The organism is Salipiger sp. IMCC34102 (assembly GCF_004145405.1).
In the GTDB taxonomy this organism is placed as follows: domain Bacteria; phylum Pseudomonadota; class Alphaproteobacteria; order Rhodobacterales; family Rhodobacteraceae; genus Loktanella.
The window spans coordinates 393,079-448,172 of record NZ_SELQ01000002.1 but is presented as its reverse complement, the minus strand read 5'-3'; the positions used below and the strand labels follow the sequence as shown (position 1 = coordinate 448,172).

At 67.8% G+C, this 55,094-nt stretch carries 58 protein-coding genes (2 of these 58 only partly in view); 33 read left to right on the top strand and 25 right to left on the bottom strand.

Annotation, left to right across the window (positions count from 1 at the left end; translation table 11 throughout):
- Nucleotides 1-670, top strand: partial view of a serine O-acetyltransferase gene (gene cysE, locus EU805_RS06475; protein WP_129763135.1) — the 3' portion only. It extends 143 nt beyond the left edge of the window; the window shows 670 of its 813 coding nt (coding positions 144-813); its start codon lies off the left edge, out of view; its stop codon occupies nt 668-670.
- A 71-nt stretch (nt 671-741) separates the two neighbouring features.
- Here the strand turns inward: cysE and EU805_RS06470 are convergent, their stop codons facing one another.
- The 7 genes from EU805_RS06470 to pgk all read right to left on the bottom strand — a co-directional run bounded on the left by EU805_RS06470 (nt 742) and on the right by pgk (nt 7,496).
- Nucleotides 742-2,109, bottom strand: coding sequence for a pyruvate dehydrogenase complex dihydrolipoamide acetyltransferase (locus EU805_RS06470; RefSeq protein ID WP_129763134.1), 1,368 nt, complete (start codon nt 2,107-2,109; stop codon nt 742-744).
- The gene (locus EU805_RS06465; protein ID WP_129763133.1) at nt 2,109-2,363 is read right to left on the bottom strand and encodes a hypothetical protein; all 255 of its coding nucleotides are present in this window, start codon (nt 2,361-2,363) and stop codon (nt 2,109-2,111) included. Before EU805_RS06465 ends, EU805_RS06470 begins: the two co-directional genes overlap by 1 nt.
- A 12-nt stretch (nt 2,364-2,375) precedes the next feature.
- The gene (locus EU805_RS06460) at nt 2,376-3,770 is read right to left on the bottom strand and encodes a pyruvate dehydrogenase complex E1 component subunit beta (protein WP_129763132.1); all 1,395 of its coding nucleotides are present in this window, start codon (nt 3,768-3,770) and stop codon (nt 2,376-2,378) included.
- Nucleotides 3,771-3,773: 3 nt separating this feature from the next.
- Nucleotides 3,774-4,781 (bottom strand): pyruvate dehydrogenase (acetyl-transferring) E1 component subunit alpha, encoded by a 1,008-nt coding sequence (pdhA, locus tag EU805_RS06455; RefSeq protein WP_129763131.1) that lies wholly within the window; start codon nt 4,779-4,781, stop codon nt 3,774-3,776.
- A gap of 148 nt (nt 4,782-4,929) precedes the next feature.
- Nucleotides 4,930-5,226 (bottom strand): septum formation initiator family protein, encoded by a 297-nt coding sequence (locus EU805_RS06450; protein WP_129763130.1) that lies wholly within the window; start codon nt 5,224-5,226, stop codon nt 4,930-4,932.
- A gap of 112 nt (nt 5,227-5,338) precedes the next feature.
- Nucleotides 5,339-6,217 carry a fructose bisphosphate aldolase gene (locus tag EU805_RS06445; RefSeq protein WP_129763129.1) on the bottom strand — a complete coding sequence of 293 codons (879 nt, stop codon included), beginning with the start codon at nt 6,215-6,217 and terminating at the stop codon, nt 5,339-5,341.
- A 100-nt stretch (nt 6,218-6,317) separates the two neighbouring features.
- Nucleotides 6,318-7,496, bottom strand: a complete 1,179-nt coding sequence (gene pgk / locus EU805_RS06440) for a phosphoglycerate kinase (protein WP_129763128.1) — start codon at nt 7,494-7,496, stop codon at nt 6,318-6,320.
- Between the two features lie 122 nt (nt 7,497-7,618).
- On the opposite strand from pgk, the gene EU805_RS06435 reads away from it, so the two are divergent.
- Both EU805_RS06435 and EU805_RS06430 read left to right on the top strand, forming a co-directional pair.
- Nucleotides 7,619-8,125, top strand: coding sequence for a peptidylprolyl isomerase (locus tag EU805_RS06435; protein ID WP_129763127.1), 507 nt, complete (start codon nt 7,619-7,621; stop codon nt 8,123-8,125).
- The gene (locus EU805_RS06430; RefSeq protein ID WP_129763126.1) at nt 8,118-8,666 is read left to right on the top strand and encodes a peptidylprolyl isomerase; all 549 of its coding nucleotides are present in this window, start codon (nt 8,118-8,120) and stop codon (nt 8,664-8,666) included. The genes EU805_RS06435 and EU805_RS06430 overlap by 8 nt, the downstream gene beginning before the upstream one ends.
- 102 nt (nt 8,667-8,768) lie before the next feature.
- Here the strand turns inward: EU805_RS06430 and EU805_RS06425 are convergent, their stop codons facing one another.
- The 10 genes from EU805_RS06425 to EU805_RS06380 form a co-directional block, all read right to left on the bottom strand.
- Nucleotides 8,769-10,163: a YdiU family protein gene (locus tag EU805_RS06425; RefSeq protein WP_129763125.1), complete on the bottom strand. Its 1,395-nt coding sequence runs from the start codon at nt 10,161-10,163 to the stop codon at nt 8,769-8,771.
- A complete protein-coding gene (locus tag EU805_RS06420) occupies nt 10,160-10,609 on the bottom strand; it encodes a GNAT family N-acetyltransferase (protein WP_129763124.1) in 450 nt (149 codons plus the stop codon). The genes EU805_RS06425 and EU805_RS06420 overlap by 4 nt, the downstream gene beginning before the upstream one ends.
- Complete coding sequence (locus EU805_RS06415; protein ID WP_129763123.1) at nt 10,606-11,535, bottom strand: nucleoside hydrolase; 930 nt, start codon at nt 11,533-11,535, stop codon at nt 10,606-10,608. The genes EU805_RS06420 and EU805_RS06415 overlap by 4 nt, the downstream gene beginning before the upstream one ends.
- 156 nt (nt 11,536-11,691) lie before the next feature.
- A complete protein-coding gene (ilvN, locus tag EU805_RS06410; RefSeq protein ID WP_129763122.1) occupies nt 11,692-12,264 on the bottom strand; it encodes an acetolactate synthase small subunit in 573 nt (190 codons plus the stop codon).
- A gap of 44 nt (nt 12,265-12,308) precedes the next feature.
- Entirely contained in the window at nt 12,309-14,060 is a 1,752-nt protein-coding gene (locus tag EU805_RS06405; RefSeq protein WP_129763121.1) for an acetolactate synthase 3 large subunit, read from the bottom strand.
- A 248-nt stretch (nt 14,061-14,308) separates the two neighbouring features.
- Nucleotides 14,309-15,388: a YihY/virulence factor BrkB family protein gene (locus EU805_RS06400; RefSeq protein WP_129763120.1), complete on the bottom strand. Its 1,080-nt coding sequence runs from the start codon at nt 15,386-15,388 to the stop codon at nt 14,309-14,311.
- A 57-nt stretch (nt 15,389-15,445) separates the two neighbouring features.
- On the bottom strand, nt 15,446-16,294 hold the full coding sequence (yghU, locus tag EU805_RS06395) for a glutathione-dependent disulfide-bond oxidoreductase (protein ID WP_129763119.1): 849 nt from the start codon (nt 16,292-16,294) through the stop codon (nt 15,446-15,448).
- Nucleotides 16,295-16,364: 70 nt separating this feature from the next.
- Nucleotides 16,365-17,186, bottom strand: coding sequence for an arginyltransferase (locus tag EU805_RS06390; RefSeq protein WP_129763118.1), 822 nt, complete (start codon nt 17,184-17,186; stop codon nt 16,365-16,367).
- A 93-nt stretch (nt 17,187-17,279) separates the two neighbouring features.
- The gene (locus tag EU805_RS06385; RefSeq protein ID WP_129763117.1) at nt 17,280-17,726 is read right to left on the bottom strand and encodes an RDD family protein; all 447 of its coding nucleotides are present in this window, start codon (nt 17,724-17,726) and stop codon (nt 17,280-17,282) included.
- Nucleotides 17,727-17,780: 54 nt separating this feature from the next.
- Nucleotides 17,781-18,200 carry a DUF2852 domain-containing protein gene (locus EU805_RS06380; RefSeq protein ID WP_129763116.1) on the bottom strand — a complete coding sequence of 140 codons (420 nt, stop codon included), beginning with the start codon at nt 18,198-18,200 and terminating at the stop codon, nt 17,781-17,783.
- A gap of 246 nt (nt 18,201-18,446) precedes the next feature.
- On the opposite strand from EU805_RS06380, the gene EU805_RS06375 reads away from it, so the two are divergent.
- Entirely contained in the window at nt 18,447-21,215 is a 2,769-nt protein-coding gene (locus EU805_RS06375; RefSeq protein WP_129763115.1) for a glutamine-synthetase adenylyltransferase, read from the top strand.
- A complete protein-coding gene (locus EU805_RS06370) occupies nt 21,212-21,478 on the top strand; it encodes a hypothetical protein (RefSeq protein WP_129763114.1) in 267 nt (88 codons plus the stop codon). The genes EU805_RS06375 and EU805_RS06370 overlap by 4 nt, the downstream gene beginning before the upstream one ends.
- A gap of 109 nt (nt 21,479-21,587) precedes the next feature.
- Here the strand turns inward: EU805_RS06370 and eda are convergent, their stop codons facing one another.
- Both eda and edd read right to left on the bottom strand, forming a co-directional pair.
- A complete protein-coding gene (gene eda, locus EU805_RS06365; RefSeq protein ID WP_129763113.1) occupies nt 21,588-22,229 on the bottom strand; it encodes a bifunctional 4-hydroxy-2-oxoglutarate aldolase/2-dehydro-3-deoxy-phosphogluconate aldolase in 642 nt (213 codons plus the stop codon).
- A 19-nt stretch (nt 22,230-22,248) separates the two neighbouring features.
- Nucleotides 22,249-24,054 (bottom strand): phosphogluconate dehydratase, encoded by a 1,806-nt coding sequence (edd, locus tag EU805_RS06360; RefSeq protein WP_129763112.1) that lies wholly within the window; start codon nt 24,052-24,054, stop codon nt 22,249-22,251.
- A 210-nt stretch (nt 24,055-24,264) separates the two neighbouring features.
- Here edd and EU805_RS06355 point away from each other — a divergent pair, with 210 nt between their 5' ends.
- Together EU805_RS06355 and EU805_RS06350 are read left to right on the top strand one after the other, a co-directional pair.
- Nucleotides 24,265-25,470, top strand: coding sequence for an RSP_2647 family RNA methyltransferase (locus tag EU805_RS06355; protein ID WP_129763111.1), 1,206 nt, complete (start codon nt 24,265-24,267; stop codon nt 25,468-25,470).
- Complete coding sequence (locus tag EU805_RS06350; RefSeq protein ID WP_129763110.1) at nt 25,467-26,009, top strand: RSP_2648 family PIN domain-containing protein; 543 nt, start codon at nt 25,467-25,469, stop codon at nt 26,007-26,009. Before EU805_RS06355 ends, EU805_RS06350 begins: the two co-directional genes overlap by 4 nt.
- Nucleotides 26,010-26,063: 54 nt before the next feature.
- On the opposite strand, the gene EU805_RS06345 is transcribed toward EU805_RS06350, so the two are convergent.
- From EU805_RS06345 to ccmI, 3 genes are read right to left on the bottom strand one after another with little or no spacing between them, the layout of a single operon-like run.
- The gene (locus EU805_RS06345; RefSeq protein WP_129763109.1) at nt 26,064-26,297 is read right to left on the bottom strand and encodes a DUF1289 domain-containing protein; all 234 of its coding nucleotides are present in this window, start codon (nt 26,295-26,297) and stop codon (nt 26,064-26,066) included.
- Nucleotides 26,294-26,770: a Holliday junction resolvase RuvX gene (gene ruvX, locus EU805_RS06340; RefSeq protein WP_129763108.1), complete on the bottom strand. Its 477-nt coding sequence runs from the start codon at nt 26,768-26,770 to the stop codon at nt 26,294-26,296. Before ruvX ends, EU805_RS06345 begins: the two co-directional genes overlap by 4 nt.
- Nucleotides 26,767-27,960, bottom strand: a complete 1,194-nt coding sequence (gene ccmI, locus EU805_RS06335) for a c-type cytochrome biogenesis protein CcmI (protein WP_129763107.1) — start codon at nt 27,958-27,960, stop codon at nt 26,767-26,769. Before ccmI ends, ruvX begins: the two co-directional genes overlap by 4 nt.
- Nucleotides 27,961-28,130: 170 nt before the next feature.
- Between ccmI and EU805_RS06330 the strand changes: the two genes are divergently transcribed.
- The 10 genes from EU805_RS06330 to rarD all read left to right on the top strand — a co-directional run bounded on the left by EU805_RS06330 (nt 28,131) and on the right by rarD (nt 37,518).
- Nucleotides 28,131-29,375 carry a sarcosine oxidase subunit beta family protein gene (locus EU805_RS06330; RefSeq protein ID WP_129763106.1) on the top strand — a complete coding sequence of 415 codons (1,245 nt, stop codon included), beginning with the start codon at nt 28,131-28,133 and terminating at the stop codon, nt 29,373-29,375.
- A 94-nt stretch (nt 29,376-29,469) separates the two neighbouring features.
- The gene (locus EU805_RS06325; RefSeq protein ID WP_129763105.1) at nt 29,470-30,021 is read left to right on the top strand and encodes a hypothetical protein; all 552 of its coding nucleotides are present in this window, start codon (nt 29,470-29,472) and stop codon (nt 30,019-30,021) included.
- Nucleotides 30,022-30,114: 93 nt separating this feature from the next.
- Complete coding sequence (locus tag EU805_RS06320) at nt 30,115-30,429, top strand: sarcosine oxidase subunit delta (RefSeq protein WP_129763104.1); 315 nt, start codon at nt 30,115-30,117, stop codon at nt 30,427-30,429.
- The gene (locus EU805_RS06315; protein WP_129763103.1) at nt 30,426-33,434 is read left to right on the top strand and encodes a sarcosine oxidase subunit alpha family protein; all 3,009 of its coding nucleotides are present in this window, start codon (nt 30,426-30,428) and stop codon (nt 33,432-33,434) included. The genes EU805_RS06320 and EU805_RS06315 overlap by 4 nt, the downstream gene beginning before the upstream one ends.
- The gene (locus EU805_RS06310; protein WP_129763102.1) at nt 33,427-34,002 is read left to right on the top strand and encodes a sarcosine oxidase subunit gamma; all 576 of its coding nucleotides are present in this window, start codon (nt 33,427-33,429) and stop codon (nt 34,000-34,002) included. Before EU805_RS06315 ends, EU805_RS06310 begins: the two co-directional genes overlap by 8 nt.
- Before the next feature lie 80 nt (nt 34,003-34,082).
- Entirely contained in the window at nt 34,083-34,682 is a 600-nt protein-coding gene (locus tag EU805_RS06305; RefSeq protein ID WP_129763101.1) for a superoxide dismutase, read from the top strand.
- Nucleotides 34,683-34,751: 69 nt separating this feature from the next.
- Entirely contained in the window at nt 34,752-35,720 is a 969-nt protein-coding gene (locus tag EU805_RS06300) for a threonine/serine dehydratase (protein ID WP_129763100.1), read from the top strand.
- 55 nt (nt 35,721-35,775) lie between these two features.
- Nucleotides 35,776-35,997, top strand: a complete 222-nt coding sequence (locus EU805_RS06295) for a hypothetical protein (protein WP_129763099.1) — start codon at nt 35,776-35,778, stop codon at nt 35,995-35,997.
- On the top strand, nt 35,990-36,442 hold the full coding sequence (locus tag EU805_RS06290) for a host attachment family protein (RefSeq protein WP_129763098.1): 453 nt from the start codon (nt 35,990-35,992) through the stop codon (nt 36,440-36,442). The genes EU805_RS06295 and EU805_RS06290 overlap by 8 nt, the downstream gene beginning before the upstream one ends.
- Nucleotides 36,443-36,612: 170 nt before the next feature.
- Nucleotides 36,613-37,518, top strand: coding sequence for an EamA family transporter RarD (rarD, locus tag EU805_RS06285; RefSeq protein ID WP_242494072.1), 906 nt, complete (start codon nt 36,613-36,615; stop codon nt 37,516-37,518).
- On the opposite strand, the gene EU805_RS06280 is transcribed toward rarD, so the two are convergent.
- The gene (locus tag EU805_RS06280) at nt 37,455-38,009 is read right to left on the bottom strand and encodes a TIGR00730 family Rossman fold protein (protein WP_129763097.1); all 555 of its coding nucleotides are present in this window, start codon (nt 38,007-38,009) and stop codon (nt 37,455-37,457) included. The genes rarD and EU805_RS06280 overlap by 64 nt on opposite strands.
- 99 nt (nt 38,010-38,108) lie before the next feature.
- Here EU805_RS06280 and EU805_RS06275 point away from each other — a divergent pair, with 99 nt between their 5' ends.
- The 7 genes from EU805_RS06275 to der all read left to right on the top strand — a co-directional run bounded on the left by EU805_RS06275 (nt 38,109) and on the right by der (nt 47,318).
- The gene (locus tag EU805_RS06275) at nt 38,109-40,061 is read left to right on the top strand and encodes a LysM peptidoglycan-binding domain-containing protein (protein ID WP_129763096.1); all 1,953 of its coding nucleotides are present in this window, start codon (nt 38,109-38,111) and stop codon (nt 40,059-40,061) included.
- 28 nt (nt 40,062-40,089) lie between these two features.
- Entirely contained in the window at nt 40,090-41,910 is a 1,821-nt protein-coding gene (locus EU805_RS06270) for an ABC transporter ATP-binding protein/permease (protein WP_129763095.1), read from the top strand.
- A complete protein-coding gene (locus tag EU805_RS06265) occupies nt 41,907-42,248 on the top strand; it encodes a hypothetical protein (protein WP_129763094.1) in 342 nt (113 codons plus the stop codon). The genes EU805_RS06270 and EU805_RS06265 overlap by 4 nt, the downstream gene beginning before the upstream one ends.
- Nucleotides 42,249-42,379: 131 nt before the next feature.
- Nucleotides 42,380-43,573, top strand: a complete 1,194-nt coding sequence (locus EU805_RS06260; RefSeq protein WP_129763093.1) for a multidrug effflux MFS transporter — start codon at nt 42,380-42,382, stop codon at nt 43,571-43,573.
- Between the two features lie 216 nt (nt 43,574-43,789).
- Nucleotides 43,790-44,488, top strand: a complete 699-nt coding sequence (locus EU805_RS06255) for a hypothetical protein (RefSeq protein WP_129763092.1) — start codon at nt 43,790-43,792, stop codon at nt 44,486-44,488.
- Between the two features lie 16 nt (nt 44,489-44,504).
- Complete coding sequence (locus EU805_RS06250; protein WP_242494071.1) at nt 44,505-45,812, top strand: PQQ-like beta-propeller repeat protein; 1,308 nt, start codon at nt 44,505-44,507, stop codon at nt 45,810-45,812.
- 48 nt (nt 45,813-45,860) lie between these two features.
- Nucleotides 45,861-47,318, top strand: a complete 1,458-nt coding sequence (gene der, locus EU805_RS06245) for a ribosome biogenesis GTPase Der (protein ID WP_129763090.1) — start codon at nt 45,861-45,863, stop codon at nt 47,316-47,318.
- Nucleotides 47,319-47,346: 28 nt separating this feature from the next.
- On the opposite strand, the gene EU805_RS06240 is transcribed toward der, so the two are convergent.
- On the bottom strand, nt 47,347-48,057 hold the full coding sequence (locus tag EU805_RS06240) for a tryptophan-rich sensory protein (protein ID WP_129763089.1): 711 nt from the start codon (nt 48,055-48,057) through the stop codon (nt 47,347-47,349).
- A 43-nt stretch (nt 48,058-48,100) separates the two neighbouring features.
- Nucleotides 48,101-49,393 carry a serine--tRNA ligase gene (serS, locus tag EU805_RS06235; protein WP_129763088.1) on the bottom strand — a complete coding sequence of 431 codons (1,293 nt, stop codon included), beginning with the start codon at nt 49,391-49,393 and terminating at the stop codon, nt 48,101-48,103.
- 206 nt (nt 49,394-49,599) lie between these two features.
- On the opposite strand from serS, the gene yajC reads away from it, so the two are divergent.
- The 9 genes in view from yajC to EU805_RS06190 are tightly spaced (at most 42 nt apart) and all read left to right on the top strand, a layout consistent with a single transcriptional unit that may run on beyond the window.
- Entirely contained in the window at nt 49,600-49,881 is a 282-nt protein-coding gene (yajC, locus tag EU805_RS06230) for a preprotein translocase subunit YajC (RefSeq protein ID WP_129763087.1), read from the top strand.
- Between the two features lie 22 nt (nt 49,882-49,903).
- Nucleotides 49,904-51,535, top strand: coding sequence for a protein translocase subunit SecD (gene secD, locus EU805_RS06225; RefSeq protein WP_129763086.1), 1,632 nt, complete (start codon nt 49,904-49,906; stop codon nt 51,533-51,535).
- A gap of 4 nt (nt 51,536-51,539) precedes the next feature.
- Nucleotides 51,540-52,511 carry a protein translocase subunit SecF gene (secF, locus tag EU805_RS06220; protein WP_129763085.1) on the top strand — a complete coding sequence of 324 codons (972 nt, stop codon included), beginning with the start codon at nt 51,540-51,542 and terminating at the stop codon, nt 52,509-52,511.
- Complete coding sequence (locus EU805_RS06215) at nt 52,511-52,864, top strand: Mth938-like domain-containing protein (protein ID WP_129763084.1); 354 nt, start codon at nt 52,511-52,513, stop codon at nt 52,862-52,864. Before secF ends, EU805_RS06215 begins: the two co-directional genes overlap by 1 nt.
- A 2-nt stretch (nt 52,865-52,866) precedes the next feature.
- Complete coding sequence (ccmA, locus tag EU805_RS06210; protein ID WP_129763083.1) at nt 52,867-53,481, top strand: heme ABC exporter ATP-binding protein CcmA; 615 nt, start codon at nt 52,867-52,869, stop codon at nt 53,479-53,481.
- Entirely contained in the window at nt 53,478-54,134 is a 657-nt protein-coding gene (ccmB, locus tag EU805_RS06205; RefSeq protein WP_129763082.1) for a heme exporter protein CcmB, read from the top strand. The genes ccmA and ccmB overlap by 4 nt, the downstream gene beginning before the upstream one ends.
- A 42-nt stretch (nt 54,135-54,176) precedes the next feature.
- On the top strand, nt 54,177-54,908 hold the full coding sequence (gene ccmC / locus EU805_RS06200; RefSeq protein WP_129763081.1) for a heme ABC transporter permease CcmC: 732 nt from the start codon (nt 54,177-54,179) through the stop codon (nt 54,906-54,908).
- A complete protein-coding gene (gene ccmD, locus EU805_RS06195) occupies nt 54,901-55,041 on the top strand; it encodes a heme exporter protein CcmD (protein WP_370318174.1) in 141 nt (46 codons plus the stop codon). The genes ccmC and ccmD overlap by 8 nt, the downstream gene beginning before the upstream one ends.
- Nucleotides 55,034-55,094, top strand: the 5' portion of a protein-coding gene (locus EU805_RS06190) for a DsbE family thiol:disulfide interchange protein (RefSeq protein WP_129763079.1). 479 nt of this gene lie beyond the right edge of the window; 61 of the gene's 540 nt are visible here — the first part of the coding sequence; it begins with the start codon at nt 55,034-55,036; its stop codon lies off the right edge, out of view. The genes ccmD and EU805_RS06190 overlap by 8 nt, the downstream gene beginning before the upstream one ends.

Sequence of the window (55,094 nt, the reverse complement as noted above, 5' to 3'; positions counted from 1 at the left end):
TGCGCTGGGCTACCGGCTGGCGATGAAGCTGGCCTCGAGCGAGATGTCGGCGCAGGACCTGCGCGACATGACCGAGGCAGCCTATGCCGATTCCCCGGACGTGGTGCAGGCGGCGCGGGCGGATTTGGTCGCGACCTTCGAGCGTGATCCGGCCTGCCTGCGCATGTTGCAGCCGCTTATCTTCTTCAAGGGCTTCCAGGCGATCCAGGTGCACCGGCTTGCGCACTGGATGTGGCAGAACGATCAACAGGATTTCGCCTATTTCCTGCAGATGCGCGCCTCCGAAAGTTTCGGCGTCGACATTCATCCCGGCGCACGCATCGGTCGCGGGATCATGATCGACCACGCACACTCGGTCGTGATCGGCGAGACGGCGGTGATCGGCGACAATGTCTCCATGCTGCATTCGGTCACGCTGGGCGGCACCGGCAAGGAAGAGGAAAAGCGCCACCCGACGATCCAGGACGGCGTTCTGATCGGGGCCGGGGCCAAGGTGCTGGGCAACATCACCATCGGGCACTGCAGCCGGATCGCGGCGGGGTCCGTGGTCCTGCACGATGTGGAGTCCAAGAAGACCGTGGCGGGCGTACCGGCCAAGGTCGTGGGCGAGGCGGGCTGTTCGCAGCCGTCGATCCTGATGGACCACATGCTGGGGCCGGTGGAGCTCTAAACCCTCGGCGCCCGTAGAACGAAAAACGCCGGGTCGCGGGACCCGGCGTTTTTTTGTCGTGTGGGGCCGACTTACGCCAGCATGGTCATCGGGTTCTCGAGGTTGTCCTTGATGGCCTGCAACAGGTTCGCCCCCAGCGCGCCGTCGATGACGCGGTGATCGACCGAGAGCGTGACCGACATCACCGTGCCGACCGACACCGTGCCGTCCTTGCCGACGATGGGCTTCTTGACGCCTGCGCCGACCGCGAGGATCGCGGAGTGGGGCGGGTTGATGATCGCGTCGAAGTTGTCGATCCCGAACATTCCGAGGTTGCTGATGGCGAAGCTGCCGCCCGCGTATTCGTGCGGGGCAAGCTTGCGGTCGCGGGCCCGGGCGGCGAGGTCCTTCATCTCGGACGACAGGGCGGAAAGCGATTTCATCTCTGCGTCTTTCAGGACCGGGGTGAAGAGCCCGCCTTCGATGGCCACGGCCACGGCGACGTCGGACTTTTCGAACCGCAGGGTGCGGTCGTTCGCCCAGACGGCGTTCGCCTCCGGCACCTGTTGCAGGGCCAGGGCGCAGGCCTTGATGATGAAGTCGTTGACCGACAGCTTCACGCCGCGCGCTTCGAGCTGGGTGTTCAACTGGCTGCGGAATGCCATCAGATCGTCGAGCAGGATGTCGCGGCGCAGGTAGAAATGCGGCACGGTCTGCTTGGCCTCGGTCAGGCGGGCGGCGACGGTCTTGCGCATGCCGTCGAGCTTGACCTCCTCGAAGGGGCGACCGTCGTAGGTCTTGAGGATCGTGTCGGTCGACGGACCGGCCGGCATGGCCCCACCGCCCGCTTTCGCGGCCGGGGCGGGCGCATCCTTGGGCGCCTCGGACTTTGCCTTTTCCGACTTCGTCTTGGGCTGGGCGTTCTCGACATCGGCCTTCACGATGCGGCCGCGGGGGCCCGAGCCTTCGATATCGGCCAGATCGAGACCCTTCTCCTCTGCGATGCGACGCGCCAGCGGGGAGGCGAAGATGCGCGCGCCTTCCTCGGCGTGGTGGTCGTCGGCGCTCTCGGTGTCGGGCTTTTCCTCTTGCGCGGCGGAGCCTTCGCGGCCGTATCCGGCGGCGGGTTCGGTCTGCTCGGAGGGTTCGGCCGGTTCGGCGTGCGAGGACTCCCCTTCGGAGTGCTGCGAGATCTCGCCGATGTCGTCGGCGGATTCGCCCTCGGCCAAGAGGACCGCGATCACGTCGTTGACCTTCACGCCTTCGGTGCCTTCGGGCACGACGATCTTGCCCATGGTGCCTTCGTCCACGGCCTCGAATTCCATCGTGGCCTTGTCGGTCTCGATTTCGGCCAGCAGGTCACCGGCGGAGACGGTATCGCCTTCCTTGACCAGCCATTTCGCCAGCGTGCCTTCCTCCATCGTGGGGGAGAGGGCGGGCATCAGGATTTCGACGGGCATTACTGCATTCCTTCCAGGGTCAGCTGGTCGAACGGGGCCTCGGCCGTGCCGCCGTCGTGTTTCGCCTTCACCGCGGCCTCGACCGCGCTGGAGCGTTCGGTGAACCACTGCGTCACGCGGTTGCCGTTCGCGCCTTCGCCGACGTGCTGGTCGATGAAGGCGCGCGAGGCGGTGGCCTTGAGGTTCAGGTTGTCCTCGAGCGAGACGTTGATGGTGGCAGGGCCGTCGCGTTCGGTCACGATCATGATGCTCATCTCTTGCGCTCCCTATTTGTAGCAGACGGTCTTGCAGGCCTCGACCACCTCGTCGGTGGTGATCAGCGCGTGCTTTTCGAGGTTCGCGGCGTAGGGCATCGGCACGTCCTTGCCCGTGCAGGTGATGACCGGCGCGTCGAGGTAGTCGAAGGCTCCCTGCATGATGACGCTGGAGATGTAGCCGCCGACGCTGCCCTGCGGCCAGCCTTCCTCGACGGTGACGCAGCGGTTTGTCTTGCGTACCGACTCGAGGATCGTCTCGGTGTCCATGGGGCGCAGGGTGCGCAGGTTGATGACCTCGGCCTCGATGCCGTCCTCGGCCAGTTTCTCTGCCGCTTCCAGCGCGTAGGTCATCCCGATCCCGAAGGAGACGATGGTGACACCGTCGCCGTCGCGTTCGATCTTGGCCTTGCCGAAGGGAATGGTGAAATCATCCATGACGGGCACGTCGAAGGAGCGGCCGTAGAGGATCTCGTTCTCGAGGAAGATCACCGGGTTGGGATCGCGGATCGCGGACTTCAACAGGCCCTTCGCGTCGGCGGCGGAGTAGGGCATGCAGACCTTCAAACCGGGGACCTGCATGAACCAGGCGGCGTAATCCTGGCTGTGCTGGGCGCCCACGCGCGCGGCGGCGCCATTGGGGCCGCGGAAGACCATGGGACAGCCCATCTGGCCGCCAGACATGTAGAGCGTCTTGGCCGCCGAGTTGATGATCTGGTCCATCGCCTGCATGGCGAAGTTGAAGGTCATGAATTCCACGATGGGGCGCAGCCCGCCGAAGGCCGCGCCGACACCCAGACCGGCAAAGCCGTGTTCGGTGATCGGCGTGTCGATGACCCGCTTGGCGCCGAATTCGTCCAGAAGGCCCTGGGTGATCTTGTAGGCGCCCTGATATTCGGCGACTTCCTCGCCCATCAGGAAGACGTCGCCGTCGCGGCGCATCTCTTCGGCCATGGCGTCGCGCAGGGCTTCGCGGACGGTGGTCTGCTTGACCTCGACATCGTCGCCCCAGTCCGGCGTGCGGTCGGATTTCGCAGGTGCTGCGGCTTTCGGTTCGGGGTGCGATTTCGAGTTCGCCGGCGCGGTTTCCGAGGATTGCTCCTTGTCGGCGGCGACGGGCTGCTGGGCCTGGCTTTCCTCGATCTCGGCGTCGTCCATATTTTCGCCTTCTTCGAGCAGCACGGCGATGGCGGTGTTCACGGCCACGCCTTCGGTGCCTTCATCGATCAGGATCTTGCCGATGGTGCCTTCGTCCACGGCCTCGAATTCCATCGTTGCCTTGTCGGTCTCGATTTCCGCCAGGATGTCGCCGGAGGAGACGGTATCGCCTTCCTTCACCAGCCACTTGGCCAGCGTGCCCTCTTCCATCGTCGGCGAGAGGGCGGGCATCAGAATTTCGGTTGCCATCGATCAAGCCTCCTGCGGGACTTCGGTTGCGTAGATATCGGTCCAGAGCTCGTCGAGGTTCGGCTCGGGGCTTTCCTTGGAGAATTCGGCCGCCTCGTTGACGATTTCCTTGATCTCCTTGTCCATCGCCTTGAGGTCGTCTTCGCTGGCGTGCTTGCCGGTCAGCAGAAGGTCGCGGATCTGCTCGATGGGGTCGCGCTCGTCGCGCATCTTCTGAACCTCTTCGCGGGTCCGGTATTTCGCCGGGTCCGACATCGAGTGGCCCCGGTAGCGGTAGGTCTTGATCTCGAGGATGTAGGGGCCCTTGCCCGAGCGGCAGTGGGCGACGGCCTTCTCGCCGACTTCCTTGACCGCCAGCACGTCCATGCCGTCGACCTCTTCGCCTTTGATCCCGTAGGCGGCGCCGCGTTCCCAGTAGCTGGGCGACTTGGTGGACCGCTTGGTCGACGTGCCCATCGCGTACTGGTTGTTCTCGATCACGAAGACCACCGGCAGGTCCCACAACTGCGCCATGTTGTAGGTCTCGTAGACCTGGCCCTGGTTCGCGGCGCCGTCGCCGAAATAGACGAAGGTCACGTTGTCGTTGCCCTTGTACTGGTCGGCCAATGCCAGGCCCGCGCCGATCGGCACCTGGGCCGCGACGATGCCGTGGCCGCCGTAGAAGTGCTTTTCCTTCGAGAACATGTGCATGCTCCCGCCCTTGCCCTTGGAATAGCCGTCCTCGCGACCCGTCAGCTCGGCCATGACGCCCTTGGGGTCCATGCCGCAGGCCAGCATGTGGCCGTGGTCGCGGTAGGAGGTGACGCGCTTGTCGCCGTCCTTCGCCGTGGCTTCCAGTCCCACGACGACGGCTTCCTGGCCGATGTAGAGGTGGCAGAAGCCGCCGATCAGGCCCATGCCGTAAAGCTGGCCCGCCTTCTCCTCGAACCGCCGGATCAGCAGCATGTCCTTGTAATAGGCCTTCAGCTCGTCGGCCGAGACGTTCGGTTTTGCGTCCTTCTTGGTCGCCATCGCGCGCCCTCCACCCGGTCCCGGGAATTGTTTAGCGTTAAACTAATTTTGAAGGGTAGAACGGGCGGCGCGGCTTGGCAACGCGATTGCGCAGTTTTTCGCACAAGGAAGGACGGTCGGCGACGGGCGATCCGGACGGGGCGCCGGATCAGTCGAGGACGATCTCGTCCTGGCGGACCATGCCCAGCACGTCGCGCGCACGCTCATCCAGCAGGTCGAGGTCGAGGTACTTGTCCGACAGGCGCAGGGTCAGGTTCTCCATCCGGGCGACCTCGGCTTCCAGCACCTCGAGCTCCTGGGCAAGGGCACGGCCTTCGGCGGCCACGCCCGCGCGCTTGAGGACACCGTAATCGCCCTGCACCGCGGCGAAGGCGAAATAAAGCCCCAGTCCCAGCGCACCGAGGACGTAGATGATGGTTCCCACGGAGGGTCTGGAATTGGTCATGCTTCAGCCTCGCTCCGCCGATGTGATCCCGCGGTTGAGGTCCACAGAATCAGAAAACGCGGGCAATGGGAATGCCCGCGTCGTGATTTGTGATGCCCGTGGCCCGTCGGACTCAGGCGGCGGTCGAGGCGCGGTAGATCGTGTCGATGGTTTGCTCGATCTGCGCGTTGAACGCCTCGTCCGACTGCTGCGCGGAAAGCCCCTCGGTCAACGCGCGCGAGAAGCTGGCGATGACGCCCGGGTTCTGGGCCAGCCGCCGCGTCGCCTCCTCGCGGTCGTAGCCGCCGGACAGGGCGACGACGCGCATGACCTTGGGGTGATCGACCAGCGGCTGGTAGAGGCCCGCCTGTTCGGGAAGCGTCAGCTTCAGCATGACCTCGGCGTCCTTGGGCAACCGTTCGAGGTTGTCCATGACGCAGCCCAGAAGCAGCGTCTCGGCCCGGGCCTTGTCGGGGGCGTCGATGCTGATTTCAGGCTCCAGGATCGGCATCATGTCCGCGTTCAGCACCTGTGCGGCCACGTCGAACTGCTGCGCGACGATCGCCTCGATCCCGGTCTCGTTTGGCTCGTGAATGACAGAGCGTTCCTTGGTCCCGAAGACGCCCAGGTCGTGCGCCCGCTTCAGGGTGTCCTGCAATCCGGGCATGGGGGCCAGCATCTGCACGCCGTTCTCACGGTCGAGCAGGCCCTTGTCGATCTTCAGGAAGGGGACGACCCCTTGCGTGTTCCAAAGGTGTTGGGCGGCGGGTTCGCCCGCGAACTGGCGGTCCATGGTCTGCTCGAACAGGATCGCACCCACCACCTTTTCGCCGTTGAAGGCCGGGGCGGCCACGATGCGGGCGCGCATGTCGTGGATGAGATCGAACATCTCCTCTTCGGAGGACCAGTCGCTTTCGCTCAGCCCGTAGGCCCGCAGCGCCTTGGGGGTCGATCCGCCACTTTGGTCGAGGGCGGCGATGAAACCGTCGCCCCCGCGCATTTTCGCTGCCATCTCCTGGTTCACGTCTCTCACCCGTCAGTTGTGTTGGTTGCCACGGGTGTAGGAAAGCCGCGGGGGCCTGACAATCGTGGTAACGCCAACAGGCGGGCGATTAGCGCTCCAGCGCGGCCACGCCGGGCAGGGTCTTGCCTTCCATCCATTCCAGGAAAGCACCGCCCGCGGTGGAGACGTAGGTGAACTCCTTCGACACGCCCGCCTTGTTCAGCGCGGCGACCGTATCGCCGCCACCGGCCACGGAGATCAGCGCGCCGTCCTTCGTCAGACCCGCCGCCGCCTGCGCCGCGGCATTGGTGGCAGCGTCGAAGGGCTCGATCTCGAAGGCGCCGAGGGGGCCGTTCCAGACCAGCGTCTTCGAGCGTTTCAGCACATCCGCCACGTGGGCGACGGAATCGGGGCCCGCGTCGAGGATCATCGCGTCCGCGGGCACGTCCTCGGTCTTGACGGTTTCGCTGTCGGCACCGACCTCGAACGCGCGCGCGACGACCACGTCGCGGGGCAACAGGATCTCGCACCCCGTCTCGGCGGCCTTGCTGGCGATCGCGCGCGCGGTCTCGGCCAGGTCGTGCTCGCAGAGCGATTTGCCCACGTCGACGCCGGAGGCCGCGAGGAAGGTGTTGGCCATCCCGCCGCCGATCACCAGCGTGTCGACCTTTTCCACGAGGTTCGACAACAGGTCGAGCTTGGTCGAGACCTTCGCGCCGCCGACGACGGCGACCACGGGACGTTCGGGATTGCCCAGCGCACGGTCCAGCGCGCCCAGCTCTTCCGCCATCAGGCGGCCGGCGCAGGCGGGCAGCTTGCGGGCCAGCGCCTCGGTGCTGGCGTGCGCGCGGTGCGCGGCGGAGAAGGCGTCGTTGACGTAGACCTCTCCCAGCGAGGCGAGACGCGCGGCGAACCCGTCGTCGTTGCTCTCCTCGCCCGGGTTGAAGCGCAGGTTCTCCAGAAGGGCGACGTCGCCTTGGCCCAGCGCGCCGACACGTTCGCCGTAGGAGCCGTCGATGAAGGTCACGTCGCAGCCCAGCGCCTTTTCGAGGGCCGGGACGATCTGTTTCAGAGACATCTCCGGCACGACCTTGCCCTTGGGCCGGTCGAAGTGCGCCAGCAGGATCGGTGTGCCGCCGGCGGCGCGGATGTCGCGCACGGTTGGGACGATCCGGTCGATCCGCGTGGTGTCGGTGACGCGGCCATCCTCGACCGGCACATTGATATCGACGCGCACCAGCACGCGCTTGCCGTCCAGATCCATGTCGTCGAGTGTCTTCCAGCCCATCGCGGCCTCCTGTCGTTGCTGCACCTTACCTGTGGCAAGGACCCGCGGGCGTCAACGCCCCCCGGTTGGCAATCCGGGGATCGCGCCATATGTCCCAAGGCAGCAACCAACAGGAGCCCGCAATGGCCGACATCGAAGATCCAGAGAACACCATCATCATGACGCTGAAGGACGGCGACGTGGTGATCAAGCTGCTGCCGGACGTGGCGCCCAAGCACGTCGAGCGGATGAAGGAACTGGCCCGCGCGGGCAAATACGACAACGTGGCCTTCCACCGCGTGATCGAGGGCTTCATGGCGCAGACCGGCGACGTGCAGCACGCCAACATGGAACGCGACTACGCGCCCAACCGGGCAGGCACGGGCGGGTCGGACCTGCCGGATCTGCCGGCGGAATTCTCCAAGGTGCCGCACGCGCGCGGCGCTCTCGGGGCGGCCCGGTCGGCCAATCCGAACTCGGCCAACAGCCAGTTCTTCATCAGCTTCAAGGACAACGACTTCCTCAACGGGCAGTACACCGTCTACGGGCAGGTGATCGAGGGCATGGAGCATGTCGACAACATCGCCCGGGGCGAGCCGCCCGCGAATCCCGACCGCATGATCAAGGTAGTGGTGGCCGCCGATGCTTAAACTCACTCTCCCCCTCGCGCTGCTTGCAGGTCCCGTGGCCGCCGCCGGTCTGGATATCGAGATCTCGGGCCAGGCGAGCGGCACGGTTCACGTGAACCTCTTCGAGGACGTGGCCCCCGCGCACGTCGAGCAGATCACGACGATCGCCGAACAGGGCGGCTACGACAACGTCGTCTTCCACCGCGTGATCGACGGCTTCATGGCCCAGACCGGCGACGTGGCCTACGGCCAGGCCGGCGCGGACCTGTCGCGCGCAGGCACCGGCGGGTCGGACCTGCCGGACATTCCCGCCGAGTTCACCACCGATCTGTCCTTCGAGCGGGGCGTCGTCGGCATGGCCCGCAGCCAGAACCCGGATTCGGCCAACAGCCAGTTCTTCATCATGTTCGAGCCGGGCCCCTTCCTGGACGGGCAGTACACCATCGTCGGTGAAGTCACCGACGGCATGGACGTGGTCGACCAGATCAAGCGCGGCGACGGCCCGAACGGGTCCGTGACCTCCGACCCCGACGTGATGACCTCCGTCACCGTTACCGAATAACAGTGGTCCGCCCTTGCCGCTGGCAAGGGCGGATGCCTCCGGCGGAAGTATTTTCGATCCAAAGAAGCCCTGCGTGGCCCTTCGGGGCCCGGGAGGCGCGGGTCAGGTGCCGCAAAAGGTTTGCCGCACGACCTCGGTCGGCTCGGGCGGCAGGGCGTAGGGCGCGCGCGTCTCGTCCAGCGGGTCGAAGGGCCGGGTGGCGATCTTCAACATCTCGTGGAACGGTGCGAAATCGCCGCGTGTTGCGGCGGCGATCACCGCTTCCACGCGGTGGTTGCGCGGGATCACGGTCGGGTTGGCGCGCGCCATACGATCTGTCCAATCCCCGGCACGCCGCCTTTGCCACTCCGCGGCCCAGGCGGAGAGGGCGGGCGGCATCTCGCCCATGCCGAGCCGGGTGAAGGTGGCGGTGAAATCGAGCGCCTCCCCGGCCATGAGGGTCAGGAGGCGCTGGATCAGATCGGCGTCCTCCAGCGTCGGGTCGGCCAGGCCCAGCTTGGCGCCGAAGACACGGACCCAAGCGGCCTGGTAGAGGTCGGCGAACCGGTTGATCCGGGTGGTGAAATCCGCGACCGCCGCCTCTTCGTCGGGCATCAGCGGGATGAGCGCCGTCGCCAGCTGGGCCAGGTTCCAGATCGCGATGCCGGGCTGGTTGGCGTAGGCGTAGCGCCCCATCCGGTCGATGCTCGAGAACACCTTCTGCGGGTCGTAGGTGTCGAGGAAGGCGCAGGGGCCGTAATCGATCGTCTCGCCCGCGAGGCTGCAATTGTCGGTGTTCATCACGCCATGGATGAACCCCAGCCCCATCCATTGCGCGATCAACTCGGCCTGCGCGGCCACCACCGCGTCGAGCAGCCCGGCGGGCCCGTCCGCGTCGGGCCAGTGCCGGGCGATTGTGTAGTCGGTGAGGGTCCGCAGCGCCTCGACATCCTGGCGCGCGGTATGGATCTGGAAGGTGCCGACGCGGATGTGGCTGCGCGCCACGCGGGTCAGGATGGCACCGGGCAGGAGCGTCTCGCGCGCGACCTGCTCGCCGGTGGTCACGGCGGCCAGCGCGCGGGTCGTGGGCACGCCCATCGCATGCATCGCTTCCGAGACGAGGTATTCGCGCAGAACCGGCCCCAGCCAGGCCCGCCCGTCGCCGCCGCGCGAGTAGGGCGTGCGACCGGCGCCTTTCAGCTGGATATCGCGCAAGGCCCCGTCCTCGGCACGGACCTCTCCCAGAAGGATCGCGCGGCCGTCGCCCAGTTGCCCGGACCAGGATCCGAACTGGTGGCCGCCGTAGAGCTGGGCGAGCGGTTCCGCCCCGTCCGGCACGGCGTTGCCCGCGAAGACCTGGACGGCCTGGGGTCCGTTCAACCAGTCGCGGTCGAGGCCCAGCGCGGTGGCCAGCGCGTCGTTGACGACGATCGTTTCCGCCGTCGCGACGGGCGTCGGATCGAGCCGGGTGTAGAACCGCTCGGGCAGTCGGGCGAAGCTGTTGTCGAAGGCGATCACAGCGGATCGGTCATCAGCGTGGGCGTGGTCGTCACGCTGAACCCGGTTCTCGCGCAAAAGCGGGCCAGCTCTGGCGCATCGTCGGGGACGATCACGTGCATCGCGCGCAACTCGGCCCGCCGCAGGGAGACGGTGACGGCGTGCAGCACCTCCGTCCCGATGCCGCGGCCGCGGACGGAGGGGCGGATGAAGAGCTCTTCCAGCCAGCCCACCATGCCGCCCTGTGCGACGGACCAGCCGAAGGTGACCATGACGTAGCCCAATGGCGCGCGCTGCGGCCCGATGAGCCAGACCGCCCCGAGGGGCGAGCCGGAGAGCAGCGGCTCCATCGTGGCGCGGCGGTGGGCGTCGTCGTAAGGCAGGCTGGCCTCCTCGTGGAAACGGGCCATCAGGGCGAGCGCCCGGTCCAGATCGTCCGGGCCCGCGAGGTTGATCGCCGTGCTCATAGGTGCGCGAGCCGGTCGGTCAGAAGGCCGAAGAATCCATCCGCGTCCACGTCGCCGATGAAGAGCGCATTGGGCGCGCGGTCGGTGACGCCCCACCAGTCCGCGACCGTCATGCCGAGGCAAAGCTCCGAGGCGGTCTCGATCTCGACGTTGACCTCGCGGCCCGAAAAGAGGTCGGGCCGCAAGAGCCAGGCGATGACGCAAGGGTCGTGCAGGGGCGCGCCCTGGCTGCCGTATTTCTCCTTGTCGAAACGCTCGAAGAAGCCGGTCCATTCGGCGACCGTCTGGCCGATCGGCGTGCCCATCGCGCGGAAGGCGTCGAGGCGGGGCTGCGTGACCAGCGCCTTGTGCGTCACGTCGAGCGGCAGGACGGTGATCGGAACGCCCGCGCGGAAGACCTCGTCGGCGGCCTGGGGGTCGACGTAGATGTTGAACTCGGCGGTGGGGGTGATGTTGCCCACCTCGAAGTAGGCGCCGCCCATCAGGACGATCCGCTCGATCCGCTCGGCGATGTCGGGGGCGCGCCGCAGGGCCGTGGCGATGTTCGTGAGCGGTCCCAGCGGGCAGAGCGTGACGCCGTCCGTCGCGCGGACCGTCTCGACGATGAAATCGACCGCGTGCTTGTCCTGAAGCGGCATCTCGGGCTCGGGCAGGGTGGGGCCGTCGAGGCCGGTCTGGCCGTGCACGTGTTCCGCCGTGACCAGCGCCCGGTCGAGCGGGCGGTCGCAGCCTGCGAAGACCGGTACGTCGGTGCGGCCCGCCAGCTCGCAGACCATGCGCGCGTTCCGGGCCGTCAGCTCCAGCGGCACGTTGCCCGCGACGGCGGTGATGCCCAGCACCTCCAGCTCTGGGGAGGCGAGGGCGAGCAGGATCGCCACGGCGTCGTCCTGGCCCGGGTCGGTGTCGATGATGATCTTCTGCGGCATGGAGTCTCCGTCGGTTTGATGCGTGTGTGACCGACGCGGGGCGGCGGGGCAAGGTCCGTCGCACGGGTAAGCCGCAAGCCGCACGCCCGGGGGGCGGCTTGCGATGCACTTTCGCGTTGAGGGCCGCCTGGCGAGGCCCGGCGACCCCGGCTTCGGTCAGCCGTGCGCGACCTCGCCACGGGCCAGTGCGGCGACGCCGGTACGGGCGACTTCCTGCAGGCCCAGCGGGCGCATGAGGTCGGCGAAGGCGTCGATCTTCTCAGGCGTGCCGGTGATCTCGAAGACGAAGCTTTCCAGGGTGCTGTCCACGACGCTCGCGCGGAAGATGTCCGCCAGCCGCAGCGCCTCGACCCGGTGATCTCCCTGGCCGCGGACCTTCAACAGCGCCAGTTCCCGTTCGACGGAGGCGCCTTCGACGGTCAGGTCGTGGACCTCGTGCACCGGCACGATCCGACCCAGTTGCGCCTTGATCTGCACGATCACCTGCGGCGTGCCGGAGGTCACGATGGTGATCCGGCTGCGATGCCCTTCGTGGTCGATCTCGGCCACGGTCAGGCTTTCGATGTTGTAGCCGCGCCCCGAGAAGAGGCCGATGACGCGGGCCAGCACCCCCGGTTCGTTCTCGACGATGACGGCGAGCGTGTGCCGCTCGATCACGTCGGAGAAATGCGACCGCAGGTCGTAGGCGCTGTGGCTGGTGGCGCCTTTCTTGATCTTCAGTGCTGCCATGATCTGTCTCCTTGCCGGTCGCGCGTGGCGCGACCTTTGTCTTCTTACACCAGCACCGCGCCGGTCGCCGTGATGGCGCCTTGCGTCTTCGCGTTGGCCAGCAGCATCTCGTTGTGGCCCTTGCCCGAGGGGATCATCGGGAAGCAGTTCTCGTGCTTCTCGACCAGACAGTCGAGGATCACGGGGCCGTCGTAGGCGATCATCTCGGCGATCGCCTCGTCGAGGTCGGCGGCGTCGTCCACCTTGATTCCCTTGGCGCCGAAGGCCTCGGCCAGCTTCACGAAATCGGGCAGCGCCTCGGACCAGCTGGAGGAATAACGCTCGCCGTGCAGCAGCTCCTGCCACTGGCGCACCATGCCGAGGCGTTCGTTGTTGAGGATGAACTGCTTGACCGGCAGGCGATACTGCATGGCGGTGCCCATCTCCTGCATGTTCATCATCCAGGATGCCTCGCCGGCGACGTTGATGACCAGCGCGTCGGGGTGCGCCATCTGCACACCGATGGAAGCGGGGACGCCGTAGCCCATGGTGCCCAGACCGCCCGAGGTCATCCAGCGGTTCGGCGCCTCGAACCCCATGTATTGCGCGGCCCACATCTGGTGCTGTCCCACTTCGGTCGTGATGTAGCGGTCGTGATCCTTGGTCAGCGCCTCCAGCCGGGATATCGCGTGCTGTGGCCGGATGACGGGGCCTGTCTGCTCGAAGCCCAGGCAATCCTCGGCGCGCCAGCCCTCGATCTTCTTCCACCACTTCGAAAGGCCGTCCTTGTCGGTCTTGCGGCCGTTCGCCTTCCAGACCTTCAGCAGATCCTCCAGCACGTGGGCCACGTCGCCCAGGATCGGCATGTCGACGCGGATGACCTTGTTGATCGAGGAGGCGTCGATGTCGATATGCGCCTTCTTCGACTTCGGCGAGAAGGCGTCGACCCGGCCCGTGATCCGGTCGTCGAAACGCGCGCCCACGTTGATCATCAAGTCGCAGTCGTGCATCGCGAGGTTGGCTTCGTAGGTGCCGTGCATCCCCAGCATCCCCAGCCACTTGTCCCCCGACGCAGGATAGCAGCCCAGCCCCATCAGGGTGGAGGTGATCGGAAAGCCCGTCGCCTCGACCAGTTCGCGCAGGAGCTGGCTGGCACCGGGGCCGGAGTTGATGACCCCGCCGCCGGTGTAGAAGATCGGACGCTTCGCCGTCTCCATCGCGCGGGCGAGTTCCTGGATCGTCTCGATGTCGCCCTTGACCTGCGGGCTGTAGTGCGAGCGGCGCTTGGCCTTGTCGGCGTAGGTGCCGTTGGCGAACTGGATGTCCTTGGGGATGTCGATCAGCACCGGGCCGGGCCGGCCGGAGGTCGCGATATGGAACGCCTCGTGCAGGGTGGGGGCCAGCTTGTCGGTGTCCTTGACCAGCCAGTTGTGCTTGGTGCAGGGCCGCGTGATGCCCACCGTGTCGGCCTCCTGAAAGGCGTCGGAGCCGATCATGAAGGTCGGCACCTGGCCCGTGAGCACGACCAGCGGGATCGAATCCATCAGCGCGTCCGTCAGACCGGTGACCGCGTTCGTGGCCCCGGGGCCGGAGGTCACGAGCGCCACGCCGGGCTTGCCGGTGGAGCGCGCGTAGCCTTCGGCGGCATGCACGGCGCCCTGTTCGTGACGGACGAGGACGTGCTTGATGTGGTTTTGCTGGAAGATTTCGTCGTAGATCGGCAGCACGGCCCCGCCGGGGTAGCCAAAGACGACCTCCACCCCCTGATCGATCAGGGCCTGAACCACCATTTTCGCGCCGGTCATCTGTCTGGTCATCGTCTTTTCCGTTCTGGTCTGGCGACTGCACATAAAAAAACCCCCGGTCTGACGGGGGCGCATGGGAACCTGATGGGTCAACCGTTACCGGCCCATGCGCGTCTTTCCTACGATTAGTACGACAAAGGTCATGCGGGTTTCCTTCTCTGCGGCGACCCTATGCCCGGGGGGCAGGAGGGTCAACCGCATTCATGGAGAAAGTTACGTCCCGGCGCGATGTTTTGTAACTTTCGTAAAATGACCGACGGTCAATCGCGCTTCGCGGCAAGTGCGGCAAGCCCGGCGAGGATCGCCAAGCGCTTCCAGCCCTTGACCTTTTCGGCCTCCGGGCGGGATGCCGGCGCGTCTCCTCCCACGGAGCGATCGGTCGCGGAGGCCGGGCGGGCCGCCGAGGAGTCCGCCTCGAACGCGTGTTGCTGGAGGGTTTCGGCGCTGGCGCTCGTGGCCTCCGCCGTGGCGGGGGCGGGGTTCTGCTTGGCCTGCGCCTCGATCTCGGAATCGATCTCGGCCCCCAGAAGGATGATGACCGACGACAGCCACAGCCACATGAGCAGGATGATGACGCCGCCCAGCGCACCGAAGGTTTCGTTGTAGCTGCCGAAGTTGCTGACGTAGTAGGCGAAGGCGAGCGACCCCGCGACCCACAGAACGCAGGCCACCGCCGCACCCGGCGTGATCCAGCGCCAGCGGCGCGGTGCGCGCGCGGGGCTATAGCGGTAGAGGATCGCAAGTCCCGCCGCCACGATCACGAAGACCACCGGCCAGCGGATCAAGGTGATCACGAACTCCGTCGTCGGACCGAGCGGCAGGAACCCCATCACCAGCGGGATCACCACGAGGGCGATGACGATCATGAAGAAGCCCCCGACCAGCCCCAGGGTCAACGACAGGCGCGCGAGCACGTTCTTGAAGAAACCGCGGGGATGCTCGACCTCGAAGGCCACGTTGAGCCCCTCGATCAGGGCGGACATGCCGGCGGAGGCGGACCAGAACGCGGTCAGCACACCGATCACTGCCGCAAGCCCCAGGCCGCCTTCGTCCGAACCGGCGACGGCCTTGGCCTGGTCGATCACGATCTGCGCGGCTTCCGCCGGCATGAAACGCGAAAGCGTCTCGATGTAGCCGACCAGTTCGGACGGATCGGTGAACAGCCCGGCGATCGCCATCGCGGCGACGATGCCGGGAAAGACCGCGAGCAGGCCGTAGAAGGCGCAGCCCGCCGCGATCAGCAGCAGGTGGTCCTCGGAGATTTCGCCGAAGATCCGCTTGGCGGCGGCGATCCAGCCCTTGGACGTGATGTCGGACGGGTGGGGGTGCGAATCGGGCATCAGGTTTTCCTCTGAGGTCGCAAAACCGTTACCCGGTCCCTGCGCGTTTTTCCAACGTCAGCCGATCTTGTCCTGCGTGCGGGTGTCGAAGTCCGCGGCGGCGTGCCGCTCGTGCAACTGCTCTGCGGGGTCGCCGAAGGTGCGGTTGACCATCCGCCCGCGCTTGTAGGCTGGCCGGTCCATCACCTGCGCGGCCCAGCGCTGCACGTGGGTGTAGCCGTCGGCCTGCAGGAATTCCTTGGCGTCGTAGACGGCCCCCGTGGCCACACCGCCGTACCAGGGTGCTATGGCCATGTCGGCGATGGTGTATTGATCGCCCGCGATGAACTCGCGCTCGGCCAGTGTCCGGTCGAGCACGTCGAGCTGGCGCTTGGCCTCCATCGTGAAGCGGTTGATGGGGTATTCCATTGGCTCCGGCGCGTAGGAATAGAAATGCCCGAACCCGCCGCCCAGGTAGGGCGCGCTACCCATCTGCCAGAAGAGCCAGTTCAGCGTCTCGGCCCGCGCGCGCGGCTCGTGGGGCAGGAAGGCGTCGTATTCGGTCGCCAGTTGCAACAGGATCGAGCCGCTTTCGAACAGCCGCAGACCGGTCTTGGTGTCCAGGAGTGCGGGAATCTTCGAGTTCGGGTTCACCGCGACGAACCCGCTGCCGAACTGGTCGCCCTTGCCGATGTCAATGGGCCAGGCGTCGTATTCGGCGTCGTGGCCGGCCTCCAGCAGTTCCTCGAACATGACCGTGACCTTCACGCCGTTGGGCGTGGCCAGGCTGTGCAACTGCCAGCGATGCTTTCCCTGGGGCAGGGGGGCGTCGTGCGTGGGCCCTGCGACGGGACGGTTGGTCGAGGCGAACTTGCCGCCGTTCTCGGCGTCCCATTCCCAGACCTTGGGGGGCGTGTAGCTGGACATGGTGCACTCCTTCGTGATCCGCTTTGACCGTGACCTAGCGCCGGGTGTCGCGGATCAAGTGGGTGCCTGTCTAGCGCCGGACGGGACGGCCGTGGGGCAGCTCGATCTTCGAGACCTGCTCGGCGATCGGATCGGTGGAGAGCGGATGCAGCGCGCTGTCGTAGTCGTCGCGGTCGCGCAAGGGTTCCCAGGCGCCGTCGCGGTAGATCTCCACGCCAGAGAAATTCGCCTTGTATCCCATCTTGGCGCTGCCGGGGACCCAGTAGCCCAGGTAGACGAAGGGCAGCTTCATCTCGCGCGCGATGTCCACGTGATCGAGGATCAGGTAGGTGCCGGGGCTGTCGCGGGTGAGTTCCGGCGCGAAGAACGAATAGACCATCGACACCCCGTCATCGAGGATATCCGTCAAACAGGCGGCGACCGGATCCTCGGACGAGCCGTCGGAATACTCGATCAAGCGGGAGCGCACCGGCGTCTCCTCGACCATGGCGGCGAATTCGAACATGTCCATGTCGGCCATGCCGCCCTCCGCGTGACGCGCGTCGAGGTATCGGCGGAAAAGCTCGTACTGCTCTTCCGTGGCCCAGGGCGAGGTGGGCCTGCGCCGCAGCCGGGCGTTGCGCTTGAGGACGCGTTTCTGGCTGCGGGTGGGCTCGAAATCGGCGACCCGGATCCGGGCCGACATGCAGGCGGAACATTCCGCACAAGAGGGGCGGTAGAGCACGTTCTGCGACCGGCGAAAGCCCTGCTTGGACAGCGTATCGTTGAGCTCGGACGCGCCCTCGCCCTGCAGGGCGGTGAACAGCTTCCGCTCCATCCGGCCCTCGAGGTAGGGGCAGGGCTGCGGGGCCGTCACGTAGAACTGGGGAACGATTTGAAGATCATGGCGCATGAGGGGAAAGTGGCGTCTGCCGCGCGCCCGTGCAACCCCGCAAGACCGGCGGGGCCGTCCTTTTGCCGATTCCGGCCCAAGAGGCGCCGGGGGTCAGGCCGGGCGGTTGATCGCGGTGCTGCCCAGGACCATGTCCGTGAGCCCCTGCCGCCTTGGCGTGACGGCCATCATGCCGATTGAAATCAGCTGGGCGGGGAAGGTGACGAGGCTGAGCGCGTAGCCGGCCGTATGCACCAGCGCCGTGGTGGAGGAAAAGCGTGCGCCGTCCGCCTCGCGCAGCTCGATGTTGAACATGCGCATCCCCCAGGTCGCCGACCCGCTCGACAGGGTGAACCAGCGGTAGAGAAAGCCCACGCCCGCCATCAGCAGCGGAAAGAAGAACAGCGCCGTGAACAATGTCAGCGGCAAAAGCAGCAGGGACATCAGGAAGATCACGCCGATGTCCACGAGCCAGGCCAGCGCGCGCCGGGTCGGCACGCCGTCGTAGAACTGGGGCAAGGTCTCGGGGTCCGGCAGGCGGTCGAGGGTCAGGGCGGTCATCGAAATCTCCGGTCTGGACGGCGCGGCGACCCCGGGGGATCGCCGCTGCTTCACTTAGGCGTCGTCACGCTCGGTTTGAACCGGGGCGCGGTCGTCCTTGTTGCGGTCCGCCATGAACTGGTCGAACTCGGCCTTGTCCTTGGCCTCGCGCAGGCGACCTAGGAAGGCCGCGAACTCGTCCTGTTCGTCCTGCAGGCGACGCAGCGTCTCTTCCTTGTAGGCGTCGAAGGCGCGGTTGCCGCTCGATCCGTGCAGGCTTGCAGGCCGCGTCTGCACGGCCGCTCCGCCGGAGAACTTGGTGGCGTAGAGCATATAGGCCAGCAGCGCGAGACCCAGCGGCCAGGCCGCGATGAAGCCGATCACCATGGCGGCGATCCAGGCGCCGCGCCCGCGGGCGTCGAGCCAGGCCTCGACCCGGCGCAACCACAGGATCGGGGCGCTGGTCTGGGCGGGGAAGGTCGGTGTGGCGGTCATGGGTCTCTCCTGAAGGTTGATGTAAATTGCTTTCACATTGAAGATATCGGGTCAGGAGGGCATTCGCGCAAGAGGAAATGTGAAAGGTTTTTACATAAATCTCGCAAGTCATTGATCTTGCGTAGCGAAACCGCCCTTTTCCCTGGCAGGCGATGGGGTCCGCTTTCGCTTGCCCAGAGGCGACCCGTTTGACAGGTTGCACGCACCTCGAACGAAGGCCTCGCCCATGACCTTGCAGACCCTCCCATGTCGCTAGAGCAGCGGCTGACGCGTGTTCCGCGGCCCTTTCAACCCGACCGCGGCGACGATGCGCTTGCGCAGGCCCCCTGGGCCCGGGGCGGGCTGCGCGACCTGCTGCACGGGACGGCGGGATGCAGCCCCTACCTGTCGGGCCTTGTCCGGGCCGAGGCGGACTGGCTGGAGCACGCCTGCGAGACCCCAGAGGATGCGCTGGCGGCCGAACGGGCGGTGCTATTCGACACGCCCCTGCCGGACCTGCCCGACCGGCTGCGGCAGGCCAAGCGGCGCACGGCCCTGATGACGGCGCTCGCGGACCTCGGCGGCGTCTGGCCGCTGGAGGTCGTCACGGCGGCGCTGACGGATCTGGCCGGGGACGCCGTGGACGCGAGCCTGCGCGCCCTGACCGCCGTCCAGATCGGGCGCGGACGGCTGCCGGGTCTCGCACCCGAGGACGCAAGGACCGCCGGGGGGATGGTGGCGCTCGCCATGGGCAAGATGGGTGCGGGAGAGCTGAACTATTCCTCCGACATCGACCTGATCTGCCTGTTCGACGACGACCGTTTCGCGCCGGACGAGGTGGCCGAGGTCCGGTCGGTCTTCGTGCGCATCACGCGGGCCATGTGCGCGATGCTGTCGGACGTGACGGCGGGCGGCTACGTCTTCCGCACCGATCTGCGGCTGCGTCCCGACGCCAGCGTCACGCCCGTCTGCCTGTCGATGACCGCCGCCGAACGCTACTACGAAAGCGTCGGCCGGACCTGGGAACGCGCCGCCTACATCAAGGCCGCCCCTTGCGCGGGGGACCGGGCGGCGGGGCGGCGGTTCCTGGATACGCTGCGGCCCTTCGTCTGGCGCAAGCACCTCGATTTCGCGGCGATCCAGGACGCCCACGACATGCGGCTGCGGATCCGCGACCACAAGGGGCTCCACGGGCCGCTGAAGCTTGCGGGCCACAACATGAAGCTGGGACGCGGCGGCATCCGCGAGATCGAGTTCTTCACCCAGACCCGGCAACTGATCGCGGGCGGACGCGATCCCGCGTTGCGGGTGCGCGGAACGAAGGAGGGGCTTGCGGCGCTGGCGACGGCGGGTTGGATACCCGACGCGGCCCGCGACACGCTGAGCGATCACTACACCTTTCACCGCACGGTCGAACATCGACTGCAGATGATCAACGACGCGCAGACCCATGCCCTGCCCGGCGACGCGGAGGGGTTTGCCCGCCTTGCCGCCTTCATGGATCGCGACGAAGCGGAGTTGCGCCGCGACCTGACCGACCGGCTGGAAGAGGTCCACGCCCTGACGGAGGACTTCTTCGCCCCCGACGCGCCAGATCCCGCGCCCCCGCAGGAATGGGGGGCGGAGACCACGGCGCGCTGGCTCGATTACCCCGCCCTGCGCTCCACCCGTGCGACCGAGATCTTCCGCCGTGTCCGGCCCGTGATCCTCACCCATCTGTCGGACGCGGCCCGGCCCGAGGAGGCCCTGGCCCAGTTCGACCGTTTCCTCGCGGGTCTGCCCGCGGGCGTGCAGCTCTTCTCTCTCTTCGAGGCGAACCCGCAGCTCACACGGCTGATCGTCGACATCTGTGCGACGGCGCCCGCGCTCGCGCAGTACCTGTCGCGCAACGCGGGCGTGCTGGACGCGGTGATCGGGGGGGATTTCTTCGCCCCCTGGCCGGGGGTCGAGGCGCTGACCGAACAGCTTGCCCAAGAGCTTGCCCGCGCGCCCGATTACGAGGCGGCCCTGTCGCTGGCGCGCGTGTGGATGAAGGAGCGGCATTTCCGCATCGGAGTCCACCATCTGCGCGGGCTTGCGGATGCCACCACCAGCGGCACGCATTACGCCGACCTGGCGCAGGCGGTCGTCGCGGCGCTCTGGCCCGTCGTGCTGGAGGAGTTCCGCGCCAAGCACGGCGACATTCCGGGGCGCGGGGCCGCCGTAGTGGGCATGGGCTCTCTCGGGGCGGGGCGGCTCAACGCGTTGTCGGACCTCGACCTGATCGTGATCTACGACGCGGACACCGAGGCAAGCTCCGACGGGCGCCGGTCGCTCGGCGCGCGGCCCTACTTCGCGCGCCTGACGCAGGCGCTGGTCACGGCCCTGAGCGCGCCGACCGCGGAGGGTCGCCTTTACGAGGTCGACATGCGCCTGCGCCCTTCGGGACGGCAAGGGCCGGTCGCCACGTCCTGGGACGCATTCCGGGGCTACCAGCGCGAGGAGGCCTGGACCTGGGAGCACCTGGCGCTCACCCGGGCGCGCGGGATCGCGGGGCCGCCGGACCTGCTCGCGGACTTCGAGGCCTTCCGTGCCGATCTGATCGCCGACAAGGGGCAGGGGGCAGGCGTGCTGGAGGACGTGGCGCAGATGCGCCGCAGGCTGGCGGAAGCCAAGCCGGGGGGCGGCTGGGACGCCAAGGACGGGCCCGGGCGCCTGATGGACAGCGATCTTGCGATCCAGACCCTGGCCCTGCGCGCGGGCTGCACCGCGACCGACGGGGGCGGTCAGATCGCCGCGGCGCGCGCCGCGGGCGTGGTCACGCCCGCGCAGTCCGAGGCCCTGCTTTCGGCGCAGGACCTCTTCTGGTCGCTGCAGGCCGCGGCACGGCTTCTGACCGGCGCGAAGCTCGATCCCGATGCGCTGGGCGAGGGCGGACGTCGTTTCGTGCTCAGAGAGGTCGGTTGCGACAGTCTGGATGCGCTGGCGCAGCGGATAGAAGAGGTCTCGACCGCCACCGACCGGGTGGTGAGCGCCGTGCTGGAGGAGACCGCATGAAAGGCGACGCGCTGGATCCCGGCGGGCTGATCGCGGAATCCTACCGCATCGAGACGCTCGGGCCGGGCGAATGCCGCGAGATCTTCCTCGACTGGGCCTTGAAGGTCGCCGCGGGAACCGATCTGCGCCAGGCCATCGCCGCCTTGCTGGAGCGGCACGCGGGCGAGCCTGCCGACCATCCGATGACCGAAACGCTGCGTGCAGGGCTTGCGGACACCGCGGCACCCCGCCGCCGCGGCGGTCGTGCGGGGCGGGCGCGCTGATCGGGCCGCAGGCGGCCCGGCCTCCGGCGGGAGTTTATCTTGCCAGATGAAGGGGATCCGCGCGCGGACGGCGACAGGGAGTGGCCCCGAGACCGCGAGCCCTTCGCCGTCAGCGTGAAAGGGCTGCGGCCTCGCGGGCGAGCGTTTCGATCGCCGCCCAATCCTCGGCCTCGACGCGGTCGGCCGGGGCGACCCAGCTTCCACCGACGCAAAGCGTGTTCGACAGGCCAAGGTAGTCGGGCGCGTTCCTGAGGCTGACGCCGCCCGTGGGACAGAAGCTGACCTGCGGGATCGGCGCGCCGATGGCCTTGAGCGCGGGCACGCCGCCGTTGGCCTCTGCCGGGAAGAACTTCTGCACGGTGTAGCCGCGTTCCAGCAGTGCCATCGCCTCTGTCGCGGTGGCGGCACCGGGCAGGAGTGGCAGCTCGTTCGCCTCGCAAGCGTCGAGCAGGCGGTCGGTGGCGCCCGGAGAGACGCCGAATTGCGCGCCGGCCTCCTTGGCGTTCTCCACGTCCTCGGGCGTGAGCAGGGTGCCGGCCCCCACCACGCCGCCTTCGATGGCGGCCATCTCGCGGATCGCGTCGAGGGCTGCGGGGGTGCGCAGGGTCACTTCCAGTGCGGGCAGGCCGCCCGCGATCAGCGCGCGGGCGAGCCCGGCCGCCTTGCCGGCGTCCTTGAGCACCAGCACCGGGATCACGGGGGCCAACGCGCAAAGCTTGCGGTTCAGGTCGGAGGCTTGTTCGGGGGTCATGGAATCAGCTTTCGTCAGGTTACAGAACGGCCGAGGCACCGTCGGTGGCGAGGCCCACGTTGGCGCGGAAGGCGGCGAAGAGTTCGCGCCCGACGCCGGTGCCGTTGCCGGTCAGGTCGGCCTTTGCCACGTCGCGGGTGCCAAGATCGACGTTCTTCACGTCGATCGTGCCGGCGGTCGCGTCGAGCCGCACCACGTCGCCGTCGCGCAACCGCGCGATGGGGCCGCCGTCGGCGGCCTCTGGGCAGACGTGGATCGCGGAGGGCACCTTGCCGGAGGCCCCCGACATGCGCCCGTCGGTCACCAGTGCCACCTTCAGCCCGCGATCCTGCAGGACCGCCAGCACCGGCGTGAGGCCGTGAAGTTCGGGCATGCCGTTCGATTTCGGCCCCTGGAAGCGGACGACGATGACCGTGTCCTCGGTGAATTCACCGGCCTTGAAGGCGTCCTTCACGCTGCCCTGGTCGTGGAAGATGCGGCAGGGCGCCTCGACGATGTGGCGTTCCTTCGCGACGGCGGAGGTCTTCATCACCCCGCGCCCGAGGTTGCCTTCGAGCTGTTGCAGCCCGCCGGTCGCCTGGAACGGATCCGAGACCGGGCGCAGGATCTTGTCATTCTGCGTCTGCCCGTCGATCCGGGAATAGGTGATCCGGTCGCCGTCGAGCTTTGGCTCCTGCGTGTAGAGCTCCAGCCCGTCGCCCGCGACGGTGCGCACGTCGTCGTGCAGCAGGCCCGCGTTCAGAAGCTCGCCGATCATGTAGTTCAACCCGCCCGCGGCGTGGAAGTGGTTCACGTCTGCGAGGCCGTTGGGATAGACCTTGGCCATCAGCGGCGTCACGTCCGAGATGTCCGAGAAATCCTGCAGGTCCAGAACGATCCCGGCAGCACGTGCCATGGCGGGCAGGTGTAGCACGAGGTTCGTCGAGCCGCCCGTGGCCATCAGGCCCACGAGCCCGTTCACGAAGGCGCGTTCGTCCAGGATATCGCTGACGGGGGTGAAATCGTTGCCCAGTGCCGTGATCTGTGCCGCGCGTTCGGTCCCCGCCACGGTCAGCGCCTCGCGCAGGGGCGTGTTCGGGTTCACGAAGGAGGCGCCGGGCAGGTGTAGCCCCATGAACTCCATCAGCATCTGGTTGGAATTGGCGGTGCCGTAGAAGGTGCAGGTGCCCGGCCCGTGGTAGGAGGCCATCTCCGCCTTCATCAACTCCGCGCGGTCGATCTCGCCGGTGGCGAATTGCTGGCGGATGCGCGACTTTTCGTCGTTGGGCAGGCCCGAGGTCATCGGCCCCGCGGGCAGGAAGATTGAGGGGATGTAGCCGAAGGTCGCCGCGGCCATCACGAGGCCCGGCACGATCTTGTCGCAGACCCCGAGGTAGATCGCGCTGTCATAGGTGTTGTGGGACAGCCCCACGGCGGCGGCGAGGGCGATCACGTCGCGGCTGAAAAGCGACAACTCCATCCCCGTCTGCCCCTGCGTGACCCCGTCGCACATCGCCGGCACGCCGCCCGCGACCTGCGCCGTGGCGCCGACCGCGTTGGCGGCCTTCTTGATCAGGGCGGGGAAGGTCTCGAATGGTTGGTGCGCGCTCAGCATGTCGTTGTAGGCGGTGATGATCCCGATGTTGGGCGCGCTCTCGCCCACGAGCGCGTCCTTCTGGCCTTCCATCGCGGCATAGGCATGGGCCTGGTTGCCGCAGGTCAGATGCGCCCGGCGGGGGCCCTGGGCCGCCGCCCGCTCCATCGTGTCGAGATAGCGCCGCCGCGGGCCTTCTGAGCGTTCGCGGATGCGGTCGGTCACTTCGGCGATTTTCGGATGCAGGGCCATGATGAACCTCGGTCAAGGGCGTTTGCGTCAAACTAACACGCGGCGTTATCGCTAACAACCTGCCGTGCGGGATCGGGGTCCCGGATCGCGCTGCGAAGGGTAGGGCATTCATGGGCAAGGACCACCGGGCGGGCCATCCTTCGCCGGTCGGCCCGGCGGTCTGGCCGCTAAAGGTCTGGCGGGCCGGACGGTGTCGGGGTAGGGGGTGGCATGACCGATGCCAGCCCAGATACCCGCCCCACCGTCCGCCTTCTGCCCAAGGGCGATGCCCGCGCCATCCGGCACGGCTTCCCTTGGGTCTACGCCAACGAGCTGGTGACCGACCGCCGCACCCGGGCGTTGGCCCCCGGCACGCTCGCCACGCTGGAGGACGCCAACCGCGTGCCCATGGGCACGGTCGCGATGAACCCCGCCAGCAAGATCATCGCCCGGATGCTGGATACGGACCCGCAGGCGCAGATCGACGAGGCCTGGTTCGCCGCCCGCCTGACCCGCGCGCTGGCCCACCGCGAGCGGCTTTACGCGGACCCCTATTACCGGCTGGTCCACGCCGAGGCCGACGGGTTGCCCGGCGTCGTCATCGACCGCTTCGGCGACACTTGCGTGATCCAGCCCAACGCCGCCTGGGCCGACACCCGGATCGAGGCGCTGTCGGCGTCCCTCGCCCGCGTCATTGGCTGCACCACGATCCTGCTCAACGCCACGGGCCGGGCGCGCAGCCTGGAAGGGTTGGAGGATCGCTCGGCCACGCTACTGGGCGAGACGCCGGAGGCGGCGGTGCCGGTTCCGATGAACGGCGCCACCTACATGGCCGACCTGACGGGCGGACAGAAGACGGGGCTCTTCTACGATCAGCGCCCGAACCATGCCTTCGTCGCAAGCCTCGCGCGCGGGGCGCGGGTGCTCGACGTCTTCGCCCACGTGGGCGGCTTCGGGCTGGCGGCCCTGGCGCAGGGGGCGACCTCCGCGCTGGCCGTCGACGGCTCCGCGCCCGCGTTGGCACTGGCCGAGGAGGGGGCGCGGCAATCGGGCGTGGCGGCGCGTTTCGCGACCCGCAAGGGCGATGCCTTCGACACGATGGCGGCCCTGGCCGAGGAAGGCGAGACCTTCGATATCGTCGTCTGCGACCCGCCCGCCTTCGCGCCGTCGAAATCCGCCCTGGAGGCCGGTCTGCGCGCCTACGAGCGGGTGGCGAAACTGGCGGCCCCGCTGGTGGCGGAAGGCGGCTACCTGACGCTGTGCTCCTGCTCTCACGCGGCGGACCTCACGCGGTTTCGCAACGCCTCTGCCCGGGGGATCGGGCGCGGCGGGCGGCGCGGGCAGATCGTGCACACGGGCTTCGCGGGGCCGGACCATCCTTTGATGCCCCAACTGGCCGAGTCGGGTTACCTCAAGGCGGTCACGTTCCGGCTGTGAGGCTGCTGCTCGACGCCTGTGTCCTTTACCCGACGGTCATGCGGGAGGTGCTGCTGGGCTGCGCCCGCGCGGGCCTCTACGCACCGCGCTGGTCGGATCGCATCCTGGAGGAATGGGCGCGCGCCACGGTCAAGCTGGGGGCTGAGGCCGAGGTCTTCGCCCGGGCAGAGATCGCGGCGCTGGCGGGGGCGTTCCCCGACGCGCGGGTGCGCTATCCGGAGGAGCTGGAACGCAGCTTCTGGCTGCCGGACCCTGACGACATCCACGTGCTCGCCGCCGCCGTGGCGGGGCATTGCGACGGGATCGTGACGCTCAACGCCAAGGATTTTCCCGGCAACCTGCTGGCGGAGGAGGGGCTGTTCCGATCGGACCCCGACGGGTTGCTCATGCGGTTGCACGACGAACTCCCGGAGGTCGTGGCGGGCGTGGCCCGCGCCACCCTGGCCGAGGCCAATCGACTGTCCCCGCAGCCCTGGACGATGCGCGCGCTGATGAAGAAGGCCCGCCTTCCGCGGCTGGGCAAACGGCTGGCGGACTGACGCGCGGCAATCGCCGGGCGCGCGCCCGTCCGGGCCTGGCGATCCCATACAGGCCTATTGCTCGCCCAGGCGTCCCTTGCGGCCGCCGCGCCTGCGGGTCAGCAAAGGCTGGCGGGCGGGCAGTTCGGCCAGGATCCGGGCACGGGTCTCCGACGTCATCGACCCCCAGGAGGCGATCTCGTCGATGGAGCGCAGGCAGCCGGTGCAAAGCCGGCTCTTCGGCTCGATCACGCAGATCTTCACGCAAGGGCTCTGCACCTCGGCCCGTTTCCAGATCTCGTCGGTCATGGGGCCCCCCTGGCATAGGTCATCCGGTCGAGCGCGCCTTGCAGGATATAGGCCGCCGCCACGTGGTCGATGATCTTGGCGCGTTTCGCACGGCTGGTGTCCGCCTCGATCAGGGCACGTTCGGCGGCGACGGTGGACAGGCGTTCGTCCCAGAAGACGATCGGCAGATCCGTCAGCCGTTCGAGGTTGCGCGCGAAGGCGCGCGTGGACTGGCAGCGTGGCCCTTCGGAGCCGTCCATGTTTAGCGGCAGGCCCAGGACGATGCCGCCCACCTCGCGCTCGGCAAGGAGCGCCAGCAGGGCGGCCGCGTCGACGCCGAACTTCTTGCGCCGGATCGTCTGGACCGGGGTGGCCACGCCGCGCAGGCGGTCCGATATGGCGACGCCGATGGTGACGGTCCCCAGGTCGAGCCCCGCCAGCGGTCCCATCGGGGGCACGGCGGCGGCGAAGGCGGTGATGTCGTCGCAGATCATTCCAGCACCCCCGCAGAGCCCGCCGCCGCGCGCAGCGCCTCCATCGCGGAGGGGTCATCGGCGAAGACCTGTTGCGCCTCTCCCCATACGGTGGCGGCGGCGGAGGTATCACCCAGCACGCCGTAGGCCGAGATGAGCCGCGCCCATTCGGACGCGGGCCCGCCTTGGGTGGCCAGCCGGTCGGAGAGTTGGGCGACCATGCCCTCGATGAAGGCGGCGCGGTCCTCGGGGGCCATGTCCTCTGCTGCGGCGATCTCCTCGGCGGAGGGGCCGGGCAGGGCGGGCAGCGTGTAGTCGATCCCCGCCTGCGCCGCGGCCCGTTCGATCTGCGAGCGGGCCATCTGCGCGTGAAAGCTCTGCGCGCCACTTTCCGCGAGTGACCGCCAGGCGCGGAAGGCCACGTCGGGCCGGCCGGTCTGGTAATACATAGCGCCCAGGAAATACGTGGCCGGGACGTTGTCCGGATCCTGCGCGAGGATCTGGCGCGCGACCGCCTCCGCCTCGGGCGAGATGATCCCGTCGGCGGCGATCACCATGAGGTCCGCTTGCCGCACGAGGTCGACAAGCTCCACCTCGTCACGCTTCAGCTCCACCACGCGGGTCTGCGCGCGGGCGGCGGCGGCAAAATTGTTGAGCTGCGATTCGTGGTAGGCCAGCAGCGTCCAGCCTTCCAGATCGTCGGGGCGGGTCGGAACCACCTGCCGCAGCTGTTCGATCTGCGCGAGGTACTCGGGATCGGCCTCCGCGGCAGGCAAGGGCGGGGTCTCGGCCTCGAGCGCCTCCTGCCCGGGACGCTGCCGGCGCATGTCCTCGGCCTGGGCGAGCCGTGCCTCCAGCGGTTGATCCGGCACGCCCGGCGCACCGGTGAACGCGTAGGTCGCGGCCCCGACGCCCGCGACCAGCAGCAGCACGAGACCGGTCGCCAGGCGGTTCACCCTTGGCGCCGCCACGCCCGTCGCCCGGTCCGCGCGGGCCGCGGCCAGCAGCCGGCGCGAGATCTCGACCCGCGCGCGTTCGGCGTCATCGGCGTCCAGCGTGCCGCGCGCGACATCGCGATCCACCTCGGCCAGCTGCGCCTTGTAGATCTCGACGTCCGGCGCGGCCTCTTCCCCGGCTTCCGGACGCAGGAGCGGGAGGGCCAGGTAGGACACGACGACCAGCGTCAGCAGGGTGCAGAGGATCCAGAACATGGGCCCTACCTAGTCAGACTGCCCGACCGGGGAAACCCCGCCCGTTTCCCTGCGACCCTCGCGCGCACCTCGATGTCGCAAAACCCGTCTCCCTTGCCGCAGGCGATGGGGTCGATTACCTCGCAGAGGTCCAAACCGCACTGGACGCACCCTTCCGTTCGAGGTCGCCCATGAAACGCTATTCCGCCTTCGCCGTCGCCCGAGAGGCCTTCCGCCAGCACACCGGCTGGAACAAGGCCTGGGGACATTCCGAACCCAAGTCGAAATACGACGTCATCGTGGTGGGCGCCGGCGGTCACGGGCTGGCGACGGCCTATTACCTGGGCAAGAACTTCGGCATCACCAACGTGGCGGTGCTGGAAAAGGGCTGGCTGGGCGGCGGCAACACGGGCCGCAACACGACGATCATCCGCTCGAACTACCTGCAGGACCCCTCGGCCGCGATCTACGAGAAATCCCGCAGCCTCTACGAGACGATGAGCCAGGACCTGAACTACAACGTCATGTTCAGCCCGCGCGGCGTGATGATGCTGGCCCAGACCGAGCACGAGGTCCGCGGCTACAAGCGCACGGCCCATGCCAACTCTCTTCAGAACGTCACGACGGAGTTCATCGGCCCCGAGCGCGTGAAGGAGTTGTGCCCGATCATGAACATCGACGGGCCGCGCTACCCGGTTCTGGGCGCGCTCTGGCAGGCGCGCGGAGGCACCGCGCGGCACGACGCCGTGGCCTGGGGCTACGCGCGGGCCTGTTCGGACATGGGCATGGACATCATCCAGCAGTGCGAGGTGAAGGGCGTCCGGACGGAAGGCGGCCGGGTGACCGGCGTGACCACCACCCGGGGCGACATCAAGTGCAACAAGCTGGCGATGGTCGTGGCCGGTCACGCCAGCGTCCTGGCCGAGATGGCGGGTTTCCAGTTGCCGATCGAATCCGTCGCACTGCAGGCGCTGGTGTCCGAGCCGATCAAGCCCTGCATGGACGTGGTCGTCATGGCCAACACCGTGCACGGCTACCTCAGCCAATCCGACAAGGGCGAGATGGTGATCGGCGGCGGCACCGACGGCTACAACAACTACACCCAGCGCGGCTCCTTCCACCATATCGAGGAGACCGTCCGCGCCCTGGTCGAAACCTTCCCCATCGTGGGACGTCTGAAGATGCTGCGCCAATGGGGCGGGATCGTGGACGTGACCGGCGACCGCTCGCCGATCCTGTCGAAGACTCCGGTGGAGGGCGTCTTCGTCAACTGCGGCTGGGGCACCGGCGGGTTCAAGGCGATCCCGGGGTCCGGCTGGGCCATGGCGGAGCTGGTGGCAAAGGGGCATTCGCCGCTGACCGATGCCTTTTCGATGCACCGGTTCCAGCGCGGCCAGTTCATCGACGAATCCGTCGCGGCGGGCGTGGCGCACTGATGGGCGACTTGTCGCCAGTCCGCTGCCTGCGACGGAACATCGCGGACGCTTCGCTCGTTTTGGATGCAATCGCATCCTTGAGGAGTACGAAGCCATGTCCGATCGCAATTCGAACCGTCCCGACGATCCCAACCGCCCGGTCGATCCCCACAGCCCCGCCGAGCCGGGTCGACCGATCGACGACGGTCGTCCGATCGGCACCGGTCGCCCGGGCGATCCCGGCCGCATCGATTCCACGCGGCCCGACGATCCCGGTCGGCCCGCCGGCACCACGATCAACAACACCACGACGAGCAGCGGCGGACGGTCTTCGGCCTTCGTGCTCGCGGCCGTGGTCATCGTGCTGGCCATCGCGGCCTTCATCTTCTTCGGCGGCAACGACGACACCATCGCAGCGGACGTTCCCGCCGACGCGGCGGTCGAAACCGAAGGGGCCGCGGATGACGTGGGCATCGTCGGCGACAACGTCATCGACGATGGTGCTGCCGCGGCCGACGAGGCAGCCACGGCCACCGGTGACGCGGCCGAAAGTGCGGCCGACGCCACCGTCGACACCGTCGATGATGCGGCCGACGCGACCGCTGACACCGTCGACGACGCTGCCGACGCGACCGAAGACGCCGCAGAAGACGCAACCGGCAACTAAGCCCGCGTCATCGCTGCGCGCGACCAACCGCGCAGGCCCTAGGGGTCTGCGCGGCTTTCGCCTGTCTGATCAATGCTTTGTCACGAGGTTCTCATGCTGATCCTGCACTGTCCCTATTGCCAGCGCGACGTGGACGAAACCGACCTGCACGCAGGCGGCGAGGCGCATCTCAAACGCGTCGGCCCCGAGGCGGACGCGGCGGCCTTCGAGCAGTATCTGTTCATGCGGCGCAACACCAAGGGCGTCCATTTCGAGCGGTGGCGTCATGTCTACGGCTGCGGCAAGTGGTTCCTCGCGGCGCGCAATACCGCGACACTGCAGGTCTACGGCACCTATTCCGCCCAGACCACCGAACCCCCAGCGCATATCACCGAAGCGATCCGCGCCGCACAGGAGAGCCAGGCATGAGATTGACCAACCACGGCCGCCTGATCGCCAAGAACCGGCCCGTTCACTTCACCTTCAACGGCAAGCGGATGCGCGGCTATTCCGGCGATACGCTGGCCTCGGCGCTGATGGGGAACGACCAGATCCTGCTGGGCCGGTCGTTCAAGTACCACCGCCCGCGCGGCGTCGTGGCCTCCGGCGCGGAAGAGCCCAACGCGCTGGTCGAACTGGGTCGCGGCGACCGGCAGGAGCCGAACCACCGCGTCACGCAGGTGCCGCTCTACGACGGGCTCGTCGCGAAAAGCCAGAACCACTGGCCGAGCCTCGAATTCGACGTGGGCGTGATCAACAACAAGCTTTCGCGTTTCCTGCCGGCGGGTTTCTACTACAAGACCTTCATCCAGCCGCGCGCCTTCTGGAAGCACGTCTACGAGCCGATCATCCGCAAGTCCGCGGGCCTTGGTGCGGCCCCCGAGACGGCGGACGATCACACCTACGAGCATTTCAACACCACCGTCGACGTCCTCGTCGCGGGCGGGGGCCTGTCGGGCCTTGCCGCGGCGCTGGCAGCGGCCAAGACCGGCGCGCGCGTGCTGCTGGTCGAGCAGTCGGCCCACTGGGGCGGGCGCGGGATCGTGGATCAGCCGCGTATTGACGGGCAGGATGCCCAGGACTGGATCGACACGACGCTCTCGACCCTGGACGAGATGCCCAACGTGACCATGCGCACCCGCACCCAATGCGCGGGCGTCTACGACCACGGCTATGCGCTGTGCAACGAGCAGCTGACCGATCACCTGGCGAAATCCGACGGACCGCGACAGCGGCTGTGGCGCGTCCGGGCGGGTCGCATCGTCACCGCGACGGGCGCGATCGAACGTCCTTTGTCTTTTCCTTACAACGATGTGCCGGGTGTTCTTCTTGCAAGTGCGCTGCGCGACTACGTCGTGAACTACGGCGTGGCCGTGGGTGAGCGGACGGTCTTGGTGACCAACAACGACGATGCCTACCGCACCGCGCTGGCCCTGGTCGACGCGGGCTTGAGCGTTCCGGTGATCCTCGATGCGCGCGCCAAGGCGGACGGCGAACTGCCCGAGCGGGCCCGCGCCCGTGGTATCCGGATCGAGACCGGTCGCGCCATCGCCGAAGTGCAGGGCGGCAAGCGCGTCACGGGTGTCGTCACCTGCGATCAGGCAGGCTCCGGCGGGAAGATCGAGGAGATTGCCTGCGATTGCGTCGCCATGTCCGGCGGCTGGTCGCCGGTGGTCCACCTGTGGTCGCACTGCGGCGGCAAGCTGATCTGGGATGCCGAGCAGGCGATGTACCGGCCCGATCCCGCGCAACCGCCGCGTGGCGCGGACGGGAACGGCTTCGTGCGCGCCGCCGGCACCGCGAATGGTCACCTCTACACCGCCGAGGCGATCGCCGACGGTTTCGCCGCCGGAAAGCAAGCGGTGCGCGATCTGGGCTTCGACAAGAAGATCGGCGCGGCGCCTCAGGGCGAATGCGCCGTCGAAGCCGCGATGGAGCCGATCTGGCTGATGCCCGCGCTGGCCCCCTACGAGAAGCGCGCGAAGATGTGGCTCGACTACCAGAACGACGTGAAGGTGTCGGACGTCCAGCTTGCGGCGCAGGAAGGTTTCGAAAGCGTCGAGCATACCAAGCGCTATACCACACTCGGCATGGCGACGGACCAGGGGAAATTGAGTAATATCAACGGCATCGCGACGCTTTCTGATGCGCTGGATAAAGAGATCCCGCAGGTCGGCACCACCACCTTCCGTCCGCCCTACACGCCGCTGCCCCTGGCCGCGATCACCGGTGTCGCGCGCGACGAGCTGTTCCAGCCCGTCCGACGCACCCCGATCCACGGCTGGCACGTGGACAACGGCGCGGAATTCGAACCCGTCGGCCACTGGCGCCGCCCTTATGCCTATCCCCGCGGCGACGAGGACCTTCACGCCGCCGTCAACCGCGAGGTGAAGAACACCCGCGAGAACGTGGGTCTGCTGGATGCCAGCACCTTGGGCAAGATCATCGTGAAGGGGCCCGACGCGGGCCGGTTCATGGACATGCTCTACACGAACATGATGTCGAACCTCGCCGTGGGGAAATGCCGCTACGGCCTGATGTGCAGCGAGAACGGCTTCCTGATGGACGACGGCGTCGTGGCACGGCTCGATGAGCAGACCTGGCTGTGCCATACCACCACCGGCGGGGCCGAACGCGTTCACGCCCACATGGAGGACTGGCTGCAGACCGAATGGTGGGACTGGAACGTCTACGTCACCAACGTGACCGAGCAATACGCGCAGGTCGCGGTCGTCGGCCCCAAGGCGCGTCGCCTGTTGCAGAAGCTGGAAAGCGACATCGACCTGTCCAGGGAGGCCTTGCCCTTCATGCAGTGGGTCGAGGGCACGATCGCGGGCATCCGCGCACGGGTCTTCCGCATCAGCTTCAGCGGCGAGTTGTCGTTCGAGATCGCCGTGCCCGCAAGCCAGGGCCGCGCCTTCTGGGACATCCTCTGGCGCGAGGGCAAGGACCTGGGCGTGATGCCCTACGGCACCGAAGGGCTGCACGTCCTGCGGGCCGAGAAGGGCTTCATCATGATCGGTGACGAAACCGACGGGACGATCATTCCGCAGGACCTTGGACTGCACTGGGCGATTTCGAAGAAGAAGACCGATTTCCTGGGCAAGCGGGGCCAGATGCGCGATCACATGCAGGATCCGCACCGCTGGAAGCTCGTCGGGCTCGAGACCACCGACGGGACGGTGCTGGAAGACGGCGCCTATGCCCCCGAGGAGGGCGAGAATGCCAACGACCAGCGCAACGTGCAGGGGCGGGTGACGTCCACCTACTACTCGCCCACGCTGGACCGCGGCATCGCCATGGGGCTGGTGAAGGATGGGCCCAACCGGATGGGAGAGGTGATCGGCTTCACCACGACCTCCGGCGGTCTGCAGGAGGCGCGGATCGTCGATCCGGTCTTCTACGACAAGGATGGGGAGAAGCAGAATGTCTGATGCCGTAACCGCATTGATGAACCGCGAGACGCATGGATCGGTGCAGGTCCGGGACGCGGGCCTGCAGGGCATGATCTCGGTCCGGGGGGACCTGTCGGACGCGCGCTTGGCCGCGGCGGTGAAGGCCGTCACCGGCGGCAAGGTCCCGGAATCGCTGTCGATGACGACGCGGGACGGCACCTCTGCCCTGTGGATGTCGCCGGACGAGCTTCTGCTGCTGGTCCCCTACGGAGAGGTCGCCGACCGGATGGACCGCTTTGCGAAAGGGGCGAAGGATCTGCACCACCTGGCGGTCGACGTCTCGGATGCGCGCGCCGTGCTGGCGGTGGAAGGGCCGTTCCTGCGCGAGGTGCTGGCCAAGCTTGCCCCCGTCGATCTGCACCCCGATGTGCTGAAACCCGGCACCGTGGTGCGCACGCGGCTGGGACAGATCGCGGCGGGCTTCTGGCTGGAGGACGAGACCAGCGCGCGGGTCATCTGTTTCCGCTCGGTCGCGGACTACGCCTTCGATCTGCTGGCCGCTTCCGCCAAGGCCGGTCCGGTGGGGCACTTTCCGCGCGGAACCTAAAGGGCGGGGGTCGGGTTGACGCGGTGAGCAATCGCGCTTCTATGACGCGCGAGACCAAACCAGATGAAGGGGCCCAAATCATGGCTTTCGAACTTCCCGACCTTCCCTACGCCCACGACGCGCTCGCCTCCAAGGGCATGTCGAAGGAGACGCTGGAATACCACCACGACAAGCACCACAACGCCTACGCCACCAAGACCGCCGACATGGTCAAGGGCAGCGAGTGGGACGGCAAGTCCATCGAGGAGATCGTCAAGGGCACCTTCGACAGCTCCTCGGTGACGCAGTCGGGCCTGTTCGACAACGCGTCGCAGTACTGGAACCACTGCCAGTTCTGGGAAATGATGTCGCCCTCCGACAGCAAGATGCCGGGTGAGCTGGAAAAGGCCATCACCGACAGCTTCGGCTCCACCGACAAGTTCATGGAAGAGTTCAAGACCAAGGGTGGCGGCCAGTTCGGCTCCGGCTGGGTCTGGCTTGTCAAGGACGCCGACGGCGGCCTGAAGGTGACGAACACCGCCAACGGCATCAACCCGCTGTGCTACAACCAGACCGCGCTGCTGGGCTGTGACGTGTGGGAGCACGCCTACTACCTCGACCATCGCAACGCGCGTCCCGCCTACCTCGACAACTTCCTCAAGGAGTTGGTCGACTGGGAAAACGTCGCCAGCCGGATGTAATCCGCGCCGCGATCCAGTTAAGGAAAGGCCCGTGCCCCGGCGCGGGCCTTTTTCGTTGGAGACGAGCCCATGACCGGTCCCACCCTGGCCAAGATCAAAACCGCCGCAGCCACGCTTGCGGACGCCACGATCCGTACCCCCGTGTTGTCGCTCGGATCGGACCGGTTGCGGCCACATCTGCCGGAGGGCGCGCAGGTGACCGTCAAGCTGGAGCTTTTCCAGCAGGCCGGCAGCTTCAAGGCGCGGGGGGCCTACCTTGGGATCCAGGCCCTTGGCCCGGAGGAGAAGGCGGCGGGCGTCGTCGCGGCCTCCGGCGGCAACCACGCGCTGGCGGTCAGCTGGGCCGCGCAGGCGGCGGGCGTTTCGGCGCGCATCGCCATGCCCCGCAGCGTCGATCCCTTGCGGATCGACGGCTGCCGCACGATGGGGGCCGAAGTCAGCCTGCACGACGACATGCCCGCGGCCTTCGCAGAGATGGACCGCGTCGTGGCGGAGGAGGGGCGCGGCATGATGCATCCCTTCGAAGGCGCGCACATGACCCTTGGGGCCGCGGTCTGCGGCGCGGAATACCTGTCCCAGGCACCGGACCTCGACACCTTCGTGGTGCCGGTGGGCGGCGGCGGGCTGATTTCCGGGATCGCGCGGGCCGTCAAGCTGCTGCGCCCCTCCGCGACGATCATCGGGGTCGAACCCGTCGGGGCCGACAGCCTGACGCGCAGCCTTGCCGCGGGCGCGCCGCAACGGCTTGAGCGGATCGACACGATAGCAGACAGCCTGAGCGCGCCCACGGCGATGCCCATGAGTTTTGCCGTGGCGCAGGCCCACGTGGACCGGATGGTGCATGTGACCGACGACCAGATGCGCGCGGCGATGCGTCTCTACATGGATCACCTGCGCCTGGTGGCGGAACCGGCCTGCGCGGCCAGCCTTGCCGCTCTCTGCGGTCCGTTGGCGCAGGATCTGGCCGGACGCCGCGTGGGGATCATCGCCTGCGGGTCGAACATCTCGCTCCAACGGTGGCAAAGCCTGATCGGCTGAACGGAACCCCGGCGCGCGGCAGCCGTTGGTCCTCCAGAACCAAGGAGGTAGCACAATGGCAGAGCGCCTGAAATCGAAGGATGGCCGCAGCGAAACCGAAGAGCTGATCGGTAATCCCCCCGAAGCCCCCGACAAGGCCGGCACCGACGGTGGTGCCTTGGGACGCCGCGTCGGCAAGCGTGACGAGGAAGACCGCGTCATGGACAGCCCCGACACCACGACGGACGCCCGCAAGTCCGACAAGATCGCAACCGGCACGGATACGCGCGATGACTAAACTCAACAACGACGCTTGGGTCGTCGTCGCCGACGGTGAGAAGGCCCTGTTCCTGCGCAACGTGACCGACGGCGAGGATCCGAACCTCGAGGTGATCCGCAAGGAAGAGCAGGACAACCCCAAGGACATCGACCAATCCGCCAATCGTCCGGGCCGCGTGGGCCAAAGCGCCGGCCCCGGCAAGAGCGCCTACGACGACACCGACTGGCACGAGTTGGCCAAGGACCGCTTCGCCGCGGATCTTGCCGACATGCTCTACGAGCGGGCCCACAAGGGCAGGTTCAAGGAGATCGTTCTCGTGGCGGCACCGTCGGTCCTGGGTGAGCTGCGCGACAAGCTGCACCAGGAAGTCTCCGACAAGGTGGTGGGCGAGATCGACAAGACGCTCACCAACCATCCGGTTCAGGACATCGAGAAAATCGTGAAGTCCGAACTGGCGGGCTGAGACGGTGTAGGGCAACGGGCGTCTTCGCGACGCTGCGCTTCGCCTGCGCCTGCTGCGTGATATCGCTCGATCTTCGCGAATGGCCTGCAAGGGGCCGCCTTTCCCCGGGGCGGCCCTTTCGCTTGCGCCTCCGCGTGATCCACGCCACCAAGGCGCAAAGGAGATCCGCGATGGCCCGGGGAATAGCCGCCATGGTCGCGGCCTGCACGATCTGGGGGCTTTCGCCCCTGTTCTACTGGTTGCTGTCCGACATACCTCCGCTGGAGGTGCTGTCCTACCGATCGCTCTGGTCGCTGGTCTTCTTCGTCGCGATCCTGGGGCTACAGGGGCGTCTGCGCGCCTCGCTGTCGGCACTGCGGGATGTCCGAACGCTTGTCACCGTGGCCTTCGCGGGGTTCATGATCTCGCTCAACTGGCTCGGGTTCATCTATTCGATCTCGATCGGCAACGGGCTTCAGGCCTCGCTGGGGTATTACATCTTTCCGCTGGTCTCGGTCGTGCTGGGGCGGATCTTCTTCGGCGAGCTGTTGAGCCGGGCGCAGGCGGTGGCCGTGGGGTTGGCGGGCGTGGCCGTCACCGTGCTGACGATCGGTCTGGGTGTGCCGCCGTGGATTGCGCTGTCGCTGGCGCTGACCTTCGGCGCCTACGGGGTGGTGAAGAAGGGCCTGACCCTGGGCGCGATCCAGTCCGTCACGGCCGAGGTCCTGCTGATCGCGCCTTTCGCTTTCGCCTACCTCGTCTTTTTCTCCACCAGCCTCGAAGGCGGGACGGGATGGCAGACCCACGCGCTGCTCATGGCCTCGGGGCCGCTGACGGGGTTGCCGCTCATCCTGTTCAGCTATGCGGCGCAGCGGGTCCGGCTGTCGACCATCGGGCTGGTGCAATACCTCAACCCGACGTTGCAGTTCGGTTGCGCGGTGCTGTTCTTCGCCAACCCGATCACGCCGTGGCACGCCATTGCCTTTCCGCTGATCTGGGCGGCGCTGGCGCTTTATTCGCTGTCGGCCATGCGTCAGGACAGGGCGCGACGCAGGGCGTCCTCCAGCGCGGTCACGCCCGTCACGACGGTGACGTAGCCACGCGTCTCGGCGCCCGCGAAGCCATGGGCCACCACGTGATCGAGCAGCGCCACCAAGGGATCCCAGTAGCTGCCTTGGTTCACCACGAAGATCGGCTTGTCGTGCAGACCAAGCTGGCGCCAGGTCAGCACTTCGAAGAACTCGTCGAGCGATCCGGCCCCGCCCGGCAGCACCACGATGGCCTGCGCGTTCATCACCATGACCTTCTTGCGTTCGTGCATCGTCTCGGTGACGACGAAGGTATCGAGATCGCGCTTGCCGACCTCCCAGTCCAGCAGGTGTTGCGGGATGACCCCCATGGTGGCCCCGCCCGCCGCTTGCGTGGCCCGCGCGACACGACCCATCAGGCCGACGTCGCCCGCGCCGTAGACCAGCCGCCAGCCATTCGCGGCAATGAGCGCTCCCGTGGCCTCGGCCAGGGCTGCGAAGGCGGGATCGTCGCCGTCACGGCTGCCGCAGTAGACGCAGACGGAGGAGGAAAGGGCCACGGGAACACTCCATTTCGGGGGGGCGGGCTATCGGTCGGGCAAAACCCTTGCTACGATGCCACAGCCTGTGGTCGACGGGCCGATTTGACAAGGGACGAGATGACGCGGAACAACCGGATCCTGGCCAGAGGTGCCGCCATCGCCGCCGCCCTTGCCGTGCTGGCGATCGTGCTGGGCCAGCGCGGGCTATTCTCGGACGGGCAGACGCAGCCCCAAGACACGCTTGCCGCGGGAGGACCCGCGACCACTGCACTGCCCGAGACCACGGTCGACCCGGAAACGGACGTACAAGCGGGTGAGCAAAAGGGTGCGCCCGTCCGGACACCCGAGGTGCCAGAGGCCCCGGCGCCGGTTCCTGCCGCGGTCGATTATTTCGAGCTCGGCCCCGGCGGGTCCGCGACCGTCGCGGGCCGGACGGCCCCGGGCGCGAAGGTCCGCGTCCTGCTCGACGGGGAGGAGATCGAGACCCTGACCGCCGACGCCGCCGGCGCCTTCGCGGGCTTTCCGCAGATCCCGGCCGCCGATCGCCCCCGTGCCCTGACCTTCGAGGTCGACGGACAGACGGCCGGCAGCGACACGATCCTGGTGCAGCCGGGCAGGGGGGCCGCACCCGCCCCGGACGACACGCGGATTGCCTCCGCCGATTCGTCAAGCGAGGCGGGCGGGACCGAACCGCCGCAAGGGGAATCGGTTGACGGGGATGCCGGCGGCGGCTTGGGCTCCGATGCCGATGCCGATGCCGATGCCGATGCCGATGCCGATGCCGATGCCGATGCCGATGCCGATGCCGATGCCGATGCCGATGCCGTCGACGGCGCACCGACAGCCCTTGCCGAGGCGGGGACGGTGGGAGGCGGAACGGGAGACAGCACGTCGAACGATATGGCGGGGGCAGGAACCGCACCAGGCACAGCGGCCACGGACGGGTCTGCCGCCAGCGGCCCGGCCACCGATGGTCCGGCTTCTATTGATGCGACGGCGGACGAGACAGCGGTCGCGGACGCGGGCGAGGAACCTGCGGACCTTCGGGTGACCGATGCGGGCGACGACATAGATATCGCCGGGATCGATGCGGACACCTTTGACCTGGCCGCGACCGACGAGGTCGTGGGTGCGCCCGCCGACGACACCGATTCCGCGGGAGGAACCGTCGAAGGCGTGCGGGCCACGCCCGGGGAGGGGACCGCGGACAGCGAGGATCGGAGGTCCTCAGAGGACGACACATCCCCGCAGGCCACCGACGAGGAGGGCGGAGGCCCGCGCGATGCGCCGCCCACGACCGATCTGGCCGATACCCGCATGCCGGAGCCCGGCGAAGGTGTTCTGACCCGCGCGCCGGACGGCAGCATGGCACCCGCGCAAACGGAAGAGGCGGATCTCGGAGGCGCATCGGACAGCACGGCGTCGAGCACCGTCGAACCGGACGATGCCGCCACGGCGCAACCGGGCGGCACGGGGGCGGGCACGGGCGGCGCCAGCCCCGCGCTCGGTGCGGCGCCCAGCCTCATCGTCTCCGCCGACGGGGTGCGCACGACCGGCGCGCCGCGGCCCACGCCCACCGTCTCGCTTGATGCGATCAGCTACGACGACAGCGGGGAGGTGCGGCTGACCGGACGCGGCCCCGGCGTGGGAGAATTGCGCATCTACCTCGACAACCGGCCCGTCAGTCAAAGCCCGATGTTGCCCGACGGCGGCTGGCAGACCGAGCTGCCGCAGGTCGATCCGGGCACCTATACCTTGCGCATCGACCAGATCGGGGCGGACGGTCAGGTCGAGAGCCGGATCGAGACGCCCTTCCTCAAGGAGGATCCCGCGCAGGTCCGGGCCCTGCGCGAAGGGGGGGGCGCCGTCCAGCAGATCGACACCCGCACCGTGCAGCCGGGACACACGCTCTGGGCCTTTGCGACGGATCGCTTCGACGACGGTATGATGTACGTGGCGATCTACGAGGCGAATGCCGACCTGATCCGCGACCCGGACCTGATCTATCCCGGGCAGGTCTTCGTCATGCCCGAGGCCGATCGCGCTGGTAATCCCCGCACCTCCCCTTAGGTTGGTGGTTCGCCGACCGGGACCCCAGATGCGCAGACTGACCAAGACGGACGCCAATTTCGACCCCACGGCACGCATTCAGGGCTGGAACGTGATCCGCCGGGTGCTGCCCTACCTCTGGCCCGAGGGCGAGCGGGGGATCAAGGTGCGCGTGGTGGCCGCGATCTCGGTCCTCGTCATGGCCAAGATCATCGCCGTGGGCACGCCGTTCTTCTACAAGGCCGCCGTCGACACCCTCTCGGGGGAGGCGCGGGACGATCTGTGGCTGATCGGCCTCGGGGCCGTGGCGCTGACGGTGATCTACGGGCTCACCCGGCTGGCCAACGTGGGCTTCCAGCAGACGCGCGACGTGCTCTTCGCGCCGGTGGGACAGCGTGCGCTGCGGGCGCTGGCGCTGCAGACCTTCACCCATATCCACCGCCTGTCGATGCGCTACCACATCACCCGCAGGACCGGCGGGCTTTCCCGCGTGATGGAGCGCGGCGTGAAGGGGGTCGAGTTCCTGCTGCGGTTCTTATTGTTCAGCATCGGACCGCTCCTGCTGGAGCTTCTGATGATCTCCGTCGTGCTCTTTTTCATGTTCGACGTCTGGTACCTGGTGGTCGTGGGTCTGACCATCGTGGCCTATGTCACCTTCACCTTCCGCGTGACCGAATGGCGCGTGAAGATCCGCAAGGTGATGAACGAGCAGGACACAGACGCCAACCAGAAGGCGATCGACAGCCTGCTGAACTTCGAGACGGTGAAGTACTTCGGCGCCGAACGGCTGGAGGCCGCGCGCTACGACAGCGCGATGAAGCAATACGAAACGGCGGCGATCCGCACCAACGTAAGTCTCGCCTTTCTGAACTTCGGGCAGTCCTTCATCATCACCGCGGGCCTCGTGGCGGTGATGGTCATGGCGGCCGTCGGCGTGTCGAACGGGGCATTGACGGTAGGGGACTTCGTGCTGGTCAACGCCTACATGATCCAGATCACCATGCCGCTCAACTTCCTCGGCACCGTCTACCGCGAAATCCGTCAGGCGCTGATCGACATGGGCGACATGTTCGATCTGCTCGAACAGCCTGCCGAGGTGCAGGACAAGCCCGGCGCCACGACGTTGCATGTCACCGGCGGGCGGGTCGAGCTGCACGATGTCCACTTCGGCTACGACCCCGCTCGCCCGATCCTCAAGGGCGTGGACCTGACCCTGGAGCCGGGGCAGACGGTGGCGATCGTGGGCTCTTCGGGGGCGGGGAAGTCCACCATCGGGCGGCTTCTGTTCCGGTTCTACGACGTGACGGGCGGTGCGGTGCTGATCGACGGGCAGGACGTGCGCGACGTGACCCAAGACAGCCTTCACGCCCAGATCGGGGTGGTGCCGCAAGACACGGTGCTGTTCAACGACACGATCCACTACAACATCGCCTACGGCCGTCCCGACGCGACCGAGGCCGAGATCCGCGCCGCCGCCCGGGCCGCCAAGATCCACGATTTCGTCATGTCCTTGCCCGACGGCTACGACACCACCGTCGGGGAGCGCGGGCTGAAGCTCTCGGGCGGCGAGAAGCAGCGCGTGGGCATCGCACGCACGCTTTTGAAGAACCCGCCCATCCTGCTGCTGGATGAGGCCACGAGCGCGCTCGACACCGACACGGAGCGCGGGATCCAGTCGGAACTGCGCACCATGGGCCGGGGACGCACGGTGCTGACCATCGCGCACCGGCTGTCGACGATCCAGGACGCCGACCGGATCGTCGTGCTCGAAGACGGGGTGATCGTCGAACAGGGCACCCACGATGCGCTTTTGGCCGAAGGGGGCCGTTACGCGCAGCTCTGGAGCCGGCAGGAACAGGAAGCCGCATGAGCCGGAAGGACTATCCCGAGACGCCGGACGGGCGCTATTTCGTGGCCAAGTCCCGGCTGTGGCGCAAGACCGACCCATCGCTTGACGACACCACCCGCCGCGCGGCGGTGAAGCGGCTGATGCAGGCCCGTCGCGCCGTGGGCCAGGCCGACACGGAGGAGGCTACCCGCGACGCCCGCGCGGCGGTCGATGCCGCCAAGCGCGCCTTGGGCGAGCGCGGTCCCGTGTGGTGGGACGACGGCGCGCCGGACGAAGGCGGTAAGCACCCGAAGAACACCTCCTACGCTGGTTGGTGGGCCGATCTGGACGCGGACGCGCAGGCCCGTGGCAGCGGCTGACACCGGCCTGCGAATCTCGCGCGGCTGACGTCCACCTTTGCACCGGCGCACAGCACGACCTGCCGGGACCCGACATTGCCAGCGCCGGAAGATCGGCGTAACGGGCGGGCATCCTGACTGAAAGATCCGAAATGTCTCTCCTGCGTGCCGCCCTCGTGCTTGGCCTTCTCTCTGCCGTCGGTCCCTTCGCGATCGACATGTATCTGCCCGCGCTTCCGGGGCTCGCCGCCTCGCTCGGGGTCGAGGAGACGGCGGCGCAGCTGACGCTGACCAGCTATTTCGTGGCCTTCGGGTTGGCACAGCTCTTCTACGGCCCCTGGTCGGACCAGGCGGGCCGCAAGGTGCCGCTGTTCGCGGGTCTCGCCATCTTCATCGGGGGATCGGTCGTCTGCGCCATGGCGGGCAGCATCGGCATGCTGGTGCTGGGCCGCGCGGTGCAGGGGATCGGCGGCGCGGTGCTGATGGTCATTCCGCGCGCGGTGATCCGCGACATGCACACCGGCACGGCGGCGACCAAGATGATGGCGCTGGTGATGCTGGTGATCTCGGTCTCGCCGATGCTGGCACCGCTCGCGGGGGCGGGGCTGATCGCCTTCGGCGACTGGCGTCTGATCTTCTGGGTGCTGGGGGGCGCTGCCGCGCTGTCACTCGTGCTGACCGCCACCGCCTTGCCCGAGACGCGCCCCGCCGACCAACGAGAGCCGATCGACTTCGCCCATCTGCGCGCAGGGGCGGCCACGCTCTTTCGCGATCCGGTCTTCATGGGGCTGACCTTCATCGGCGGCTTCGGGATGGCGAGCTTCTTCGTCTTCATCGCCAGCGCCTCCTTCGTCTACGTCGAGCAATTCGGCCTGACGCCCACCGGCTTCAGCCTGGCCTTCGCGATCAATGCCATCGGCTTCTTTGCGGCAAGCCAGGTCGCGGGCCCGCTGGGAGAGCGGGTCGGCATCGTGCCGCTGATGCGTTGGGGCGTCATGGGATTCGCCGGGTTCTCGGTGGCCCTTTTCGCGATCACCCTGACGTTGGGTGCGAACCTCTACGTGATCGTGGCCTTCCTGTTCTGCGCCAACGCCTGCCTTGGCGTCGTGGTGCCCGCGACGATGGTCATGGCGCTGGATCCGCATGGTCGCATCGCGGGCCTGGCCTCGTCACTGGGCGGCACGCTGCAGATGGTCACCGGTGGCGCGATGATCGTGGTCACGGGCCTTTTCTTCGATGGCACGGCCACGCCGATGATCGCGGGGATCGCGCTTTGCGCGCTTTGCGCGCTGGCGCTGGCGGTGCTGACGCTGGGTCGCGTGCATGAAACAGAGGTCGCCATCTAGGCCGATGCGCCCCTGGAGCGGGATGTTTCGGGGGAGGGGGCTTTGCCGCCGTTGGCGGGGGTCCAGACGGACCGCGTTCGACGACCCCTGCGATGCCCGCCGCCCGCGTGGCGGATCCCGCCCCGCTCCGGCACGCGCCCCTTGGCAAATCTCGACCGATCACGTTATGAAGCGCCCGAACGACAGCGGTCCGCCACGGACCCCGCAGGAGGCGGCATGAGCGAGACCGACAGCTTCATCAATGAAGTGACCGAAGAAGTTCGGCGCGAACGCCTGTTCGGCCTGCTCAAGCGCTTCGGCTGGATTGCGGTGCTCGCGGTCGTCCTGCTGGTGGGCGGTGCGGCCTGGTTCGAATATACCAAGGCCCGCGACCGTGCGGCGGCGCAGGCCGCCGGCGATGCGGTGCTGGCCGCGCTCGAGGAGAACGACCCCGAGGCGCGGGCCGAGGCGCTGTCGCAACTTTCGCTCGATGGCTCCGCCGGGGCGGTGTCCGATCTGCTGTTTGCCTCGATCCAGCAGGAAACCGGCCAGCCGGCCGAGGCCGCGCAGACGCTGGAGCGTCTGGCGACGGAAGGGGACCTGCCGCAGGTCTACCGCGACCTCGCCGCCTTCAAGGCCGCGGCCCTGGACGAGGGGCTGAGCGATGACGCCCGCCGCCAGACCTTCGAGCGGCTGGCGCAGCCCGGGCAGACCTTCTCGCTTCTGGCACAGGAGCAGTTGGCGCTGATGAACCTGGCCGCGGGCGACCGTGACGCCGCCGTCGAGCAACTGACCGCCGTCCTTCAGGATGCGAGCGTCACCCGAGGCTTGCGGGATCGCGTGCAAACCCTGATGGTGGCGCTTGGAGCGGAACTGCCCGACACGGCGGCCCCTGCCGCGGACCTCACGCTTGATGCGGGGTCGAACAGTGAATGATCGAAAGGCGTGCGTTTTGACGTCAATACCCACCCGACTGAGCGCCACAATTCTACTGCTGCTTGCGCTGAACGCCTGCGGCGAGGACGATATCGACCTGCCCGGGCTGCGCGAGCCGATCCGCGACGACGCGGTCGAGGTGAACCGCGCTTTGCCGATTGCGCTGCCCGCCCCGCAGGCGCGGGCCGAATGGACGCACCGCAACGGTGCCGCCGATCATGCGACGCCGCAGGCGACCCTGTCGCAGTCCCCGTCGCTCGCCTTCGCGGTTCCGATCGGGGCGGGCGAAAGCCGCGGCACCCGCATCACCGCCGATCCCATCGTGGCGAACGGCATGGTCTACACGATGGATGCCACGAGCGGCGTGACCGCCACCACCGTCGGCGGAGAGCGGGTCTGGTCGACCCAGCTAGTCCCGCCACTTCAACGGCCGACCGATGCGTCGGGGGGCGGCCTTGCCTTCGGGGCCGGGCGGCTCTTTGCCTCGACCGGATTCGGTCGGCTGGTGGCACTCGATCCCGCCACGGGCGGCGAATACTGGACCCAGGACATCGACGCGCCGGGCACCTCCGCCCCCACGGTCATGGGTGATCTCGTCCACGTCATCGGTCGCGACAGCCGCGCCTGGGCGCTGGAGGTCGATACCGGCCGCATCCGTCACCAGACGCGGGGCATTCCGTCGGTCTCGTCCTACTCGGGCGGGGCTGGACCGGCCGTCGACAGCGATCTTGCGGTCTATCCCTTCTCCTCGGGCGAGGTGGTGGGCGTCTTCCCGCAAGGCGGCCTGCAACGGTGGAGCCAGATCGTCACCGGCGACCGCGTGGGCCAGGCCGTCGGCAACATCTCCGACATCGCGGGCGATCCGGTGATCGACGGCGACAGAGTCTACGTCGGCAACTTCTCGGGCCGGACCGTGGCCTTGAACCGCGGCACGGGAGAACGGATCTGGACCGCGGAGGAAGGGGCCACCGGCCCGGTCTGGCCCGCGGGCGGATCGATCTTCATGGTCAACGACCTCAACCAGTTGCTGCGGCTCGACGCCGCGACCGGGGACCCGATCTGGCGCGTCACCTTGCCCGATTTCACCGAAGCCAGCAGTTTTCTGGGCCGTGACCGCACGGTCTACGCCCATTACGGGCCGGTGATGGCGGGCGGCCGGCTGATCTTGGCCTCTTCCGACGAACGGTTGCGCCTTTTCGATCCCGTCTCTGGCGCGCTCACCGGGTCCATCGAACTGCCCGGCGGGGCGGCCACGGCCCCGGCGCTTGCGAACGGGATGCTCTACGTCGTCAGCAAGGACGGGCAACTGCTGGCTTTCCGTTAAGCGCGCTTGGGTGTAAGGCTCGCCCCTGACCTTGATCGGAGCGCGCCCATGTCCTTCACACTCGCCCTCGTGGGCCGGCCCAACGTGGGCAAGTCCACGCTCTTCAACCGGCTGGTGGGCAAGCGTCTGGCGCTGGTCGACGACCAGCCCGGCGTGACCCGCGACCTGCGCGAAGGCCCGGGCCGGATCGCGGACATCCGCTTCACCGTGATCGACACCGCGGGCCTGGAGGAAGCCACCGACGACTCGCTTCAAGGCCGGATGCGCGCACTCACCGAACGCGCGGTCGAGATGGCCGACGTCTGCCTTTTCATGATCGACGCGCGCGCGGGCGTCCTGCCCGCCGACGAGGTCTTCGCCGACATTCTGCGGCGCAAGAACGCCCATGTGATCCTGGCCGCCAACAAGGGCGAGGGGAAGGCCGCCGACGCCACCATCCTGGAGGCCTACGCCCTGGGCCTGGGCGAGCCGATCCGCCTCTCCGCCGAGCACGGCGAGGGTATCGGGGAGCTGATGGATGCGCTTCGCCCCCTGGCCGAACAGTTCGAGGCCCGCGCCGAAAAGGACGCCCCCGAGACGGATGTCGAGGTGGGCGAGGAGGACGAGGACGCCGCCCCGGTTCCGACCCGAGCGAAGCCTTTGCAGATCGCCGTCGTGGGCCGTCCCAACGCGGGCAAGTCCACGCTCATCAACAAGATCCTCGGAGAGGATCGCCTGCTGACGGGGCCCGAGGCGGGGATCACCCGCGACGCGATCTCGGTCCAGGCCGACTGGGGCGGGGTGCCGATGCGGATCTTCGACACTGCCGGCATGCGCAAGAAGGCCCGGATCAACGACAAGCTGGAGAAGCTTTCGGTCAGCGACGGGCTGCGGGCGGTGAAGTTCGCGGAAGTCGTGATCGTGCTGCTCGACGTCGATATCCCCTTCGAACAGCAGGATTTGCGCATCGCGGACCTGGCCGAGCGCGAAGGCCGCGCCGTGGTGATCGGTGTGAACAAGTGGGACACCGAGGATGACAAGCAGGACAAGCTGCGCGAGTTGAAAGAGGAATTTGCGCGCCTGCTGCCGCAGTTGCGCGGCGCGCCGCTGGTGACGGTCTCGGCCAAGACGGCCAAGGGGCTCGACCGGCTGCAGCAGGCCGTCATGCGTGTCTACGAGACCTGGAACCGCCGCGTGACGACCGCTCAGCTGAACCGCTGGCTGACGGGGATGCTGGAACAGCACCCGCCGCCCGCGCCGGGCGGCAAGCGGATCAAGATGCGCTACGCCACGCAGGTGAAGACGCGCCCGCCGGGGTTCGTTGTGATGACCTCTCACCCCGACCTGGTTCCGGCCAGTTACAACCGCTATCTCGTGAACGGATTGCGGACCGATTTCGACATGCCCGGCACGCCGATCCGCCTGACCTTGCGCGACCAGGGGGAGAAGAACCCCTACAAGGACCGCAAGTCCTCTCAGCCCTCGCGGCTGTCCAAGCACAAGAAGAAGCCCGGCGCCGACCGCTGAGGCGCGGCATTCGGGCGGGACGGGCGCCTCAGGGCCGCATGTCGCGCGGGAAGTAGACGGCCATGACGCAGGCCAGAACGACCACGCCGCTCAGCGCCGTGGCGGTCACCATGAAGGTCTCCAGCCCGTTGGCCGCGATGATGCCCACCAGCGCCCAGACCAGAGCGGCGAGATAGAGCGGGGCGGGCAGGATCCGGTAGACCACGATGCCCATCCCCAGCGTGCCGAGGATGCCGGCGAAGGCCCAGCCGTAACTCGTCATCCCGATCCCGTAGCCTGCGAGCACGGTTGCGAGCGAAACGAAACTCGCCGCCGTCAGCCAGCCGGCGTAGAGCGCCACCGGCGCGCGCAGGAAAAGGCGTTTCTCGCGCGAGGCGCGCAACAGGGCTAGGATCGCGAAGCCCAACATCAACCAGATCAACAAGGTCGCCAGAAGCGCGCTTTCCGTGGCGATCCACAACCAGGGCACGCCAAGGGCCAGCGACGCGCAGAGCGGGGTCCGCGCGCGATTCCAGGCCGGATCGTCGCGTTTGCGCAGGACCCCGTAGACGGCCGAGACGATGAGCCACAGGTAGATCAGGCCCCAGATCCCGAAGGTGTAGCCCGCGGGCTGAACGGGCGGGTCGATCTGGGGCACCGGAAGCTGCGTCGCGTCGAACCCCGAGAAGGACGTGAACAGCGGCGCCACGGCGAATGCCAGCGTCACGGCCAAGGTCAGGGGGGCGATCAGGCGTCTCATACCCGGCCAACGCGACGCGAAGACGAATTGTTTCTCTCTTGAACTAGTTTAAATCGCCCGTGGCACTCAGGACCGTGCGCCCACCCAGGTAAGGCTGCAGGACAGCCGGAATGGCGACCGATCCGTCGGCCTGCTGGCCGTTCTCAAGCACCGCGATCAGCGTGCGGCCCACGGCAAGGCCCGACCCGTTCAGCGTGTGGACGAAGTCGGGCTTGCCGCCGCCTTCCGGCTTGAAGCGCGCATTCATCCGCCGGGCTTGGAAGGCCCCGCAGGTCGAAACGCTCGAGATCTCGCGGTAGGTATTCTGCCCGGGCAGCCAGACTTCGATGTCGTGGGTGCGGATCGCGCCGAAGCCGATGTCGCCGGTGCACAGGATCACGGTGCGGTAGGGCAGTTCCAGCTTGTCGAGGATCGTCTCGGCGCATTGGGTCATGCGGGCGTGTTCGGCGTCGCTTTCGTCCGGATGGGTGATCGAGACCATCTCGACCTTTTCGAACTGGTGCTGACGTAGCATGCCGCTGGTGTCGCGTCCCGCGCTGCCCGCCTCCGAGCGGAAGCAGGGGGTGTGGGCAACATAGCGCAGGGGCAGGGCGGAGGCCTCCAGGGTGGCGCCGCCGACGGTATTGGTCAGCGGAACCTCGGCGGTGGGGATCAGCCACCACCCGTTGGTGGTCTGGTAGCTGTCCTCGCCGAATTTTGGCAGTTGGCCGGTCCCCACCATCATCTCCTCGCGGACCAGCACCGGCGCGTTGGCCTCCGTCAACCCGTGCTCGTCGACGTGGGTGTCCAGCATGAACTGCGCGAGCGCCCGGTGCAGGCGCGCGACGCCCCCCTTGAGCAGCACGAAGCGGCTGCCGGAGAGTTTCGCCGCCGTCTCGAAATCCATGCCGGTCTCGACGCAAGGCAGCTGGTAGTGCTCGAGCGGGTCGAAGTCGAAGTTGCGCGGCGCGCCCACGCGGCGCAGCTCGACGTTGTCGTCCTCGTTGGCGCCGTCCGGGACATCGTCGGCGAGCAGGTTGGGCAGCTCCATCAGGGCCTGCGTCAGTTTCGCGTCGCGGTCCTTGGCCACCGCTTGCAGATCGGCGATGCGCGACTTGGCTTCGGCCACCTCGGCGCGCAGGCGCTGGAACTCGTCCTCGTCGCCGCGCGCCTTGGCGGCACCGACCTGTTTGGCGGCGGCATTGGCGGCGGCCTGCGCTTCTTCGGCCTGGGTGATCGCCTGCCGCCGTTCGGTGTCGAGGCCCAGCAGGTGCGGCGACTGAGGTTCCAGCCCGCGGCGGGACAGGGCGGCGTCGAAAGCTGCGGGATCGTCCCGGATGAGGCGAATGTCATGCATGGCGCGGCTCCTGTTTGGCGGTCTTGCCCCCCTATGCCCCAAGCGAGCCTGCGGGTGAAGAGGTCAAGACATCTTGGCGCGGGCCCGCGCCACGCCTATATCGCGGCCATCGCACGCGGCTTTCGGTTGTCAATTCCGACACCCGCCCCTAGGGTGCCGCGACTTTGACGCCGCGCGATCCGCGCCCAGATTACTAGGAGCCCTCCATGGAAGGCATCGCATCCCTCGTTCCCCTGATCCTGATCTTCGGGATCATGTATTTCCTGCTCATCCGTCCGCAGCAGAAGAAGCTCAAGCAGCACCAGGCCATGGTCGAGGCGCTGCGCCGCGGCGACCAGGTCGTCACGCAAGGCGGGATCGTCGGCAAGGTGACGAACGTGCGCGAGGCCGAGAAGGAGATCGAGGTCGAGATCGCGCAGGGCGTGAAGGTCCGCGTCATCCGCTCCACCGTCGCGACCGTCTTGTCCAAGACCGAACCCGCCGCCTGATTTCCGGCCGGGGGGCCACCACATGCTGCACATATCGCCGTTCCGGCAAGCGTTGATCTGGCTGACGGTCGCGGTCGGCCTTCTGCTGGCCTTGCCCAATCTGTTCTACGACCGGGTCGAGACCCACAACGACGCCATCGCCACCGGGGCGGAGGGCGCGGGCTGGCCTTCCTTCCTGCCGTCGAACCTGGTGAACCTCGGGCTCGACCTGCGCGGCGGGGCGCACCTGTTGGCGGAAGTCAACGTGGAGGACGTCTATGCCTCGATCATGGACGCGACCTGGCCGGAAGTGCGCGACGCCCTGGCTGCCGAGCGCGATACCGTGGGCTTCGTCACCCGCGAGGAGAGCCCCGCCGACGAGTTGATCGTGCGCGTTTCGGACGCCGCCGGGGCGGATCGTGCAGCGGAAATCGTGCGCGGGCTGGCCCGCCCGATCCAGACGCTCACCGGGGCGGGATCGACGGACATCGAGGTCGTGCAGAACGGCCCGGTGCTGACCGTGCGCCTGTCGGACGCCGAGAAGCTGGCCGTCGACGATCGCACCATGCAGCAAAGCCTCGAGATCATCCGCCGCCGTATCGACGAGGTCGGCACGCGAGAGCCGGTGATCCAGCGGCAGGGCGACGAGCGGATCCTGATCCAGGTGCCCGGCGTCGGTTCCAGCGCCGAGATCATCGACCTGATCGGCACCACCGCGCAGCTGACCTTCCAGCAGGTGATCGGCCCCGTGGACGACCCCGACAGCCCCGCGGGCGTGGGCCAGGAAGTCCTGCCCAGCCTCGACCAGGAGGGCATCTACTACATCCTCGACAGCGCCCCCGTCGTGACCGGCGAAGAGCTGGTCGACGCCCAGCCCGCCTTCGACGAGAACGGGCGCCCGGCGGTCAACTTCCGCTTCAACGTCTCCGGCGCGCGCAAGTTCGGGGATTACACGCTCGATCACATCGGCACGCAATTTGCCATCGTGCTCGACGAGGAGGTCATCAGCGCCCCCGTCATCCAAAGCCACATCCCCGGCGGATCGGGCATCATCACCGGCGATTTCTCGGTTCCGGAATCGACCAACCTCGCCGTGCTGCTGCGGGCCGGGGCCCTGCCGGCCTCGCTCGACTTCCTCGAAGAACGGACGATCGGGCCGCAGCTTGGCCAGGACAGCATCGAGGCGGGCCAGCGCGCGGCGCTGGTGGGCGGGCTGCTGGTCATCGTCTTCATGGGAATGACCTACGGGCTGTTCGGGATCTTCGCCAACATCGCGCTCATCATCAACATGGGGTTGATCTTCGGGATCCTGTCGCTGATCGGGGCCACGCTGACACTGCCGGGGATCGCGGGGATCGTTCTGACTGTCGGCATGGCGGTGGACGCCAACGTGCTGGTCTTCGAGCGCATCCGCGAGGAGCTGCGCACCGCAAAGGGGCCCGCCCGTGCGATCGAACTGGGCTACGAACGCGCACTCTCCGCGATCGTGGACTCCAACTTCACGACGCTGATCACGGCCGGTATCCTCTACTACCTCGGCTCCGGCCCGGTGCGCGGCTTTGCCGTCACGCTGGGGTTGGGGATCCTCACGTCGGTCTTCACGGCGATCTTCGTCACCCGGGCGCTGATCGTGGTGTGGTTCGCGCGCAAACGTCCAAAGACAATCGAGGTCTGATCCCATGCGTCTTCGCCTGATACCCGACCAGACCAACATCGACTTCTTCAAGGCGGCGCGTGTCACCTTCGGTGCCAGCGTCGTGGCGCTGATCCTGTCGATCGCGGCCTTCTTCGCCTTCGGCCTGAACTACGGCATCGACTTCCGCGGCGGCACCACGATCCGCACCGAGGCGGTGGAGCCCGTCGACGTCAGCGCCTACCGCGAGGCGCTCGTGCCGCTCGAACTTGGCGACGTGTCGATCACCGAGGTCTTCGACCCCGGTTTCGACGACGACCAGAACGTGGCCTCCATCCGCATCCAGGCGCAGGACGGTGCCGAATCGGTCGAGGCCGAGACGATCGACGCGGTCCGCGCGGCCTTGCAGGAGGTCGCGCCCAGCCTCGAATTCGCGGCTGTCGAAAGCGTCGGTCCCACGGTCAGCCAGGAGTTGATCCGATCCGCCATCTACGCGGTTCTGGGCGCCATCGCCGCCATCGTGATCTACATCTGGCTGCGCTTCGAATGGCAATTCGCGGTAGGTGGCATCGTGGCACTGGTGCACGACGTGGGCCTGACCATCGGTCTGTTCTCGCTTCTGCAGATCCGCTTCGATCTGGCCATCATCGCGGCCCTGCTGACCATCGTCGGCTATTCGATCAACGACACGGTCGTGGTCTTCGACCGGGTGCGCGAGAACCTGCGCAAGTACAAGGTCATGCCGCTGGTCGACGTGCTCAACCTGTCGGCCAACGAGACTTTGAGCCGGACGATGATGACCTCCGGCACGACGCTTCTGGCGCTTCTGGCGCTTCTGGCCCTGGGCGGGGACGTGATCCGCGGTTTCGTCTTCGCGATCACCTGGGGCATCCTGGTCGGGACCTATTCGTCGATCTACATCGCCAAGAACATCGTCCTGATGCTGGGCGTCAAACGCGACTGGTCCAAGAAGAACCCCGCCACCGGCGGTCGCTACGCGGACGTGGAGGCCGACTGATGCGCCTGACCGAGATCACCTACGACAACGCGCGCCCGATCGACGGCTACGGCCCGGGTTTCTTTCGCATCGGGGGGGAGGTCTACGAAGGTCCGGTCACCGTCCTGCCGTCGGGCATCGCCCTTTGGGGCGGATACGACGACACGGAAACGCTGCTGACGCAGGCCGACCTGATCGATGTGCTGTTCCTTGGCACGGGGGCCAACATCGCCCATGCGCCCACCGATTTCCGCCGCACGATGGAGGACGCAGGCATCGGCGTCGACGTGATGGCGAGCCCTGCCGCCTGTCGGACCTACAACGTTTTGTTGAGCGAGGGTCGCCGTGTTGCCCTCGCGCTTCTGCCGATCTGACGGTGCTGCGGGCGACGGATCTCGCCTGCGCCCGGGGCGGCGTGCCGGTTCTGGAAGGTGTCAGCTTCTCCCTCGCTCCCGGCGAGGCGCTGATCCTGCGCGGCCCCAACGGGGTCGGCAAGACGACCCTCTTGCGCACCCTTGCGGGACTTCAGCCGCCGATCGCGGGATCCGTCGACTTTGCCGAGGGCACCGGCGCCTACGCGAGCCACGCCGACGGCATCAAGGCGGCCCTCACCGTGACCGAGAACCTGGCCTTCTGGGCCCGGATCCACGACCGCCCCGTGCCGGAGGCCGTCTTTGGGGCTTTCGACCTTTCCGACTTACGCGACAGGTTGGCGGGGACGCTTTCCGCCGGGCAGAAACGGCGTCTGGGTCTCGCACGGCTGGAGGTGATCGGACGGGCGGTCCTGTTCCTCGACGAGCCGACGGTCAGCCTCGATGCGTTCTCGGTAAAGATGTTCGCACGCTGGATGCGCGAGGTGCACCTGGGGCAGGGCGGCTGCGCCGTCATCGCCACCCATATCGACCTTGGCCTCGACGCGCCGGACCTGAACCTCTCGCCTTTCGTCGCGGCGCCCGATGCGGGCGGCGGCGCGGACGAGGCGTTCCTGTGATCGCCCTCCTGCGGCGCGACCTGGCCCTCGCCTTGCGGGCCGGGGGGGGCTTCGGGCTGGGGCTTGCGTTTTTTCTCATCGTCGTCTTGCTGGTGCCTTTCGGCGTGGGGCCCGATCGCACGATCCTGCAGCCCATCGCGCCCGGGATCCTCTGGGTCGCGGCCCTGCTTGCAGCCCTTCTTTCACTCGACCGGATCTTCGCGCTCGACCACGAGGACGGCAGCCTCACGCTGCTCGCGACCGCGCCCGTCCCGATGGAGGGGGTTGCGGTGATGAAGGCCTTGGCGCATTGGATCACGACCGGTCTGCCCTTGACGCTGGTGGCCCCGCTGCTGGGGTTCTTCCTGAACATGGCCCCCGCCGCCTACCCATGGCTGCTGCTGAGCCTGGCCCTGGGCACGCCGGCCCTCTCGATGATCGGCACCTTCGGCGCGGCCCTGACCGTGGGGCTGCGACGGGGCGGGCTGCTGTTGTCGCTGCTGGTCCTGCCGCTTTATATTCCCACGCTGCTCTTCGGGGCCGAGGCGGTGCGCCGCGGGGCGGAGGCGACCGGCGCGCAGGCCCCGCTGATGCTGCTGGCCGCCGTCACGCTGGGAACCTTCGCCGCCTTGCCCTTCGCCACCGCGACGGTCTTGCGCATCAACCTGAGGTGATGGGGGATTGAGCGCCCGTCCCGCGCCCGCTAGAGGAACCACATGTCGATCTGGGAATACTCCAACCCCAAGAAGTTCATGGACTGGACCGCGCCGGTGGTCCCGTGGACCTTCGGCCTTGCGGCGCTGGCCTGCGGCGCGGGGCTGGTCTGGGGGTTCTTCCTGACACCGGAGGCGGACAAGTTCGGATCGACCGTCAAGATCATCTACCTGCACGTGCCCGCAGCCCTCATGGCGATCAACGCATGGTTCATGATGCTCGTGGCCTCGCTGATCTGGGTGATCCGTCGCCACCACGTAAGCGCACTGGCCGCCCGCGCGGCGGCCCCCGTCGGGATGGTGATGACCGTGATCGCACTGGTGACCGGGGCGATCTGGGGCATGCCCACTTGGGGCACCTACTGGGTCTGGGACCCGCGCCTGACCAGCTTCATGATCCTGTTCCTCTTCTACCTGGGCTACATCGCCCTGTGGGAGGCGATCGAGGATCCCGACACCGCCGCCGACCTCACTTCCGTGCTGTGCGTGGTGGGCTCGGTCTTCGCGATCCTGTCGCGCTACGCGGTCCGGTTCTGGAACCAGGGGTTGCACCAGGGCACCTCCGTGCCGGTCGCCACCGGCGGGCGCACGGTGTCCGACGTCTATTTCGTGCCGCTGGTGCTGTGCATGGTGGGCTTCGGCCTGCTGTTCCTGGCCCTTGTCCTGCTACGCACGAGGACCGAGATCCGCGCCCGCCGGATCCGCGCGCTGACCGCGAGGGCGCATCGTGCCTGAGCTTGGGGAGTATGCTGTCTACGTCCTGACGTCCTACGCCGCGACGCTGGTGTTGCTGGCGGCCATCGTGGGCCTTTCGGTCCGCCGGTCGCGCCGCGTCAAGCGCACCTTGCAGGAGATCGAACGTGGCTAGGGTCTCACCTTTGCTGATCGTCCCGCCGGTGATTTTCGCGGGCCTCGCGGCTT

Excerpts from the sequence above, each read along its gene's own strand:
- EU805_RS06470 (WP_129763134.1), bottom strand. The coding sequence starts at position 2,109 with ATGCCCGTCGAAATCCTGATGCCCGCCCTCTCCCCCACGATGGAGGAA.
- EU805_RS06465 (WP_129763133.1), bottom strand. The coding sequence starts at position 2,363 with ATGAGCATCATGATCGTGACCGAACGCGACGGCCCTGCCACCATCAAC.
- EU805_RS06460 (WP_129763132.1), bottom strand. The coding sequence starts at position 3,770 with ATGGCAACCGAAATTCTGATGCCCGCCCTCTCGCCGACGATGGAAGAG.
- pdhA (WP_129763131.1), bottom strand. The coding sequence starts at position 4,781 with ATGGCGACCAAGAAGGACGCAAAACCGAACGTCTCGGCCGACGAGCTG.
- EU805_RS06450 (WP_129763130.1), bottom strand. The coding sequence starts at position 5,226 with ATGACCAATTCCAGACCCTCCGTGGGAACCATCATCTACGTCCTCGGT.
- EU805_RS06445 (WP_129763129.1), bottom strand. The coding sequence starts at position 6,217 with ATGGCAGCGAAAATGCGCGGGGGCGACGGTTTCATCGCCGCCCTCGAC.
- pgk (WP_129763128.1), bottom strand. The coding sequence starts at position 7,496 with ATGGGCTGGAAGACACTCGACGACATGGATCTGGACGGCAAGCGCGTG.
- EU805_RS06435 (WP_129763127.1), top strand. The coding sequence starts at position 7,619 with ATGGCCGACATCGAAGATCCAGAGAACACCATCATCATGACGCTGAAG.
- EU805_RS06430 (WP_129763126.1), top strand. The coding sequence starts at position 8,118 with ATGCTTAAACTCACTCTCCCCCTCGCGCTGCTTGCAGGTCCCGTGGCC.
- EU805_RS06420 (WP_129763124.1), bottom strand. The coding sequence starts at position 10,609 with ATGAGCACGGCGATCAACCTCGCGGGCCCGGACGATCTGGACCGGGCG.
- EU805_RS06415 (WP_129763123.1), bottom strand. The coding sequence starts at position 11,535 with ATGCCGCAGAAGATCATCATCGACACCGACCCGGGCCAGGACGACGCC.
- ilvN (WP_129763122.1), bottom strand. The coding sequence starts at position 12,264 with ATGGCAGCACTGAAGATCAAGAAAGGCGCCACCAGCCACAGCGCCTAC.
- EU805_RS06405 (WP_129763121.1), bottom strand. The coding sequence starts at position 14,060 with ATGACCAGACAGATGACCGGCGCGAAAATGGTGGTTCAGGCCCTGATC.
- EU805_RS06400 (WP_129763120.1), bottom strand. The coding sequence starts at position 15,388 with ATGCCCGATTCGCACCCCCACCCGTCCGACATCACGTCCAAGGGCTGG.
- yghU (WP_129763119.1), bottom strand. The coding sequence starts at position 16,294 with ATGTCCAGCTACACGCCCCCCAAGGTCTGGGAATGGGACGCCGAGAAC.
- EU805_RS06390 (WP_129763118.1), bottom strand. The coding sequence starts at position 17,186 with ATGCGCCATGATCTTCAAATCGTTCCCCAGTTCTACGTGACGGCCCCG.
- EU805_RS06385 (WP_129763117.1), bottom strand. The coding sequence starts at position 17,726 with ATGACCGCCCTGACCCTCGACCGCCTGCCGGACCCCGAGACCTTGCCC.
- EU805_RS06380 (WP_129763116.1), bottom strand. The coding sequence starts at position 18,200 with ATGACCGCCACACCGACCTTCCCCGCCCAGACCAGCGCCCCGATCCTG.
- EU805_RS06375 (WP_129763115.1), top strand. The coding sequence starts at position 18,447 with ATGTCGCTAGAGCAGCGGCTGACGCGTGTTCCGCGGCCCTTTCAACCC.
- EU805_RS06370 (WP_129763114.1), top strand. The coding sequence starts at position 21,212 with ATGAAAGGCGACGCGCTGGATCCCGGCGGGCTGATCGCGGAATCCTAC.
- eda (WP_129763113.1), bottom strand. The coding sequence starts at position 22,229 with ATGACCCCCGAACAAGCCTCCGACCTGAACCGCAAGCTTTGCGCGTTG.
- edd (WP_129763112.1), bottom strand. The coding sequence starts at position 24,054 with ATGGCCCTGCATCCGAAAATCGCCGAAGTGACCGACCGCATCCGCGAA.
- EU805_RS06355 (WP_129763111.1), top strand. The coding sequence starts at position 24,265 with ATGACCGATGCCAGCCCAGATACCCGCCCCACCGTCCGCCTTCTGCCC.
- EU805_RS06345 (WP_129763109.1), bottom strand. The coding sequence starts at position 26,297 with ATGACCGACGAGATCTGGAAACGGGCCGAGGTGCAGAGCCCTTGCGTG.
- ruvX (WP_129763108.1), bottom strand. The coding sequence starts at position 26,770 with ATGATCTGCGACGACATCACCGCCTTCGCCGCCGCCGTGCCCCCGATG.
- ccmI (WP_129763107.1), bottom strand. The coding sequence starts at position 27,960 with ATGTTCTGGATCCTCTGCACCCTGCTGACGCTGGTCGTCGTGTCCTAC.
- EU805_RS06330 (WP_129763106.1), top strand. The coding sequence starts at position 28,131 with ATGAAACGCTATTCCGCCTTCGCCGTCGCCCGAGAGGCCTTCCGCCAG.
- EU805_RS06325 (WP_129763105.1), top strand. The coding sequence starts at position 29,470 with ATGTCCGATCGCAATTCGAACCGTCCCGACGATCCCAACCGCCCGGTC.
- EU805_RS06320 (WP_129763104.1), top strand. The coding sequence starts at position 30,115 with ATGCTGATCCTGCACTGTCCCTATTGCCAGCGCGACGTGGACGAAACC.
- EU805_RS06315 (WP_129763103.1), top strand. The coding sequence starts at position 30,426 with ATGAGATTGACCAACCACGGCCGCCTGATCGCCAAGAACCGGCCCGTT.
- EU805_RS06310 (WP_129763102.1), top strand. The coding sequence starts at position 33,427 with ATGTCTGATGCCGTAACCGCATTGATGAACCGCGAGACGCATGGATCG.
- EU805_RS06305 (WP_129763101.1), top strand. The coding sequence starts at position 34,083 with ATGGCTTTCGAACTTCCCGACCTTCCCTACGCCCACGACGCGCTCGCC.
- EU805_RS06300 (WP_129763100.1), top strand. The coding sequence starts at position 34,752 with ATGACCGGTCCCACCCTGGCCAAGATCAAAACCGCCGCAGCCACGCTT.
- EU805_RS06295 (WP_129763099.1), top strand. The coding sequence starts at position 35,776 with ATGGCAGAGCGCCTGAAATCGAAGGATGGCCGCAGCGAAACCGAAGAG.
- EU805_RS06290 (WP_129763098.1), top strand. The coding sequence starts at position 35,990 with ATGACTAAACTCAACAACGACGCTTGGGTCGTCGTCGCCGACGGTGAG.
- rarD (WP_242494072.1), top strand. The coding sequence starts at position 36,613 with ATGGCCCGGGGAATAGCCGCCATGGTCGCGGCCTGCACGATCTGGGGG.
- EU805_RS06275 (WP_129763096.1), top strand. The coding sequence starts at position 38,109 with ATGACGCGGAACAACCGGATCCTGGCCAGAGGTGCCGCCATCGCCGCC.
- EU805_RS06270 (WP_129763095.1), top strand. The coding sequence starts at position 40,090 with ATGCGCAGACTGACCAAGACGGACGCCAATTTCGACCCCACGGCACGC.
- EU805_RS06265 (WP_129763094.1), top strand. The coding sequence starts at position 41,907 with ATGAGCCGGAAGGACTATCCCGAGACGCCGGACGGGCGCTATTTCGTG.
- EU805_RS06260 (WP_129763093.1), top strand. The coding sequence starts at position 42,380 with ATGTCTCTCCTGCGTGCCGCCCTCGTGCTTGGCCTTCTCTCTGCCGTC.
- EU805_RS06255 (WP_129763092.1), top strand. The coding sequence starts at position 43,790 with ATGAGCGAGACCGACAGCTTCATCAATGAAGTGACCGAAGAAGTTCGG.
- der (WP_129763090.1), top strand. The coding sequence starts at position 45,861 with ATGTCCTTCACACTCGCCCTCGTGGGCCGGCCCAACGTGGGCAAGTCC.
- EU805_RS06240 (WP_129763089.1), bottom strand. The coding sequence starts at position 48,057 with ATGAGACGCCTGATCGCCCCCCTGACCTTGGCCGTGACGCTGGCATTC.
- serS (WP_129763088.1), bottom strand. The coding sequence starts at position 49,393 with ATGCATGACATTCGCCTCATCCGGGACGATCCCGCAGCTTTCGACGCC.
- yajC (WP_129763087.1), top strand. The coding sequence starts at position 49,600 with ATGGAAGGCATCGCATCCCTCGTTCCCCTGATCCTGATCTTCGGGATC.
- secD (WP_129763086.1), top strand. The coding sequence starts at position 49,904 with ATGCTGCACATATCGCCGTTCCGGCAAGCGTTGATCTGGCTGACGGTC.
- secF (WP_129763085.1), top strand. The coding sequence starts at position 51,540 with ATGCGTCTTCGCCTGATACCCGACCAGACCAACATCGACTTCTTCAAG.
- EU805_RS06215 (WP_129763084.1), top strand. The coding sequence starts at position 52,511 with ATGCGCCTGACCGAGATCACCTACGACAACGCGCGCCCGATCGACGGC.
- ccmC (WP_129763081.1), top strand. The coding sequence starts at position 54,177 with ATGTCGATCTGGGAATACTCCAACCCCAAGAAGTTCATGGACTGGACC.